This window comes from Desulfovibrio sp. SGI.102, assembly GCF_050314315.1.
Classification (GTDB): domain Bacteria; phylum Desulfobacterota; class Desulfovibrionia; order Desulfovibrionales; family Desulfovibrionaceae; genus Desulfovibrio.
Genome location: NZ_JBNPNC010000013.1, coordinates 1 through 52,682, shown reverse-complemented (window position 1 = coordinate 52,682; position 52,682 = coordinate 1). Strand labels below are relative to the sequence as shown.

Annotated in this window: 39 protein-coding genes; 14 read left to right on the top strand and 25 right to left on the bottom strand. The window is 64.2% G+C overall.

What is annotated here, in order from left to right; all coding sequences use genetic code 11:
- The 5 genes from argJ to htpG all read right to left on the bottom strand — a co-directional run bounded on the left by argJ (position 1) and on the right by htpG (position 6,749).
- Entirely contained in the window at positions 1-1,194 is a 1,194-nt protein-coding gene (gene argJ / locus ACQRCJ_RS04795) for a bifunctional glutamate N-acetyltransferase/amino-acid acetyltransferase ArgJ (protein ID WP_427799420.1), read from the bottom strand.
- A 137-nt stretch (positions 1,195-1,331) separates the two neighbouring features.
- Positions 1,332-3,410: an elongation factor G gene (gene fusA / locus ACQRCJ_RS04790; protein ID WP_168934913.1), complete on the bottom strand. Its 2,079-nt coding sequence runs from the start codon at positions 3,408-3,410 to the stop codon at positions 1,332-1,334.
- Positions 3,411-3,494: 84 nt separating this feature from the next.
- On the bottom strand, positions 3,495-3,965 hold the full coding sequence (gene rpsG, locus ACQRCJ_RS04785; RefSeq protein WP_006007647.1) for a 30S ribosomal protein S7: 471 nt from the start codon (positions 3,963-3,965) through the stop codon (positions 3,495-3,497).
- A gap of 119 nt (positions 3,966-4,084) precedes the next feature.
- Complete coding sequence (gene rpsL / locus ACQRCJ_RS04780) at positions 4,085-4,456, bottom strand: 30S ribosomal protein S12 (RefSeq protein ID WP_006007654.1); 372 nt, start codon at positions 4,454-4,456, stop codon at positions 4,085-4,087.
- A 361-nt stretch (positions 4,457-4,817) separates the two neighbouring features.
- Positions 4,818-6,749, bottom strand: a complete 1,932-nt coding sequence (htpG, locus tag ACQRCJ_RS04775; RefSeq protein WP_289616759.1) for a molecular chaperone HtpG — start codon at positions 6,747-6,749, stop codon at positions 4,818-4,820.
- Between the two features lie 139 nt (positions 6,750-6,888).
- On the opposite strand from htpG, the gene ACQRCJ_RS04770 reads away from it, so the two are divergent.
- The 3 genes from ACQRCJ_RS04770 to ACQRCJ_RS04760 all read left to right on the top strand — a co-directional run bounded on the left by ACQRCJ_RS04770 (position 6,889) and on the right by ACQRCJ_RS04760 (position 9,957).
- Positions 6,889-8,202, top strand: a complete 1,314-nt coding sequence (locus ACQRCJ_RS04770; protein ID WP_168934915.1) for a cytochrome ubiquinol oxidase subunit I — start codon at positions 6,889-6,891, stop codon at positions 8,200-8,202.
- 3 nt (positions 8,203-8,205) lie between these two features.
- Complete coding sequence (gene cydB, locus ACQRCJ_RS04765) at positions 8,206-9,240, top strand: cytochrome d ubiquinol oxidase subunit II (RefSeq protein WP_297158470.1); 1,035 nt, start codon at positions 8,206-8,208, stop codon at positions 9,238-9,240.
- A gap of 279 nt (positions 9,241-9,519) precedes the next feature.
- Entirely contained in the window at positions 9,520-9,957 is a 438-nt protein-coding gene (locus ACQRCJ_RS04760; RefSeq protein ID WP_427799419.1) for an Lrp/AsnC family transcriptional regulator, read from the top strand.
- Between the two features lie 205 nt (positions 9,958-10,162).
- Here ACQRCJ_RS04760 and ACQRCJ_RS04755 read toward each other — a convergent pair whose 3' ends face one another.
- A complete protein-coding gene (locus tag ACQRCJ_RS04755; protein WP_300646327.1) occupies positions 10,163-10,948 on the bottom strand; it encodes an MBL fold metallo-hydrolase in 786 nt (261 codons plus the stop codon).
- Between the two features lie 485 nt (positions 10,949-11,433).
- Here ACQRCJ_RS04755 and ACQRCJ_RS04750 point away from each other — a divergent pair, with 485 nt between their 5' ends.
- From ACQRCJ_RS04750 to ACQRCJ_RS04740, 3 genes are all read left to right on the top strand, one after another.
- On the top strand, positions 11,434-12,384 hold the full coding sequence (locus ACQRCJ_RS04750) for an alpha/beta hydrolase (protein WP_427799418.1): 951 nt from the start codon (positions 11,434-11,436) through the stop codon (positions 12,382-12,384).
- Positions 12,385-12,882: 498 nt separating this feature from the next.
- Positions 12,883-13,338, top strand: a complete 456-nt coding sequence (locus ACQRCJ_RS04745) for a type III secretion system chaperone (RefSeq protein ID WP_006007678.1) — start codon at positions 12,883-12,885, stop codon at positions 13,336-13,338.
- 10 nt (positions 13,339-13,348) lie between these two features.
- The gene (locus ACQRCJ_RS04740) at positions 13,349-15,598 is read left to right on the top strand and encodes an inositol phosphate phosphatase SopB (protein ID WP_427799417.1); all 2,250 of its coding nucleotides are present in this window, start codon (positions 13,349-13,351) and stop codon (positions 15,596-15,598) included.
- A gap of 301 nt (positions 15,599-15,899) precedes the next feature.
- Here ACQRCJ_RS04740 and asnB read toward each other — a convergent pair whose 3' ends face one another.
- The 3 genes from asnB to ACQRCJ_RS04725 all read right to left on the bottom strand — a co-directional run bounded on the left by asnB (position 15,900) and on the right by ACQRCJ_RS04725 (position 20,676).
- The gene (gene asnB / locus ACQRCJ_RS04735; protein WP_168934921.1) at positions 15,900-17,801 is read right to left on the bottom strand and encodes an asparagine synthase (glutamine-hydrolyzing); all 1,902 of its coding nucleotides are present in this window, start codon (positions 17,799-17,801) and stop codon (positions 15,900-15,902) included.
- A gap of 253 nt (positions 17,802-18,054) precedes the next feature.
- Positions 18,055-19,308 carry a glycosyltransferase family 4 protein gene (locus tag ACQRCJ_RS04730; RefSeq protein WP_168934922.1) on the bottom strand — a complete coding sequence of 418 codons (1,254 nt, stop codon included), beginning with the start codon at positions 19,306-19,308 and terminating at the stop codon, positions 18,055-18,057.
- 78 nt (positions 19,309-19,386) lie between these two features.
- Positions 19,387-20,676: an aminotransferase class I/II-fold pyridoxal phosphate-dependent enzyme gene (locus ACQRCJ_RS04725; protein WP_303994802.1), complete on the bottom strand. Its 1,290-nt coding sequence runs from the start codon at positions 20,674-20,676 to the stop codon at positions 19,387-19,389.
- Positions 20,677-20,974: 298 nt separating this feature from the next.
- Between ACQRCJ_RS04725 and ACQRCJ_RS04720 the strand changes: the two genes are divergently transcribed.
- The 6 genes from ACQRCJ_RS04720 to ACQRCJ_RS04695 are packed head-to-tail and all read left to right on the top strand — an operon-like array spanning position 20,975 to position 29,898.
- A complete protein-coding gene (locus tag ACQRCJ_RS04720) occupies positions 20,975-24,637 on the top strand; it encodes an acyltransferase domain-containing protein (RefSeq protein ID WP_427799416.1) in 3,663 nt (1,220 codons plus the stop codon).
- 22 nt (positions 24,638-24,659) lie between these two features.
- The gene (locus tag ACQRCJ_RS04715; protein ID WP_240937639.1) at positions 24,660-26,123 is read left to right on the top strand and encodes a TolC family protein; all 1,464 of its coding nucleotides are present in this window, start codon (positions 24,660-24,662) and stop codon (positions 26,121-26,123) included.
- On the top strand, positions 26,123-27,016 hold the full coding sequence (locus ACQRCJ_RS04710) for an HlyD family secretion protein (protein WP_168934925.1): 894 nt from the start codon (positions 26,123-26,125) through the stop codon (positions 27,014-27,016). Before ACQRCJ_RS04715 ends, ACQRCJ_RS04710 begins: the two co-directional genes overlap by 1 nt.
- Positions 27,017-27,019: 3 nt before the next feature.
- Positions 27,020-28,441 carry an oligosaccharide flippase family protein gene (locus tag ACQRCJ_RS04705; RefSeq protein ID WP_427799415.1) on the top strand — a complete coding sequence of 474 codons (1,422 nt, stop codon included), beginning with the start codon at positions 27,020-27,022 and terminating at the stop codon, positions 28,439-28,441.
- A 58-nt stretch (positions 28,442-28,499) separates the two neighbouring features.
- On the top strand, positions 28,500-29,420 hold the full coding sequence (locus ACQRCJ_RS04700; RefSeq protein WP_304045195.1) for a 4Fe-4S dicluster domain-containing protein: 921 nt from the start codon (positions 28,500-28,502) through the stop codon (positions 29,418-29,420).
- Positions 29,410-29,898, top strand: coding sequence for a FeS-binding protein (locus ACQRCJ_RS04695; RefSeq protein ID WP_168934927.1), 489 nt, complete (start codon positions 29,410-29,412; stop codon positions 29,896-29,898). The genes ACQRCJ_RS04700 and ACQRCJ_RS04695 overlap by 11 nt, the downstream gene beginning before the upstream one ends.
- A gap of 286 nt (positions 29,899-30,184) precedes the next feature.
- On the opposite strand, the gene rlmN is transcribed toward ACQRCJ_RS04695, so the two are convergent.
- The 16 genes from rlmN to ACQRCJ_RS04615 all read right to left on the bottom strand — a co-directional run bounded on the left by rlmN (position 30,185) and on the right by ACQRCJ_RS04615 (position 49,731).
- Positions 30,185-31,258, bottom strand: coding sequence for a 23S rRNA (adenine(2503)-C(2))-methyltransferase RlmN (rlmN, locus tag ACQRCJ_RS04690; protein ID WP_427799414.1), 1,074 nt, complete (start codon positions 31,256-31,258; stop codon positions 30,185-30,187).
- Between the two features lie 218 nt (positions 31,259-31,476).
- Positions 31,477-32,811 carry an HD domain-containing protein gene (locus tag ACQRCJ_RS04685; protein WP_168934929.1) on the bottom strand — a complete coding sequence of 445 codons (1,335 nt, stop codon included), beginning with the start codon at positions 32,809-32,811 and terminating at the stop codon, positions 31,477-31,479.
- A 465-nt stretch (positions 32,812-33,276) separates the two neighbouring features.
- Positions 33,277-34,443, bottom strand: a complete 1,167-nt coding sequence (gene dsrP, locus ACQRCJ_RS04680; RefSeq protein WP_006007720.1) for a sulfate reduction electron transfer complex DsrMKJOP subunit DsrP — start codon at positions 34,441-34,443, stop codon at positions 33,277-33,279.
- Between the two features lie 12 nt (positions 34,444-34,455).
- Entirely contained in the window at positions 34,456-35,238 is a 783-nt protein-coding gene (dsrO, locus tag ACQRCJ_RS04675; protein ID WP_006007722.1) for a sulfate reduction electron transfer complex DsrMKJOP subunit DsrO, read from the bottom strand.
- Positions 35,238-35,621 carry a sulfate reduction electron transfer complex DsrMKJOP subunit DsrJ gene (dsrJ, locus tag ACQRCJ_RS04670; RefSeq protein WP_006007724.1) on the bottom strand — a complete coding sequence of 128 codons (384 nt, stop codon included), beginning with the start codon at positions 35,619-35,621 and terminating at the stop codon, positions 35,238-35,240. Before dsrJ ends, dsrO begins: the two co-directional genes overlap by 1 nt.
- Before the next feature lie 4 nt (positions 35,622-35,625).
- Complete coding sequence (dsrK, locus tag ACQRCJ_RS04665) at positions 35,626-37,251, bottom strand: sulfate reduction electron transfer complex DsrMKJOP subunit DsrK (RefSeq protein ID WP_204625787.1); 1,626 nt, start codon at positions 37,249-37,251, stop codon at positions 35,626-35,628.
- Positions 37,252-37,263: 12 nt separating this feature from the next.
- Positions 37,264-38,286, bottom strand: coding sequence for a sulfate reduction electron transfer complex DsrMKJOP subunit DsrM (gene dsrM / locus ACQRCJ_RS04660; RefSeq protein ID WP_168934931.1), 1,023 nt, complete (start codon positions 38,284-38,286; stop codon positions 37,264-37,266).
- Between the two features lie 23 nt (positions 38,287-38,309).
- Positions 38,310-38,837, bottom strand: a complete 528-nt coding sequence (locus ACQRCJ_RS04655; RefSeq protein WP_168934932.1) for an RsbRD N-terminal domain-containing protein — start codon at positions 38,835-38,837, stop codon at positions 38,310-38,312.
- Positions 38,838-38,924: 87 nt separating this feature from the next.
- Positions 38,925-39,902, bottom strand: a complete 978-nt coding sequence (locus ACQRCJ_RS04650) for a hypothetical protein (protein ID WP_303931001.1) — start codon at positions 39,900-39,902, stop codon at positions 38,925-38,927.
- 469 nt (positions 39,903-40,371) lie between these two features.
- A complete protein-coding gene (gene sat / locus ACQRCJ_RS04645; RefSeq protein ID WP_168934934.1) occupies positions 40,372-41,643 on the bottom strand; it encodes a sulfate adenylyltransferase in 1,272 nt (423 codons plus the stop codon).
- A 508-nt stretch (positions 41,644-42,151) separates the two neighbouring features.
- Positions 42,152-43,513: a cytochrome c peroxidase gene (locus tag ACQRCJ_RS04640; protein ID WP_427799413.1), complete on the bottom strand. Its 1,362-nt coding sequence runs from the start codon at positions 43,511-43,513 to the stop codon at positions 42,152-42,154.
- A gap of 381 nt (positions 43,514-43,894) precedes the next feature.
- Positions 43,895-44,419 (bottom strand): single-stranded DNA-binding protein, encoded by a 525-nt coding sequence (locus tag ACQRCJ_RS04635; RefSeq protein WP_006007739.1) that lies wholly within the window; start codon positions 44,417-44,419, stop codon positions 43,895-43,897.
- 37 nt (positions 44,420-44,456) lie between these two features.
- The gene (locus ACQRCJ_RS04630; protein WP_168934936.1) at positions 44,457-45,242 is read right to left on the bottom strand and encodes a hypothetical protein; all 786 of its coding nucleotides are present in this window, start codon (positions 45,240-45,242) and stop codon (positions 44,457-44,459) included.
- A gap of 6 nt (positions 45,243-45,248) precedes the next feature.
- The gene (locus tag ACQRCJ_RS04625) at positions 45,249-45,899 is read right to left on the bottom strand and encodes a biotin attachment protein (RefSeq protein WP_204625792.1); all 651 of its coding nucleotides are present in this window, start codon (positions 45,897-45,899) and stop codon (positions 45,249-45,251) included.
- A gap of 93 nt (positions 45,900-45,992) precedes the next feature.
- Positions 45,993-48,236: a carboxyl transferase domain-containing protein gene (locus ACQRCJ_RS04620; RefSeq protein ID WP_168934938.1), complete on the bottom strand. Its 2,244-nt coding sequence runs from the start codon at positions 48,234-48,236 to the stop codon at positions 45,993-45,995.
- 55 nt (positions 48,237-48,291) lie between these two features.
- A complete protein-coding gene (locus tag ACQRCJ_RS04615) occupies positions 48,292-49,731 on the bottom strand; it encodes a biotin carboxylase N-terminal domain-containing protein (protein ID WP_006007747.1) in 1,440 nt (479 codons plus the stop codon).
- 141 nt (positions 49,732-49,872) lie between these two features.
- Here ACQRCJ_RS04615 and ACQRCJ_RS04610 point away from each other — a divergent pair, with 141 nt between their 5' ends.
- Together ACQRCJ_RS04610 and typA are read left to right on the top strand one after the other, a co-directional pair.
- Positions 49,873-50,703 (top strand): purine-nucleoside phosphorylase, encoded by an 831-nt coding sequence (locus ACQRCJ_RS04610; RefSeq protein ID WP_168934939.1) that lies wholly within the window; start codon positions 49,873-49,875, stop codon positions 50,701-50,703.
- Positions 50,704-50,769: 66 nt separating this feature from the next.
- Complete coding sequence (gene typA, locus ACQRCJ_RS04605; RefSeq protein WP_168934940.1) at positions 50,770-52,599, top strand: translational GTPase TypA; 1,830 nt, start codon at positions 50,770-50,772, stop codon at positions 52,597-52,599.
- Positions 52,600-52,682: the final 83 nt, after the last annotated feature.

The window sequence follows — 52,682 nt, the reverse complement described above, 5'->3', positions numbered from 1 at the left end:
TTACGAGCGGTAATCGGCGTTGAGGCTGACGTATTCGTGGCCGAGGTCGGAGGCGCGCAGATCGTAGCAGCCGTCGCCCAGACCCATATGGATCTCCACCGGGATGTCGGTGGCCTTGAGCAGCTCGGAAAGCTCGGCTTCCTTGTCGCCGTTGACGGGCTGGCCGTCGCGGAAACGCTCGATGCCGCAGAGCACCAGGCGCACGCGGCTGGGGTCCACCTGGGCCCCGCTGCGGCCCACAGCGGCCACGATGCGGCCCCAGTTGGCGTCCTGGCCGTAGATGGCTGTCTTGACCAGCTGGGAATGGCCCACGGTGCGGGCGATGCGGCAGGCGTCCTCATCGGAGGCGGCGCCGCTCACGGTGATGTGCATGACCTTGCTGGCGCCTTCGCCGTCCTTGACCAGCATGTAGGAGATCTGGCCCAGGATGTCGGTAAGGCCCTTTTCCAGCAGGGCGGCGTCCTCACCTTCGGCACAGATGCCGGAAGCGCCGTTGGCCAGGCCGAGGATAGTGTCGTTGGTGGAGGTGTCGCCGTCCACGCTGACGCGGTTGAAGGTCTTGTCCACGGCGCGGGCGAACATGGCCTGCCAGGTCTCGCGGTCCACATCGGCGTCGGTGAGCATGACGGCCAGCATGGTGGCCATGTTGGGGCAGATCATGCCAGCGCCCTTGGCCATGCCGGTAAGGCGCACGGTGCCGCCGGACAGGGGCACGGTGATGCTGGCGAACTTGGGAAAGGCGTCGGTGGTCATGAACGCGCGGGTAAAGCCTTCGGCATCGCGGCTGCCCAGGCTTTCCACCAGGGAGGGCACGGCCTCGCGCCAGCGGTCCATCTTGAGCTGGTCGCCGATGACGCCGGTGGACATGGGCATGATCTCATGCGGGGCCAGCCCGGTGAGGGCGGCGACCATGCGTCGGGTCTCGAGGCAATTCTCCAGGCCTTCGTCGCCGGTGCAGGCATTGGCCTGGCCGGAGTTGGCCAGCACGGCGCGGCAGGTGCCGTACTCGCGCAGGGTCTGCTGGCAGACCTGCACGGGGGCGGCCTTGAAGGCATTGGTGGTGAACAGGCCCGCCAGTACGGCGGGACGGTCGGAAACAATCAGCCCCAGGTCGTCGCGGCCGGCTTTTTTGAAACCGGCGGCAGCGGCCCCGGCGGAGAAGCCGAGGGGCAGGTCGTTGCGCGTATCGCTCATGGGAACATCCTTTCCGGTCATGGGCTTCCGGGAGGAAAACGATGAAAAAAAGGCGGGGATCTTGCCTTGCAAAATCCCCGCCGTCATATCAAGCAACCAGCGCTGTCCGGTCTTTGTGGGAACGGACGTTCAGGACGCTAGTTTTTGCTCTTCTGGATCTCGTCGGCGATAGCCTGGGGCACACGCTCGTAGTGATCGAACTGCATAGTGAAGGTAGCGCGGCCCTGGGTACGGGAGCGCAGGTCGGTGGCGTAACCGAACATGGAGGCCAGGGGCACCTGGGCACGCACGCTCTGGGCACCGCCGGCGCGGGCTTCCATGCTCTGCACGCGACCACGACGGCCGTTGAGGTCGCCCATCACGTCGCCGAGGTATTCTTCGGGGGTGACCACTTCCACGTCCATGATGGGTTCCAGCAGGACCGGGCCGGCCTTCTGCATGGCGTCCTTGATGGCCATGGAACCGGCCACGTAGAAGGCCTGTTCGGAGGAGTCCACTTCGTGGTAGCTACCGAAGACCAGGTTGACCTTCAGGTCCACGCAGGGGAAGCCGGCCAGCACGCCGGACTTCATGGCATCCTGGATACCCTTGTCGATGGCGGGGATGTATTCCTTGGGGATCACGCCGCCGGTGATGGAGTTGATGAACTCGTAACCCTTGCCCGGGTTGGGTTCCACCTCGATCACGCAGTGACCGTACTGACCGCGACCACCAGACTGCTTGGCATGCTTCATGTCGGTCTTGGCAGGCTTGGAGATGGTTTCGCGGTAGGCCACCTGGGGCTTGCCCACGTTGGCGTTGACGTTGAATTCGCGGGTCAGGCGGTCAACGATGATTTCCAGATGCAGTTCGCCCATGCCGGCGATCAGGGTCTGGTTGGTTTCTTCGTCGCCCTTGACGCGGAAGGAGGGGTCTTCCTTGGCCAGCTTGTTCAGAGCGGCGGACAGAGCATCACGGTCGGCCTTGGTCTTGGGCTCGATGGCCACTTCGATGACGGGCTCGGGGATGTTCAGGGATTCCAGGATCACCGGGCGCTTTTCGTCGCACAGGGTGTCACCGGTGGAGGCGTTCTTCAGGCCCACCAGAGCCACGATGTCACCGGCGCCGGCCCACTTGATGTCTTCACGCTTGTTGGCGTGCATCTTCAGGATACGGCCGATGCGTTCCTTCTTGCCGGTGTTGGCGTTGTACACGCTGGTACCGGATTCCAGGCAGCCGGAGTAGATGCGGAAGAAGGACAGGTGACCGATGAAGGGGTCGGAGAACAGCTTGAACACCAGGCCGGCAAGGGGTTCCTTGTCGTCGCAGGGGCATTCGATCAGGTGTTCTTCGTTGCCGGGCTCATGGCCGGTCATGACGGCGATGTCCACGGGGGAGGGCAGGTAGTCCACCACGGCGTCCAGCAGGGGCTGCACGCCCATGTTGCGGAAAGCGGAACCGCAGAGCACGGGCACGATGTTGCGGGCGATGGTGGCCTTGCGGATGCAGGAAATGATCTCTTCGCGGGTCAGATCTTCGCCGCCCAGGTACTTTTCCAGCAGGGCTTCATCTTCTTCGGCCACGGCTTCGATGAGCTCGTGGCGCTTTTCTTCGTACAGGTCCTTCAGTTCGGCGGGCACGTCTTCTTCGGTGAACTGGGCGCCCTTGGAGGACTTGTCGAAGCGGTGGGCCTTGCCTTCGATGAGGTCCACGACGCCTTCGAACTTGTCTTCAGCGCCGATGGGCAGCTGCAGGGGCACGGCCTTGGCGCCCAGGCGTTCGTGGATCATGCCCACGCAGCGGAAGAAGTTGGCACCGATGCGGTCCATCTTGTTCACGAAGCAGATGCGGGGCACGTGGTAGCGGTCGGCCTGACGCCACACGGTTTCGGACTGGGGCTCAACGCCGGCCACGGCGTCGAACACGCACACGGCACCGTCCAGCACGCGCAGGGAACGTTCCACTTCGATGGTGAAGTCCACGTGGCCGGGGGTGTCGATGATGTTGATGCGGCAGTCCTTCCAGAAGCAGGTGGTGGCGGCGGAGGTGATGGTGATGCCGCGCTCCTGTTCCTGTTCCATCCAGTCCATGGTGGACTCACCGTCGTGGGTTTCGCCGATCTTGTGGGAAACACCGGTGTAGAAAAGGATGCGTTCGGTGGTGGTGGTTTTGCCGGCGTCAATATGGGCCATGATGCCGATATTGCGCTGTTTGTCTACGGGGGTGGTGCGGGACACGTTATCCTCCAGAAAAGGGGCAGTGGGGCGGGGGGAAAAGCGCCGCGCCCTTGCGGGCGCGGCAGCAGTCACTCGGAATCGAGCTTACCAGCGGTAGTGGGCGAAAGCCTTGTTGGCTTCGGCCATACGGTGGGTATCTTCGCGCTTTTTCACCGCGCCGCCGCGACCGTTGTAGGCGTCCAGCAGTTCAGCGGAAAGCTTGGAGGTCATGCCCTTTTCGCCGCGCGAACGGGCATAGTTGATCAGCCAGCGGATGGACAGGGAAATCTGACGTTCGGGACGGACTTCCATGGGCACCTGGTAGGTGGCACCGCCCACGCGGCGGGCCTTGACTTCCAGATGGGGCTTGACGTTGTCCAGGGCCTTTTCAAAGGCGCGCATGGGTTCTTCACCAGTCTTTTCGCCCAGGGTTTCCAGCGAGCTGTAGAAAATCTTTTCAGCAGCGCCCTTCTTGCCGTCGTACATGAGACGGTTCACGAACTTGGTGACCAGACGGCTGTTGTACAGCGGATCGGGCAGCACTTCCCTCTTCGGGACAGGACCTTTACGGGGCATGATATTCTCCTTGAGAATCTCTGTGTTTCGGCGTCACCAGCCCCGCAGCGCCCCGGCGCGCCGTGAGAGGGCAGCCTGGGTGCGTTGCATGACGTACGCCGGAGTTGGCAAAAAATAACCTATTTGGGACGCTTGGCGCCGTACTTGGAACGGCTCTTGCGACGGTCGGCCACACCGGAGGTATCCAGGGTGCCGCGCACGATGTGGTAACGGACACCGGGCAAGTCTTTCACACGACCGCCGCGGATGAGCACCACGGAGTGTTCCTGCAGGTTGTGGCCTTCGCCGGGGATGTAGGCCGTCACTTCGATGCCGTTGGTCAGGCGCACACGGGCGACCTTACGCAGAGCGGAGTTAGGCTTCTTGGGGGTGGTGGTGTACACACGGGTGCACACGCCGCGGCGCTGGGGGCAAGCCTGCAGGGCCGGGGTCTTCTTGCGCTTCACCACCGCAGTCCGCTCGATGCGGATGAGCTGGTTGATAGTAGGCATGGTTTCCTCCAAAGTTTCACTGCCTGCCCAGGACGGACAGGCAGCGCATGAATGCCGTAGAGCGGCAACACATACAATGCACGGATGCGCTTGTCAAGTCCTGACGCCCCAACTTTACGGCAGGAAGGCGGGACGGCGGCGAATCGTCGACGAAGTGCCGCAGCCGCAGGGCAGGGCGAGTCCCCTTTTTATGGATGCGGCGGCCGGAGCAGGGGGGATGACAGCAAAATCGCCGCAGGCGCAAGGCCTGCGGCGATCCCCGGTACGGGGGAGATGCCCGGCCCCTGAGCGGGGCCGGGCATCCTGCGAGGAGGAACGTCCGCCGGTGTCCTGCCGGCGGGCGGGGTGTGTCGTCGGCGGGTTACAGCTTTTTCACTTCCACATACCAGGCCGCGGCCTGTTCCAGCAGATGGCTGCTGCGGCCGGCCAGCATCTGGGCATCGCGCAGGTAGCCTTCCTGGAGCATGCAGGCGTCGAAGAGGTTCTCCACCATGCCGGCCAGGGTCTTGTCCTGGGGATCGGCCTTGAACATCTTGAGCAGGCTGCGCAGCAGCACGTGGTCGCGGTTGACTTCCAGCACCTTGACGGGCAGGGAGTCGTCCTTCTGCATGGCGCGCATGAGCTTTTCCATGGACGAGGTCATGCCGTCGGGCGAGACCAGCACGGCCGGGCTGTCGGCCAGGCGGTGGGAGACGCGCACGTCGGCCACGCGTTCGCCCAGGATCTCCTTGATGCGTTCCAGCAGCTTGTCGAAGCTGGCGTTGTCGTCGTCGGAAAGGGGCGCGGCGGCGGGCTTTTCGCTGTCGGCCTTGTCGGCGAAGGCGTCCAGGGCGTCATCGGCGGCGTTCTCGATGGCCTTGAATTCCCAGTCCTTGTACTTGCCCATGCCTTCCATGACGAACTCGTCCACGGGCTCGTAGAGGAAGAGCACTTCGATGCCCTTGCGGGTGAAGCGTTCCAGGTGCGGGCTCAGGCGGGCGGCCTCACGGTTGGGCGCGGAGACGTACCAGAAGGTCTTCTGGCCTTCGGGAGCGCGGGACATGTATTCGTCCAGGCTGGAGAGGGCTTCGCCGTCGTCCAGGGCCGAGGTGTTGAAGCGCAGCAGACCGGCGATGCGTTCGCGGTTGGCGAAGTCCTGGTAGGAGAGCTTGAAGATGCGGCCGTGCAGGCGCCAGAAGGCGGCGTACTTCCCGGCATCCTTGGCGGCCAGCTTTTCCAGGTGGCTCAGGGTCTGCTTGATGATGGTCTGGTTGATCTTGCGCAGGACCACGTTTTCCTGAAGGGTCTCGCGGGAGATGTTGAGGGGCAGGTCCTCGGTGTCCACCACGCCCTTGAGGAAGGCCAGCCAGTCGGGGATCAGTTCCTTGTTGCGGTGCTGGATGAGCACACGGCTGGCGTAGAGATCCAGGCCCCAGAAATCACGGTCGAGGCCGAAGAGGTCCTGACGCACGTCGGGGATGTAGAGCAGGGCGTTGAACTGCACGGGCGCGTCCACGGAGATGTGCAGCACGTCCAGCGGCGCCTTGCTGTCATAGGTCAGGGCCTGGTAGAAGGCATCGTACTGTTCCTTGGTGACGGAGGACTTGGGCTCGCGCCACAGGGCGGGCTGGGTGTTGACCTGCTCGCCGTCCACCAGCACGGGGAAGGGCACGAAGGCCGAATGCTTGCGGATGACGGATTCCACGCGGAACTTTTCGAGGAACTCCGCGGCGTCTTCCTTGAGGTGGGCCACGATGCGCGTGCCGCGCTGCGGGGCGTCGTCACCGGCGGGGGCCACGGTGTAGGTGCCCAGGCCGTCGCTGGTCCAGGTGGCGGCGCTGTCGTCATCGCCGAAGGCCGGGCGCGAGGTCACGTCCACCTTTTCGGCCACCATGAACACGGAATAGAAGCCCACGCCGAAGCGGCCGATGATGTTGGCGGCATCGGCTTTTTCGCCGTCGGCCTTGGCTTCCTCGGCAGCCAGCTGGGCGCGGAAGGCCTCGGTGCCGGATTTGGCGATGGTGCCCAGGTTCTCGGCCAGTTCGGCGGCGGTCATGCCCAGGCCGGTGTCCTCGATGGTCAGGGTCTTGGCGTCCTTGTCGAGGCTGATGCGGATCTCCAGCGGCAGGTCGTCATGGCGCGGGGTCTCGCCCCGGTTGCTGCGGAAGCGCAGTTTGTCCAGGGCGTCGGAAGCGTTGGAGATGAGCTCGCGGAGAAAGATCTCGCGATTGGTATACAGAGAATTGGTGAGAATGCTCAGCACCTTGCGCACTTCGGCGCGAAATTCACAGGATTGAGCCGTATTTTCCGGCATGATGACAACCTCCATGGATACTTGCTGGGGAATAAGTAATCTTTCCCAATCAGCCGTCAAGGCCTTGCAGGGCCTAAACTTTGTCTTGCTTTTCGCTAAGGATAACGGTATGCAGGTCGCTCCATAAGGAGGACGATCTATGGATGATGTCATTCTGCTTTCGCGGCTACAGTTCGCCGTGGCCGTCTTTTTCCACTTCATCTTCGTGCCGCTGACGCTGGGCCTGTCCCTGCTCATCGCGCTGATGGAGACCCGCTATGTGCGCACCGGGGATGAGGTCTGGCGCAAGCATGCCAAGTTCTGGGGCAAACTTTTCATCATCAACTTCACCCTGGGCGTGGTGACGGGCATCACCCTGGAATTCCAGTTCGGGACCAACTGGGCCCGGTATTCGGAATACGTGGGCGACATCTTCGGCTCCCTGCTGGCCATCGAAGCCACTGTGGCCTTCTTCCTGGAGTCCACGTTCCTGGCTGTCTGGCATTTCGGCTGGCATCGCGTGGGCAAGAAGACCCATCTGCTGGCCATCTGGCTGGTGGTGCTGGCCGGCAACCTGTCCGCCCTGTGGATCATCCTGGCCAACGGCTTCATGCAGAACCCGCTGGGCTATGTGATCCAGAACGGCCGCGCCGAACTGGCCGACTTCATGGCCGTGGTCACCAACCCCTACGCCTGGGGCATGTACGCCCACACCCTGCTCTCCGCCTGGACGCTGTCCTGCTTCTTCGTGCTGGGCGTGTCTTCCTGGCACCTGCTGCGCAAGAGCAACGTGGAATTCTTCCGCCGCTCCTTCCGCATGACCGCTCCCATTTGTCTGGTGCTGGTGCTGGCTCTCGCCCTGAGCGGCGACATCCAGGGCAAGGTGGTGTCCGAACTGCAGCCCGCCAAGCTGGCCGCCATGGAATCCCACTGGGAGACCACCAAGAACGCTCCCTTCTACCTGGCCGTGGTGCCGGACGAAGCCAACGAGACCAACTCCGTGGAAGCCATCGGCATCCCCGGCCTGCTGAGCTGGATCTCCTACGGCGACGCCGATGCCGAAGTGAAGGGCCTCAAGGACTTCCCCAAGGAAGACCGTCCGCCGGTCACGCCCGTGTTCTGGGGCTTCCGCGCCATGATTTTCTTTGGTGTCATCTTCCTGGCCCTGGCCGCCTGGGCCACGCTGCAGCGTAACCGCGAGACCATCAACCCCACGCTCATGCGTGCCCTGGTGTGGTGCATCCCGCTGCCCTACATCAGCATCGCCATGGGCTGGCTGGTGGCGGAAATGGGCCGTCAGCCCTGGATCGTCTACGGTCTGATGCGCACCAGCGACGCCGTGTCGCCGGTGCCCGCCGAGCATGTGTCCACGTCGCTGCTGGCCTTCATCATCGTTTACAGCGTGCTGGGCCTTCTGGACATTTTCCTGCTGCGCAAGTACGCCATCAAGGGCCCGCAGGGGCAGGAGGACTAAGTCATGCTGGAAACCTTGCAAGTAATCTGGTTCATCCTGTGGGCGCTGCTCTGGGCCGTGTATTTCGTCCTGGACGGCTTCGACCTGGGCCTGGGCAGCCTGCTGCCCTTCATCGGCAGCAATGAGGAAGAACGCCGCATCATGTACAACGCTGCCGGTCCCTTCTGGGACGGCAACGAAGTGTGGCTGATCTCCGCCGGCGGCGTGACCTTCGCGGCCTTCCCCAAGGTCTATGCCGTGATGTTCAGCGCCCTGTACGCTCCCCTGCTGATCCTGCTGTTCGCCCTGATCTTCCGCGCCGTGTCCTTCGAGTTCCGCGGCAAGGTGGAAAGCGGCGTGTGGCGCGGCTTCTGGGATCTGGTCCACTTCCTGTCCAACCTGGTGCCCTCCCTGCTGCTGGGCGTGACCTTCGCCAACCTGTTCATGGGCATCCCCATCGACGGTGAAGGCGTGTTCCACGGCACGCTCATGGGCCTGGTCAACGGCTACGGCATCGCCGGCGCCATTTTCTTCCTGGTGATGTTCATGCTGCACGGTTCCCTGTGGCTGGCCATCAAGAGCCAGGGCGAACTGCAGACCCGCGCCGTGGCCAGCGCCAACCTGCTCTGGCCCGTGATGCTCATCCTGCTGGTGGCCTTCCTGGTGCTGACCTTCTTCAACACCGACCTGTTCAGCAACTACTGGAGCAATCCGCTGCTGCTCCTGCTGCCCGTGGTGGCCTTGGCCGGTCTGCTGGGCGTGCGCTGCATGCTGCGCCGCGGTCAGCTGTGGAAGGCCTGGATGTGCAGCGCCGTGTACATCATCGGTGTGACCTTCTTCGGCGTCATGGGCATGTTCCCGCGCATGCTCATCTCGTCCATCGATCCCACCGCCACCCTGACGGCCTTCAATGCCTCCTCGTCCGAGCTGACCCTCAAGATCATGCTGGGCGTGGCTCTGGTCATGGTGCCCATCGTGCTGCTGTACCAGTTCTGGGTCTACCGCCTGTTCTCCCACAGCCTGAGCGCTGAAGACCTGAAGGACGAGCACGCTTACTAGCAGCGACGATCCGTCCGCCTCATCGAGCCCGGCAGACAGGCATGCCCTGTCCGCCGGGCTTTTTTCGTGCCCTCGGCCGGGATGCGCGGGTAACGGATCGTCTTCGCGGCCGGGGAGGCCGCCTGCCGTCATGTGGCAACGAAAGCGGACTGTGCTGTGGAAGGGGCGGAAGACGGGCAGGAAAAGCGGAGGGCAAAGATGCCGCCTTGCCGTCAGGAGGACGGAGATTTGCTTTTGGCCTGCTTATCCGGGAAGATGGCGGGGCAGAGCGGAGGCCGTATGAAGACCAAGATAGATGCAACGGATGTGAGGATCGTCGAAGAACTCAGGAAGAACGCGCGCATCACCATGAAGGAACTGGGGGCGCGGGTCTTCCTTACCGGGCAGGCCGTCAGGAACAGGGTGGAACGGCTGGAGGACATGGGCATCCTTCAGCGCTACACCATCAACGTCAATTGCCCGGTCTTCGGCTACAAGGTCCATGCCGTCATCAGGGTGCAGCTCAGGCACGGCCCTGTGGAGGCCCTGAAGGCCTGCTGCCGCAAGGAAGGCAGACGCACCATCCACTGTTACCGCACCACAGGCGACAACCTCTATTTCCTCGACATGTATTTTCTGGACATGGAGACCCTGGACGCCTTCCTGGCCGAGGTGGAACCGCTGGGCAGCTACGAGCTGCATGTGGTCCTTCGGGAAGCGGAAGATCTGGCGGAATGAAGACCCCCGCCGGAGGGGGAAGAGGAAGGAAGGCGTTCTGCCTGGGGACCGGCGGGGACCTGATTCGGGGAGGGCACAGGGCAGGGGCGCCGGGCGGAGCCGTGGCCCTGCCGGAGCGCAGGCACCGTGGCGGGACGGATCCCTCCTGCCTGCCACGCTATGCGTCAGCCCGTCCGTCTGCGGGCCGTGCGGAGTTTTCCTGCCGTTAAAAATCGGCGCTCTGGCCGTCGTCGGGCATGAAGACGGCCTCCCGGATGCCGCGACGGCGCAGGGCCTGGTCCATGTCCTGCCGGGTCAGGGCCGCATGGGGCACGGTGTCCATATGGCTGACGATGATCCGCGCTTCCGGGCGGGCGGCGTGCAGGGCGGCCACGTCCGCGTCGTCCATGATCAGGCGGCCCTCGTCCAGCAGTTCGGCCGCGCAGGCATTGACCATGACCACATCGGGCCGGTAACGGCGCAGGCTTTCGGCCACACCGTCGAACCAGATGGTGTCACCGGCCACATAGAGCGTCTTTTCGTCAGGATGCCGGAAGACCACGCCGCAGGACGGCCCGCAGGGGATGATGGTGCCGTGGCGTCCGGGCGTCTTGCTGAGGCGGATGTCCGCAAAGACGGTCTCCTCTCCCAGCACTTCCACCCGGGCGAAGCCGGAGCGCCGGAGCACGGCGGCATCCTCTTCGCTCTGCACGAACACGGGCACCGCCTTGTCCAGCGGCGCGCCCACGCTGCCGTCGGCGGCCATGTCGATATGGTCGGGATGCACATGGGTCACGATATAGGCATCCACACCGGCCAGGATGTCGGCCACCGGCATGGGCAGGTCGCACAGGGGCAGGGGCAGGTCCAGCCGTTCGGGGCGGCAGCGGAACATGGGATAGTCGCGGAATGTCCCCATGCTGCCCCTGGGCGCCAGCCAGGGGTCGGTGAGGAAGGTCTTGCCGGCGTAGCGGATGCGGACCATGGCGTTGCGGATCTGCTGTATCTTCATCTGGGTCACCTCTCTGGGATGTTGTTGCGGAGTCCCGGTATCCGGAGGGAAAGGTATCAGGGGCGCCGGGGCCGGGCCAGAAGCCGGGCCAAGAAATGCGTGCCGTTTTCTTGAAAAAATCAAGTGGCGCGGCACGGACGCCACGAGGCGCACGTTTGATGGGCTTCCCTTGCTTGCAAGGCACTGCTGGGGCCTTCCGTGCCGGAGCGGTGTGCCCAGGCGGGACATATGTCGGCTTATCCATGCCTTATTTCTATGGTGAAATATTCGATATAGGTATTTGTCATGGATGGGAGCTGCGGCTACACAGAAAAGAACGCCGGCAGGCACGTTCCTGCCGGACAACTTCAAGCCGGAGCGACATGATGAGCATGTGCAAAACACTGGCGGCGACGATCCTGGCAGGCACGATGCTGTTTGCCGGATCTGCGGCCGCAGCGGACAAGGCCCCCTCTGGCACGGCTTCTTCCAAGGATGGTAAGGCTATGGAACTGGTACAGGAATGGGACAAGGTCTTTCCCAGGAGCGACAAAGTGGAACACCGCAAGGTGACCTTCCGCACCCGTTACGGCACTGTCCTGGCGGGCGATCTGTACGTGCCCCGGGGTGCCAGGGGCAAGCTGGCGGCCCTGGCCGTGAGCGGCCCCTTTGGCGCGGTGAAGGAACAGGCGTCCGGGCTCTATGCCCAGACCATGGCCGAACGCGGCTTCCTGACGCTGGCCTTCGACCCCTCCTATACGGGCGAGAGCAGCGGCGAGCCGCGTCATGTGGCTTCGCCGGACATCAATACCGAAGACTTCAGCGCCGCGGTGGACTTCCTCACCACGCTGGACGCGGTGGATGCGGAGCGCATCGGCATCTGCGGTTTTGGCGGCATGGGCCTGAACGCCGCCGCCATGGATACCCGCATCAAGGCCACCGTGGCCGTCACCATGTACGACATGAGCCGCGTCACGGCCAACGGCTATTTTGACGCCATGGATGCCGAGGCCCGCTACGCGCTGCGCCAGCAGCTGAACGCACAGCGCACCCGGGACGCACGTTCCGGCAGCATCGCACCGTCCGCCGCGGGCCTGCCCGAGGCCCTGACGGGCGACGAGCCGCAGTTCGTCAAGGATTACTTCGACTATTACAAGACCAAGCGCGGCTTCCATCCCCGTTCCATCAACTCCAATGGTGCCTGGAACGCCACCTCGGCCCTGTCCTTCCTGAACATGCCGTTGCTGGCCTATGCGGGCGAGATCCGCAGCGCGGTCCTGCTGGTCCACGGGGAAAAGGCCCATTCCCGCTACTTCAGCGAGGATGCCTTCAAGAAGCTCAGCGGTAACAACAAGGAACTGATGATCGTGCCCCGGGCCTCGCATACGGACCTGTACGACCGGGTGGACATCATCCCCTTCGACAGGATCGAGGCGTTTTTCAACGCCAACCTCTGATACCTCTCTCCCTTCCTTGCTGCATGATGCGGAGCCCCGCTGCCGGGGCTTCGCTTTTTTTGTCCCTGCCGGCGGACGCTGGCCCCGCAGCACGACCCTCCGGCCGGGATGGGCCAGATCGCCGGGCCGTCGCCGGTACGGCTGCCCGCCGGGGCGTCTTGCCGGACCATGCGCTCCGGTTTCGCCAGGGCCGCCGGGAGGCGGACAGATTGAAAAGTCCACGCCCCTGGGGGATAATGGCATATGGCTTCCCCTCATCTCGGCCGGGGAGGGCATGGACTTTTGCTGCCCCTCCGGCAGGGCAAGGCGCTCTGCCCGGAGGCGTACGGTGCGCGGGGCCGCTCCGTTGCCATGCCGCGGTTGCTCTCTGGCACTCTTTTTGCTGATTCACTGGTGTAGCCTGTCCGTTGCCAACGCTGTCGGCAGTACCGCCAACATCAGGAACAGGCCGAAAATATCCCCTGAACTTCTTTAGACCTCTGCACGGAAGGAGGCATCATGATAAGCCGCGAGACCGCCAACACGCTTCTGGAAGAATTTTCCCGCCAGCAGGAGATCGAGCCTTTGCAGCTCGATGACGCCAATTACTGCGCCCTGGCTTCGGCCGACGACCATGTGGTGCATCTGCGTTTCGATGAAGGGCAGGGCACGTTCATCGCCTTCGGCAGCATAGGTACGCTTTCCGAAGATGAGGAAGTGGCCCTGCGGGAACTGCGGGCCCTGCTCACCGCCAACCTCATGTGGCAGGATACCCAGGGCGCCACCATCACCCTTGCCCCGGAGAGCGACACCGTGCTGTTGCAGCAGATGTGGCTGCCCGAACAGGCCACGGCGGACAAACTGGATGCCTTCCTGCAATCCTTCGCCCTGTCGCTGGACTTCTGGACGCAGCGCTGCGCGACCCTGGGCGACACCGTGATGGAGAGCGAGCAGCCCTTTTATGTGAAGGTCTAGGAGGGGAGCCATGCCTATCGATTCCATAGCCGGCCTGCGCCACCTGAGTCAGGCCCAGGGCAGTTTCGTCCGCCTCGACCAGAGCACGGACAAGCTCCAGACGACGACCGCCAAGGCCCGTTTCTGGCAGTTGTCGCAACGCAGCCAGGAAAAGGCCGGGAACAGGGCCGCGGCCGAGCGCGTGCGCGACAGCGTCTGCGCCTACTGCGGCAAGGCCGAGGGCACACGTTTGTTCAACCAGTACATCGGCAAGAAGTCCCTGGAGGGCAAGGCCTTCACCGGCGGTAACCTGTCCAGGCTCCTGGATGCGGCGGCGGAGCGCAACCTGGCCTGCCTGGGGCGCGGCATGGTGGCCACGGGGCGACGGGCCCTCCGGCCGGAGCTTATGGCGGAGCTGGGCCGGGCCGGTGTGGATCCCGACTATTTCGTCAGCCTGGTGAGCCAGGGCGTGCGTCTGGTGGGGAACGATTTCTGGGGGCAGCAGTCCGTTGCCGAGGGCGAGCGGGAGCTTGCCGCGGTCTCCTGGGCGGTGGACGCCATGCGCAGGGATCTGGACACCTTCCAGGCGGGCCTGCCCGCAGGCGCGGAGGGCGTGGCCGGGGTGCTCCATTGTCTGGAAGGGCTCAAGGCACAGCTGGATACCAAGCGGGACATCATGACCGCCCAGAAGGAGCAGAGCCCCTTCACGGCCGGGAACGTGCGTCTTGCCTTTCAGCAGACCTATGCCGCCTACGAACGGGTCATAGGGGAACATGTACGCCGGACGGGTGTGGAGCTGGGTACCCTGGATCCCGCTTCGGACAAGGGCATGCGCCTTGCGGAACGGGCCCGGGATCTCAGCAGGCTGATGGCGGCCATGCAGGACAAGATGACCGATCCGCCCGAGCTGCGTGGCCTGGCCGACGGGGAACGCGCCCCCGATGCGGTGATGAAGTCCTTCAATGAGCTCCCCGGAGAGCTGGGCAAGGAACTGCACCGGCTGCTGCCCGACCTGTCGGCGGGGAAGCTGGCCAGGGAGATCAAGGAGGCCCATATCCAGGTGCTCAACGAACAGGGCTGGGGCGTCATCCGCCGCGATCTGCAATATCTGGGACGTGGGGGCGCGGGAGTGACGGCCACGTCCACCATCACGCCCGCCTGCCATATCGGTGCGGGCGTACAGCCCGGCCCCATCGGCCGGAGCATGGCCCGGCACGGCATCAATGGCGTCTCCTGCGAGGACAGGGGCCAGCCCAACCATGCCCTGAACTTGGCCCGCACGGAGATCGCCGTGGGCGGCAACACCCTGTTCCGGGGCCTCCGGCACGGTATCAACAGCGCCTATTCCATCAAGAATCCCGCGGCCAGAAGGGCGGCCAACGCCACCCGCGCCACGGAGATCTTCACGGCGGCCCTGCAAAGCTCCCCGAAGCTGGCGGACGTCCAGCGCAGGCTGGCGGTGAACCCCGATGCCGTCATCGACCTGCCTTTGCTTTCCACCAGTCTGGTCACGCCCGATGTGCCGCGCGAGATCTTCGGCACGTCGGAAAAGACCTATCTGGCCGAGCAATGCGCTTCGTGGAAGGATGCCTGCGGGCCTGACGGCACCTGCACGGTGAACGTGGTCCTGCCTGACGGGCAGGAAAGGGCGGTCAAGGTCAGGCCGCAGGTGCTCACCTTCAATTTCGGCGTGAACACCGGTGCGCAGGGCGGGCTCCAGGGCCTGATCGGCGGCTGGGGCACGTCCGACCGGTACAACAGGGAAGCCATGGCCCTGCTTTTCGGGGACGACATGCTCGGCGGGATGGTGGAGACCTATCTTGCGCGGTCGGACATCTCCGCCAGGGACAGGCAGAACATACAGGCCCTGCGCTACGAGATCCACGCGCTCTGGGCCGCCGGAGGCTACAGGATGAGCGGGGCCGACCCCTATCGCCTGCCTGCGCGTCTGGCCATGCTGGGGCACATCATGGGCATGATGCCGCTGTTCAACTGCAAGAGCGGCAAGGACCGCACCGGGCAGATGGACGTGGCCTGCAAGACCCTGGCCCTGCAGATGCACGAGAACGGCGGCCTGCTGCCGCCCTTCAATGCCCCGCGCAGCTCCATGGACCAGCAGATCTTCCAGCAGGTGGCCCTCAACGGCGGCAATCTGGAGATGCAGCGCCTGAACACCGGTCTGGCGGGCTTCAAGACCAAGGGCGTGGCCGGTCTCGATGCCCTGTTCACGGACGAGGCCAGGGAGATCCACCGGGGCCTCAGCAGCTATGTGAAGGCATAAGGCGTCAGCACGGACAGGCGGTCTTCTCCACGCATCCCTTCTTTTCAAACCTCATTCAGGGGCGGGCCTCGGCCTGCCCCTGTCGTTTGTTGTCTGTCTGAAGGACACCTGATCCATGGGGAGGCGTCCTCCCCAGACCTGCAGGATGCTCTTGTCTCTTTTGCCAACCCGTATGAGCGGTTTTTGAAGGGGTGGGGGAGCGCGAGGGGGCGGGGGAACTTTTTTCCGCCAGGAAAAGTTCCCCCGCCCCCTCGTCCATCCCGGAAGGCTGCCAGCCGTACCGGGCCTCTTTTTTTATCCGTTACATCCCCCGGGCGCGCAGCCAGAGCTGGAGCACGAGCAGCGTCCAGAGCGGCTTGCGCAGGTCGGCCTTGCCGGAGCAGTGGGCGTCCACCAGGGAGCGCACGGCCTCGGGCCGGAACAGGCCCTGGGCACGCAGGCGCTCGGGAGCGAAAAGCTCTTCCATGAGCGGACGCATGCGCCCGCGCAGCCAGGCCGCCACGGGGATCTGGAAGCCGCGCTTGTTGCGGTGCAGGATCTCGGGCGGCAGCACGTCGGTGAAGGCCTTCTTGAGCAGGTATTTGCGCTGGAAGCCGTGCAGCTTGTGCCGGATGGGCAGGCGGGCCACATATTCGGCAAAGTCCTTGTCCAGGAAGGGCGCGCGCACTTCCAGCGAGTGGAGCATGGAGCAGCGGTCCACCTTGACCAGGATGTCGTCCAGCATGAACTGGCGGGCATAGACGTGGAAGGCCCGTGCCAGGGGCGAGGGACCGGCGGGCCAGTGCTCGAACTGCTCCCGTGTGGGCGCGAAGAGGTTCTCGCGGCGCAGGAAGTCGTGGTCGGGCCGGGCCAGCAGCTCGGCCTGCATCTCGGGCGTGAAGGAGGTGAGCAGGGTCTGCACCCGTTCCCAGGCCGGGGCGTGGGCGCCGCGCAAAAAGGTCTCCACCGCCAGACGGGGATTGATGTATCCGGCCGAGGCGGGCAGGAGCCGGGTCAGGGGCTCGATGACGCCGCGGCGCAGGATGCCGGGGATGGCGTTGTACCATTCGGCGATCTTGAAGGCGATGTAGTGCTCGTACCCGGCCCAGAGCTCGTCGGCACCGTCGCCGCCCAGGGCCACGGTGACTTTTTCGCGGGTCACGCCCGAAAGCAGCCAGGTGGGCGCCACCGAGGCGTCGGCCATGGGTACGTCCATGCGGCTGATGATGTTGGGCAGATGCTCGGCGCAGTCCTCGGCCGAGAGCACGCGCTCGTGATGGTCGGTGTTCCAGCGCTGGGCCACCACGCGGGCGTAGCGGCTCTCGTCGTAGCTGGCCTCGGTGAAGCCGATGGAAAAGGTCTTGATGGGCGTGGAAGACTGGCGGGCCATGAGACCGGCCACGATGGACGAGTCGATGCCGCCGGAGAGGAAGACCCCCAGGGGCACGTCGCTGACCATGCGGCGGCCCACGGCGCGGGTGAGCAGCTCGTGCACGTCGGCGCAGATGTCGGCCTCGGAGCGACGGTCGTCCTCATCGGCCGGGGGCAGGTCCCAGTAACGGCGGATGCTCAGGCGCCCGTCCTCCACCAGCAGCCAGTGCGAGGGCGGCAGGCTCTTGGCCTCGCGGTACATGGTGTCCGGGGTGGGCACGTATTCGTAGGCCAGGTAGCGCATGACGGCCTGCGGATCGAGAGTGAGCTCCAGCCCCGGCACGGCGGCCAGGCAGTTGAGCTCCGAGCCGAAGAACAGGCTGCCCTGCTGCAGGGTGTAGAAGAAGGGCTTTTTGCCGAAGCGGTCACGGGCGCAGAACAGGCGGCGGCGGGGAGCATCCCAGAGGGCGAAGGCGAACATGCCGTCGAAGCGCTGGAGGCAGTCCGTGCCCCAGACGCGGTAGGCCTGGAGGATGACCTCCGTATCGGAGTGGCTGCTGTGGAAGCGGGCGCCCGCCTGCAGCAGTTCCTGCCGGAGTTCGGCAAAGTTGTAGATCTCGCCGTTGAAGACGATGCAGAGCTCGCCGTCCACGTCCTGCATGGGCTGGCTGCCGCCGGAAAGGTCGATGATGGACAGGCGGCGGTGCCCCAGGCTGACGGGCCCTTCCTGCCAGATGCCGCTGCCGTCGGGGCCGCGGTAGGTGATGACGTCGGTCATGGCCCGGACATGGGCCCGGGCGTCCTCGTTCAGGGGCTGGCCGTCAAGACGGCAGATACCGGCTATTCCGCACATGGCATATCCACAGGGCGTACCGGAGGTTCAGGCCGCCGGCCGCCGGTTGCAGGTGTCGGGGAAGGGGCTCCGGCGGAAGACCGTCGCGGAGCGGGGAAAGGGGGATTGTTTGCGTTCCCGGCAGGGGCGCTGCCGGAGGGAGCGCCGCGGCTGACCACGGCAGGGCATCTTTCCGAAAGTGCCCCGGAAAAGAGGGCCGGGGAAGGGCCAACTTCCGTACTGGCGGAAGGGCCCCTTCCCCGGTGATCCCTCCCTAAACGTTGGGGCCGTGGGTGGTGCGCCACTGCGTGTACTGCCGGCAGTAGAGATCCTGCAGGGCCGCGATATTGGTCTCGGTATCGAACATGCGGAAGACGAGCTCGCGCCCGGTCCGGGCCATGCGCAGGGCCGCCTCGCGGTCGGAGAGCATGCGGCGGATGGCATCGGCCAGGGCGGCGGGATCGCGCTGGGGGATGAGGTAGCCGGTCTCGCCGTTGCGGATGACCTCGCCCACGCCGCAGACATCGGTGGCCACCACGGGCATGCCGCAGGAAAGGGCCTCCATGATGACGTTGGGGATGCCGTCGCGGTCGCCGTTGGTATGCACCACGCTGGGCACCACCAGCATGTCGTGCTCTTCCATGAAGGTACGGATGCGGTCATTGGGCACGAAGCCCGGCATGTCCACCAGATCTTCCAGATGCAGGCGCTTGCGCATGTCCACCAGCTTGCGCTTCCAGTTGCCGTCGCCCACCAGGGTCAGACGCACGGGGAAGCCGTCGTCACGCAGACGGGCCATGGCCGTGAGCAGCTCGGGGAAGCCCTTGGTGCGGGCAAAGCGGCCGATGGCCAGCAGGCGGTAGGGCTTCTGGAAGGGAGCGCGGCAATCCACGCGGCGGCCCAGGGTCAGGCCGTTGTAGATGACGTGCACCTTGTCCTTCTGTCCGGCGGGGCAGAAGCTCTGGAGCCAGGGCTTGTTGGCCATGTTGTTGGTGCGGATGAAGATGGCGTCGCGCGATTTTTCGGCCAGGATGCCGTCCTGCGGGTAGATGTCGCCCGCGCGGCCGGTGAAGGCGAAGGGAATGCCCGACAGGCGCGAGGCCACCCAGACGGCGGTGGCGGGCCCGTTGCCCCAGGAGGAGTGCAAAAGCTCGATGCCGTCGCGCTGGGCCTCTTCGGCCAGCAGGAAACCGGCCAGGAAACACCAGAGGTTCTCGGCATAGGCTTCCAGATTGCGCATCTTGCGGAACAGGCCGCGGCGCATCAGGGTCTTGACGGTCTCGCGGTCGCGTTTCCAGGCACGCCAGAAGGCCTTGAGCAGGCGCAGGGTCGCCACGGAGCCGAAGCGTTTGATGGGCCCGGCGTAATTCTTCATCTCGTCGCTGCAACCGCGCAGCTTCTCGCCGTACATGGTGTAGACGCGGATATCCATGCCGCGCTGGACCAGCTGCTGGATCTCACGGAAGACGAAGGTCTCGGAGGAGAGGGGGAACCAGAGCAGCACATAGGCCATACGGGGGGACAGCATAGGGACCTCGGATGGGCAGGATGTTGGGGAAGAAAAAAAAGGCCGGGCAGGGTGCCCGGCCTCGTGCTGTGCGACAGACTAGGCGTTCTGTTCGTCCTGGTGCTCGCGGCGGAATTTCTCCACGATCTCCTGGGCCACGGGGATCTCTTCGACCACGGTGTCGATGGTCTTGCGGATCTGTTCTTCCGTGTGGGAGGCGGAAAGGAAGAAGCGCAGGCGGGCGGCGCCTTCCTTTACGGCGGGGAAGGTGATGGGCATCACATAGATGCCGCGGGCAAAGAGGCGGGTGGCCAGGAAGCCGCTGACCATGGAGTCGCCCACCATGATGGGCACGATGGCGTAGCCCTGGGCGGCGCCGGTATCCAGGCCCTTTTCCTGGGCGTAGTTGAGGAAGAACTGGGAGATCTTCTGCAGCTTGTGCACGCGCTCGGGCTCACGCTGCATGAGTTCCAGGGCCTTGTGGCAGGCAGCGGCCACGATGGGAGGCATGCCCACGCTGAAGACGAAGCCCGGGGAACCGTACTTGAGGTATTCCACCAGCTCCTTGCGACCGGCGATGAAACCGCCGCAACCGCACATGGCCTTGCTGAGGGTGCTCATCCACATGTCCACTTCGTTGGCGTCGATGCCGAAGTATTCGTGCACGCCGCGGCCGGTGGCGCCCAGCACACCAAAGGAGTGGGCCTCGTCCACCAGCAGCATGCAGTCGTACTTCTTCTTCAGCTCGATGATGCGCGGCAGGTCGGGGATGTTGCCGTCCATGCTGAACAGGCCTTCGGTGACGATGCAGGCGCGCTTGTGCTTGCCGCGGTGCTCCTTGAGCATCTTCTCCAGGGCATCGCAGTCGTTGTGCTCGTAGGAGTAGCGGTCGGCGCCGGAAAGGCGGGCGCCCTGCATCAGGGAGTTGTGGGCGAGACCGTCATAGAAGATGGCGTCGCGGTGACCGAAAAGGAAACCCAGGGTGGAGACGTTGGTGGCGTGGCCGCTCACATAGGCGATGCAGTCCTCGACACCGTAGAAGTCGGCCAGGGCGCGCTCGAGCTGGCGATGGGGCGGACGTTCGCCGCCCACCAGGCGGCTGGCGCCGGCGGAGCTGCCGAAGACCTTGGCGGCTTCGGTGACGGCTTCGGTGATCTCGGGATGGGTATTGAGGTCCAGATAGTCGTAGGTGGAGAAGTTGATGTACTCCTTGCCATTGATCACCGTGGTGGCCTTAGCCGCCCGCTCGTGGCACAGGAAGAGCGGGTTTTCCATGCCCATCTTGGCACCCATTTCCACCATGCGCTCAAACGACAGTTTGGAGCGCAACCGTGTGAAACTGCTGGTGCCGCTCTCCTGGGCGTTCTGGCTGGAGTGGTTTTCTTTCATTCCGGATCCTCTCAGATATAGTATAAAAACCGTACGTTACAGGTGACGTACAGTAAACGTTCCGGGCAAACTGCCCGTAAAAATTGTTTTTAACGGCTAACCATATCCCAAGAGTTCCACCAAGGCAAGCGAGAAAGCCTCGCGGTTGGCGCGGGCTGGACAAGCGGCCTGAGATGGCCTAAAATTTGCTTTTAACATTGTGATAGAATGGCCGCGGCTCCCTTGGGCAGCGGGCTGTACATACCGGACCCCTCCGGGTCCCTTACCCGCCGGTGGCGGTATTCCCGGTATCCTTACGATGCAACGACCCGAATCTTGCGGAGCGTCTGCGGCTCTCGAACTTTGGCCCCTTGCCGGGCGCGAGGGCGCCGACAGCGGCGAGTCCTGCCGCCTGCTCCTCGAAGAAGCTTCCCGCCTGCCCCAGCTCCGGGGCAAGGCCCCCCGTCTCGTCCTCAGTCCCGCCGGCAGCGGGCAGGCCACGGCCGCCGCGCTCGACATGCTCCGTCCTCTGGCTGTCGGGCTTTGGCCCGGTCTTGAGCCCGAGGCCCTTCCGGCTGTCCCCGGTCCCGGCGATCTGGCCCGGCTGGCCGGTGGAGACCGTTCTGTCCTGCTCCTCCAGCCCCGCCCCGAAGGCCCCTGGGAAGGCATGCTGCTTGCCCGCAAGGATGACGTGGCGGCTCCTGCGCCGGAGGCTGCCGTGGTGAGCATGCCCGACATGCCCGCATCGTCCTGTGAGCCCGGAGAAGGGGAGATCGCCTGTGACGGCGTGCGCTTCGCCGACCTGCCGCACGGCGGGGCCATCTGGCACGCAGGCTCCGTGGTGCCCGCCTGGCGTCAGGAACTGCTGGCCCTCGGGGCCCGTCCCGATGCCGCGGCCCTCGAAGCCATGGGGCAGCGGGGCATCTGGCTGCATCCGCAGGGCGACGTGCCGCCGCTGGCCGTCATGTGCTGCGGCCAGGGGGCCGTCTGGCCCGGCATGGGCCGCGAGCTCTACGACCACTTCCCGGCGGCCCGGGCCGCCATGGACCGCATCGCCCGCGCCGCCGACTGGGACGTGCTGGCCCTGCTGGACGAGACCGATGTGGAAAAGATCGGTCTGACCCGCTGGCAGCAGCCCTACCTCTTTTTGCTGGAATACGCCCAGTGGAGCCACCTGGCCTCGCTGGGACTGCGGCCTTCCCTCATTTGCGGGCACAGCCTGGGCGAGCTCATCGCCCTGTGCTTGGCCGGTGTCTACGAACCGGAAGTGGCCTGGTACATCCTGGACACCCGTTCCACCCACATGGCCGAACTGGAGGCCCGCGCCACCCGCGAGACCGGCATGATGGCCGTGCCCGCCGAGGCCTCGGTCATCGAAGAGGCCCGCAAGACCTGGCCCCAGCTCTACGTCTCCAATTACAACTCCCCGCGCCAGTTCATCATCAGCGGCCCCCGCGACGTGCTGCTGGAGGCCCGCAAGAGCCTGCGCAAACGCCGCATCCCGGCCATCATGCTCAACGTGAGCCTGGCTTTCCATCACCCCAGCATGCGCGTGCTGCGCGACATGTCCCTGCGCCGTCTCAATGCCCTGGCCATGCAGGCGCCGCAGATCCCCATGCTCAGCTGCATCACCACGCGCCCCTATCCCGACGACCAGCCCGGCATCTGCGAGCACATCGGCGACCTGGACGAGAATTCCGTGCGCTGGGTGGAATGCGTGCAGGCCATGTGGCAGCGCGACGGCATCCGGCATTTCGTGGAAGTGGGCCCGCAGGATACCCTGTGCGGTCTGGTGAACGACATCGAGCCGCAGGCCCTGTGCCTGGCTGCCGGCCGCAAAGGCAAGGAGGCCGAAGGCATGCGCCAGACCTGCGCGCGTCTCTATGCCCTTGGCCATCTGACGCATGACGGCGTGGCGCGGCACCGGCAGCGCTGGCTGGATGCGGCCCCTGCTCCGGCCGCCTCTGCGGAGGCCCCTGCCGCCCCGGCGGCGCGCGCGGCTGCTCCGGCCAGGGACGAGCTGCCCGAGGCCGCCCGCAAGGTACTGGAGATCCTGGCCGCTGCCTGCGGTCGTGACGCGGATTCCCTGAAGCCGGAGATGGATCTGCGCTATGACCTGGCCCTGCGCTCCAGCCGCTTCCCGCTCATCGTGCAGGAAGTGGAGGAGGAACTGGGCATCAGCGTGGATTTCGAGGCCCTGCTGCACGTGGCCACCGTGGGCGACCTGCTGCGCGTGCTGGCCAGCCTTGCCCCGGCGGAGAGGGAGCCCGGAGAGGTCGCTCCCCTGAGCGCGCCGCAGCACGGCTCCGGTGAAGATCTGCCGCCCCTGTGCTGCTTCGATCTGGGCTGCTGCGACGAAGACGGCCGGCCGTTGCCTCTGGTCCTTGATCCGGCCGCCCGGGGCATGGGTGCCCACGCCGGTGACGTGCTGGCTGTCTGGGGGCCCGATGCCCAGGCATTGCCTCTGGCCGAGCTGCTGGGGGCGCTGGCTCCCCTAGGCATGACCTTTGCCCTGCCTGATGCCGCGCTGGAAGATTGTCTGTCGCTGGAGCAACTGGGCGGCCACCTGTACGGCCTGTCCGCGCTGACGGCCCTCACGGCCCTGCCCGAGACCGTGCATCGTGCCTGCGGGCGCCTGGACGGCATCCTGCTGTGCGCGCCCGCGGACAGGGCGCTGGCCGCTGACGAGATGGAAGCGCTGTGCCGCTCGGCCAAAGCCTGCGGTGTGCGCTATGTCTATGCCCTGCGCTGGCTGCATGCCGGTGATGCGGCCCATGCGGCCCCCTGGCAGGAAGCCGGTGAAGCGGCCGCCCGTGAGCTGGGCCTGCCCTGGCGGGTGGTCTGCGTGGACGACGGCGGACGGCCTCCCATCCCCCGCGAACTGGGCGACCTGCTGGCCCGTGCCCTGACGCACGGGACGTCCGACAGGGTGCTCTGGCGGCGCGCCCCGGCCGATGCCCCCGTCCGTGACTGGCAGTGGCTGGAGCGGCCCGAGCTCTTCCCCCGTGTGTTTTCCGCCGCTGTGGCGCACGAGGCCATGCCCTGGCCAGAAGCCGCCCGGCCTTCTTCCCGCCAGATGCTCGCCTGCGCGCAGTTCTCCCGCTATGCCGATCCGCGTCTTGCCGGGCATGGTGCCCTGCCGCAGGGCGGCCAGCCCTGGCTGCCCCTGAGCGAACTGCTTCAGACCATGCTGGAGAGCGGTCGTTTGCAGCTGCCGTGGCTGGAACCCACCGGGTTCTCCGACCTGCGCTTTGCCGCGCCCCTGCCCCTGCCCGAGGCCGTGACCCGGGAGTGCCGCATCACGGCCCGTTCCCAGTCCTGGCTGCTGCAGGACGGCGTGATGACGCGCATGTGCCATGTGCGCCTGCAAAGCCGGGATCTGGCCCCGAACCTGCGGCGCATCAACCATTTTTCGCCTCTGGCACGGGGCATGGTCTTCCTGGCCGCTGCCGCGGGGAGCCTGCCGCCCCTGTGGGACGGCGAGATGGCCGTTACCGGCCCTGATCTGCCTCTGGAAGACTTCTACGCGGGCTGCGGTATGGCGGAAGGCTGGCGACTGCTGGAAGAGCTGGCTCCGGCGGGCGATGACCTGTGGCAGGGCCGCTTCGACGGCATGGCGCAAGGCATTGCCCCGGCTGGCAAATCTGGCTATTGTAGCTTGCTGTCCGCTGTGGACGCCATTTTGCAGGCAGCCTGCCGTATCATGGAAGAGACCGTCCCCCGGGCGGAGCTTGCCGGAGGACGTCTGCTCTGGCCGCAGGGCTGGCGTCTGAGCGGCATCGGCTTCATCCGTTTCGCGGACACTGGGCTGCTGTGCGGTGCCCGGATGCCCTGGCGCATCCAGTTGCGCCGCGGCTGGGACGATGAACGTCTGCAGCGCTATGACGCCCAGGTCGTGGATGCGGACGGCCGGGTGCTGCTGACATTGCACCAGATGGAATTTGAAAAGGATGTCCGGCCGCAGGAAGGCGCCGGTGCCTAATATTTGTCGCAAGGGAATGACCATGACGAAAAGAAGGGTTCGCTGGAAACGGGGACTGGCTGTGGCGGCCTTGTGCGCCGGGATGGCGCTTTCGGGATGTGCTTCGCAGAAGGCTGGGTCGGATGCCCCGGAACTGCCCGCCAAGCACTGGCTGGAAGACGTGCCCGGTGTGCCGGTGGAGAACAAGGGCAAGCTCGAGGCCGTGATCCCCAACCTCTATGACCCGGCCAAGAAATTCTCGTTTGAGGATTGCGTGTTCCTGACCATCCAGCAGTCGCCGCTGTTGGTCAACAGCGCCGTGGAACTGGAGATCAAGCGTCTGGCCCTGACCGATGCGGTCTGGAAGTATCTGCCCGAACCCCGCATGACCGTGGAAGTGGGCAATACCCTGACCTATTACAATGCGGACCGTGACGACGTGCCCAGCAATTACGGCAAGGTGGTGCCCCGCATCGGCTTCTACGCGCGTTTCCCCAACCCCGTAGAGTCCTATTTCAATCATCAGGCCCAGAAGATCATGGTCAACCTGGCCATCTCCACGCACCGCAAGGCCGTGGGCGAGGCCATCTACAAGGTGGCCCAGGCCTATCTGCGTCTGGAGGCCAAGAACGAGATTTTGCGCATCCAGAAAGAAGTCGCTCCCCTTGCCAGGGAAACGACCCGTTACTGGGAGCAGCTGGAGTCCGCTGACGGCCGTCAGGGCGTGGCCCTCAATCTGGCCCAGCAGCACGAGCGCGAAGTGGAGCTGACCAGCGAGCGCATGACCATGGAAGAGGTCATGGAGCGCACCAGCCTCAAGATCCTGGCCGGTGTGGAGCCGCAGCAGCGCCTGAACATCGACAGCAAGAGCGCCAACGACATCCTGCGCGGTTTCAACGGCAAGGATTACCGCTGGGAAGACCGCTGGCTGGTCACGGAAGACAATCTGCTGCTGCGTTCCCAGATCCGTCTGGGCGATTACAACATCATGCTGGCCTGGGCCGAATACGTGCCCGACATGACCATCCGCGTGGACAAGAACCCGCCCGCCGGTCAGTACCAGCCCGCTGACGGCCAGGAAGACTACTTCTGGCGCCTGACCTTCGACTTCCCGCTCATCGACTGGAACCGCCGCTATCGCGGCGTGCAGGCGGCCCGCATGAAGAAGGCCCAGGCCTTCCATGAGCTGTCGCGCAAGCGCACGGATTACTCCAACACCTGGCTGCAGTGCGAACAGCGCGTGGCCCTGGCCGAGACCAACCGCCGCCTGGCCAAAGTCCATTTCGAAACGGCCGAGATGCGCTACAAGGAAGCCCGCATCTCCTTCGAGACCGGTCTGGGCGACATGCCTGCCATGAGTTCCGCCCACGAGGCCATGGTCCAGAGCCGCATCAAGCTGATCGAAGCCGAACTGGAACTCAAGCTGGCCAATCTGGAATGGATGTACGTCGCCAACCTCTTGCAGGAACGCTTCCTGGGCCTTCCTGCCACGGAGATTGAAAAATAATGAAAAGACTGACCGTTTTCTGGGCCCTGCTGGCCTGTCTGCTGCTGGCCGCCCCGGCCATGGCCGTGGAGACCACCGCCACCGGCAAGGTGGTGGCCACCGTGACGCGTGATGTGCGTCTGCCCTTCAATGCCGTCATCGACGAGGTGCTGGTCCGTCCCGGGGATGCCATCAAGGCCGGGGATCCGCTGGTGCGTTATCATCTGCAGGACGAGGCCGAACGCGTGCTGCAGCGCGAAGTAACCACCGGTGCCGCCACCGAGAGCCTGCGCGGCCAGATCCTCGATCTGGAGCGCGAACTGGTGCAGGCCCGCGCCGAGCGCAATCGCGCCAGCCAGCTGGCCGCTTCCGGGCTGGGCTCGCGCCAGGCCCTGGGGCGTCTGGAAGAGAGCGTGCGCTCCCTGCAGCACCGCATCGAGCTGACCCAGATCTCCATCAAGAAGAACGAAGAGAGCTTCCGGGCCCGCCTGAAGGAACTGGAAGGCTATTACGGCCAGCCCATCCGGGAGGGCGAGACCCTGCCGGATCAGCTGGTGCTGACCTCCCCCATCGACGGCTATGTGCTGCAGCTCATGCCCAACCTCAATCCCGATGTGCTGCTGCCTGCCCAGGCCACGCCCGTGACCGTGGGCCAGCTGGATCCCGTGCTGATCCAGGTGCCGGTCTATGAAGGCGACCTGGGCCGCATCAAGGAAGGCGGCCATGCCCGCGTGGAGATCCCCTCGCTGGGCGACAAGGTGTTCTCGGCCACCATCACGGAGATCTCGTGGATCTCCACCAACATGGATGTGGCCCAGCCCTCGTACTACACGGTGGAACTGACCGTGCCCAACAGCCAGCTTGAGCTCAAGCCCGGCTTCAAGGCGCTGGTGCGCTTTGGCGCTGCCGAGTAGCCCATGAAGCTGAAAAGCCTGCCGCGCCAGCTGGGATACATCCTGGGGGCCCAATGGACCAGGGACCTTTCCTGGACCATCTTCACCATCCTGCTGGCACGGCGCAGCCCCGAGATGCTGGGCCAGATCGCCGTGGCCCTTTCCTGCGGCTATCTGGTCAAGACCGTCTCGGACGTGGGACTCAACGACTTTCTGCTGTCCACGTTCGCCCGTCGGGAAGAACGCCCCCGTACCCTGCTGGGCGAGGTGACGGGCCTCAAGACCTGCTTCATGATGCTGGCCCTGATCGTCACCTGGTTCGTGACGGACTGGCTGGGGTACAGCTTCGAGCTGCGGCTCATCGTCCTGTTCATCGCTACGGGCTTTGGTCTCGACGGGGTGACGGACTCTTTCTTCGCGCTCTGCCAGGCCCGCGGGCGGCAGGACGTGGAGATGCGCATCCGCGTGCCTTCGGCCCTGCTGGGCATAGGCTACGGCATCGTCTGCGTGGTGGCCGGAGCGCCCCTGATCTTCATCGCCCTCTACAAGCTCATCGAATCCGTCCTCTGCACGGGCTTCGCCTTCCGTGCTCTGGGCCGCAATCCCTTCGTGGGGTTCGGCTACGACAATGTGCGCGACCTGGCCGTGAAGATGAAGAGCGGCTTCATCTTCACCATCATGGCCGCCTGCGCCATGTTCTACAACAAGATCAATGTGTTCTTCCTCAAGAACTACGGCGGCGACGCTGCCGTGGGCGGCTACAACGTGGCCTGGGAGACCGTGGAAGGCCTGTCCGTGCTGGTCTCCAGCGCGCTGCTCGGCAAGGTCATCTTCCCCTTGCTGGCCCGCTACTGGGCGCAGGACAGGGCCGCGTTCCGTCAGCTGGCGGGGCAGACGGCCCGCTCGCTCTGGGCGGCCTCCCTGCCGCTGATCTTCCTGATCTGCGTGGAGAGCGACCGCTTCCTGCCCACCATCTACGGCCCGGGCTACGAGATGGCCGCCACGGCCCAGCGCCTGCTGACGCCCTGCCTGGCCACGGCCTTCCTGCACAATCTGGCGGCCTATGCCATGATAGGCATGAGGAAGCATACCCTGCTGCTCTTTTTCTATCTGAGCGGTCTGGTGGTCAACATCGTCTGCTGCCTGACCATCATCGAGCCCATGCCGCTGGAAGGGGCCGCGCTCTCCCTGACCGCCACCAAGGTCTGGGTAGCCATCCTCACTGTGGGCTATTTCCAGTGGGTGGCCCGTCCCATGAGCCTGGGACAATGGCTGCTGATGCTGGCCGCCATCGCCGTGGCCGTGGGCCTGTGGTGGTCGCTGGGCATGATCCTGGCCCTGCCGCGCGAAGTGGCGGAGCTGGCCGGCCTGCTGCCCCTGCTGGCGCTGTTCTGGTACTGGCGCCCGCCGCCGGCTTTTGAGAAGGAGCAGCGTCAGGAGGCCTGATCATATGGAACGACGCGGCTTTCTCAAATCGCTGGCAGGTGCCGGCCTGGGAGCGGGGATGCTCTCTGCCTGGGGAGCTGCGACCCCGGCTCAGGCGGCCGGGCTGGAAGATTGCCTTGCTGTGGTCGTGGATGTGGATGCCTGCACGGGCTGCGGGGCCTGCGTGCAGGCCTGCCATGAGCGGGCCTCCGCCCGGGTCCCCCAGCCGGTATCGCCCATCCCGGCTTCCCGCTGGGGCCGGGACAGGAAGCCCGACTGGTGGGGACGGCGCAACGTCACGGATCGCCTGACCCCCTACAACTGGCTGTATCTGCAATCCTGTACCGTACAGACGGCCCGGGGCGAGCGCCGGGTCTTCATGCCGCGGCGCTGCCTGCAATGCCTCAACCCGCCCTGCGTCAGCCTGTGCCCGCTGGGGGCCGCCCGGCAACGTCCCACCGGTGCCGTCTACACGGAGATGTCCCTGTGCTTCGGCGACAGCCAGTGCATCGCCGTCTGCCCGTGGCACATCCCGCGCCTGCAGGCCGGGGTGGGGCCCTACCTGCATCTGGCGCCCGGTTACCTGGGCTACGGCCAGACCTTCAAATGCGATTTTTGTGAAGACATCATCAGCGACGGCAAGCCCCCGCTCTGCGTGGCAGCCTGCCCGCACGGCGCGCAGCATTTCGGCCCCTATGCGGAGATGACGGCCCTGGCCCGCCGCATGGCGGAGGAGCGGCACGGCGATCTTTTCGGTCTGCAGGAGAATGGCGGCACCTGCCTGATCTATGTCTCGTCCATCCCCTTCCGGGATATCGAAGCCTCATTGCTGCGGCAGGGGCTGATCTCCGCCGGACGGCCCAGCCTGCGCCCGGCCGGGGCCAGTCTGGAACGCGAGAACGATCTTGTGGGCACGGTGCTGGCTGCGCCGCTGGCCGGGGCCGCACTGGCCGGCCTGCGCCTGCTGCGCGACCACTGGAGGGACAAGGATGAGGACTGAGCGCCGTCCGCTGTTCGGCTTCCTTTTCCGTTTGCTGTGGCGGATCAGCGTGGTCTGGGCGGTGGTCAGCGGCTTCGCGCATCTGCCCGTGATCTACCGCTACGCCGAAGCGGCCCTTCCCTGGCTGCGGCCCGCAGCCTATTCGGGCACAGTGGCCCATTATTGGGCCGCAGCGGCCATGCTCTGTCTGACCAGCTACGCGGCCATCGTCTGGCTGGTCAGGGGCTCGCGCAGCTACAGCCTGACCCCCTTCGGCATGCTGCGCCTGGTCTTGCTGGCCCTGCTCATGCTTTCCGGTCTGGGCCTGATTCTGCACAACTTCCAGGACTTTTCCTTCTACGGCCCTGTGTACACCCTCATCAAGCATGGCCACCTGGGCTGTGCGTTGCTCTGGGCCCTGCTGGTCCTTGTCCGTCTGGCCCGCCGCGGGCTGTGGTGGGATCGCCGCCGGGGCACGGGGCGACGGGCCCGCGCCTGAGCTTGTCAGCCATGCTCCACGGCATGGCCCCCTATCGTTCCGGATAACGAAAAAAGACGCCCTGAGGGCGTCTTTTTTGTTTGCACGTCTCTCTTTCCGGACATTTGTTTTTCTGCGTCCAGAGGGGCGCTGGGAGGGGATAAAAAGGGTCTCCTAATCCTGTGGCGGTCTTCGAGCTGCTTTCCCCATCTGCTCTAGAAAAAGCGCGTTTGAAGAGGATGGGGGACGGGGAAGGAGGCACGTTAGCGCGGGCAAAGGGCCTCCTTCCCCCGGAAAGCATTCCTGTCTAGGCCTGTTCCCCGGCCTCGTTCTGGCGGGCGGCCTTGAGCTGGCCACAGGCCGCCTTGATGTCCTGTCCCTTGCTCTTGCGGATGATGGCCGTGATGTTGCGGTCCCAGAGGTACTGCTCGAAGGCCAGCACGCGTTCCGGCGAGGGGGCCTTGTAGGGATCGCCCTCGGAGGGGTTGTAGACGATGAGGTTGAGCTTGCCCTTGACGTCGCTGACCACGCGGGCCAGCTGCCGGGCCTGTTCCAGACCGTCGTTGACGCCGCCCAGCAGCAGATATTCGAAGGTGATGCGCTCGCGGGTCTTGAGCGGATAGGACTTGAGGGCCTGGAGCAGGTCCTCGAGGGGCCAGCGGGCGGCCTTGGGCATGATGCGGGCGCGCAGTTCCTGGGTGGGAGCGTGCAGGGACACGGCCAGATAGGCCAGGCCGCTCTCGCCCAGTTCGCGCAGGCCCTTCTCGATGCCGCAGGTGGAGACCGTGATGCGGCGGGGCGAGAAGTTCAGGCCCTTGTCGTTGTTGAGGCTCTCCAGGGCGCGCATGACGTTCTTGAGGTTGAGCAGGGGCTCGCCCATGCCCATGAAGACCAGGTTGCGCAGCACGGGCCAGTCGGGGCGGGTATCGCCCAGGTGCTCGCGGGCCACCAGGATCTGGCCCAGAATCTCGCCCATGGTCATGTTGCGCTCGAAGCCCATGGTGCCGGTGCTGCAGAAGGTGCAGGCCATGGCGCAGCCCACCTGCGAGGACAGGCACTGGGTCCAGCGGCGCACGCCTTCGCGGGAGTCGCTGGGGATGAGCACGGTCTCCACTTCGGCGCCGTCCTGGAGGCGGAGCAGGAACTTGGTGGTATCGTCGCTGCTCTGTTCCACGGTGACGATCTCGGGCCAGCGGATCTCGGCACACTGGGCCAGACGTTCCCGGCAGGCTTTGGAGACATTGGTCATGGCATCGAAATCGCGGGCCATCTTCTGCCAGATCCATTGCCAGGCCTGGACGGCCCGGAATTTGGGCTCGCCCAGCTCGTTCTGCATCCAGTCGGTGAGTTCGGGCAGGGTATAGTCGAGGAGATTGATCATGGTCTTCGGGGGTGCCACGGCAGGGCTCGACCGTGGGTTGGAGGACAGGCAGGGCGGCGGGGCGGCTGTGGCCCCGTGTCCGGCACAAGGGCCGCCTGCCGGGAAAATGCCGGAGCGGGAATATGAGAGGGAGAGGGAGACGGCATGGCGCCGTGCTTCCTCTCCCTTATGGTCGTGTCGGAGCGGTCCCGTTTGGGGCCGCAGGGTGCGGGAGGCGTCTAGCCCACGGACTTGCGGGCGTATTCGCACACGAAGTGCAGGGCCGAGGCACGGTCCGTGACTTCGCCCGCGATCTGGGCCTGGAGCAGGGCATCGCGGATGACGCCCACCAGCGGGCCGGGGGCCAGCTTGGTCTCGCTCATGATCTCGTTACCGTTGAGCAGGGGCTCCAGCATCTGTTCGGGGGTCTCGGCACGCTCCAGATACTTCATATTGTGGTTGAAGTAGGTGTAGCTGCCGTCGCGGGCCTGGATGTCGGCACGGGACATGGCGATGAGGCGCGGGTATTCGTCCAGGGCCTTGAAACGGCGGATGCCGCGGTCCGTGAGCATGAAGTGGAAGCGCATGTGGTAGCGCACCAGATGGCAGAGCAGGTCGATGTCTTCAGGGCTGAAGTGCAGACGGCGCAGGATCTTGCGGGTGACCTTGGCGCCCACGCGGTGGTGCTGGTAGAAGGTCCACTGGCCGTCGAAATATTCGCCGGTGAAGAGCTTGCCCACATCGTGGAAGAGCATGGCCATGGTGCCCAGCCAGTCGTAGTGGAAGCCTTCTTCGGGGTAGTGGCGCATGCACTCCAGGGTGTGGTCGAAGACCGTCTCCTCGGTGTCGTCATCATCGTTGCGGCGCTGGCGGATGCAGGCCAGGGCGGCCACTTCGGGGATGAGGCCCTGGAGGATGTGGGCGTCGAACATGAGCTTCACGAAGCGGTACATGGATTCGGCGGCCACTTTGCGCCATTCGTCCATGATGTCGGCGGCGGGCACGTAGTCCAGCACGCGGGTGGACGAACGCACGATGGCCAGCCAGGTGTTGGGCTCGATGGGGATGTCGAAGTTGGCGGCGAAGCGCAGGGCGCGGATGGCCAGCAGGTAGTTGTGGCGCAGGGTCTCGTCCGGCAGGCCGGTGAGCTGGATGAGGCCGCCCTTGACGTCCATGAAACCGTCATAGACGTCCCCGGTGGGGGCCGGGCTGCCGAAGCCGGTCATGCGCAGCTGCAGGCGCTCCTGAGGATCCATCATGTTGGCCATGGTGGGGGTGATGCGCAGCAGGGAAAGCTCGGGATGGCTGGCATCCTCCACTTCCAGGGCATAGAAACGGAAAAGAACGCCGTCTTTTTCCATCTGGGCGATGGCACGCTGGTCCGGCTCGACGCGGGCTTCGGGGAAGAGCTTGAGAAGCGTCTCGAGGTCGGGCTCACAGGCGATGTCCACAGCCAGCTGTTTGCTGTGTTTCAAAAGATGTTCCTGCACGGGCGCATTGATGACGTGGGCGTCATAGCCGTTGCGCAGCAGGGTTTTGCAGATGGTGATGGCGTCTTTTAGCGCTTTTTCCATGAAAACTCCTCAAGCGGCAAAGCCGCATCCAGGGAAATCCCCGGCATACATGCGTTGTGAAGGCCTGACCGCATTGCAGGCCGCTGATTTCAGTATCGGCGGCAATGGGGGCAAAGTCAAGCAACAGTGCGCTCCGGGCGCGATGTCTCCCGGTGGCAAAAGGGGCTGGAAACGATGCCCTGGCCTGCGGGGAGAGCCTTGCCCGGATGCCCGTAAAAGCTGCCGGGGCGCCCCTCACGACCGCCCCCGGAACGCCTGGTGCGGGCAGGATGAGAAGGCATGAGTCCCGGCATCAGGCCGTGCGTTCAGGGGAGCGGGCAGACCCGTGAGAGGCATGGCCGCCGTCCGGCGGGGTGGCCGTGCTGTCCTTTCAGGTAAGGGGGGCGGCCTCGCTCATGCGGAGGCCCCGGGCAACAAAAAAGGCCCCGTGCGAACACGGGGCCTTTGGAGTGCGGGATCGTGAAACTAGTCGCTGAAGTGACCGGTTTCGCGCTTCACGCCCAGGGCGATCTTCCAGAGCAGGGAGAGCACCAGGGCGCCCACGGCGTACACGCCCAAGGCCACGATGATCTCACGGCCGGTGGGGGCGTATTCGGTGACGGTCTCAAACATGTTGGGAGTGAAACCACCGATGAGCAGGCCGAGGCCCTTGTCGATCCAGGAAGCGGCAACCAGCAGCACCAGAGCCAGGGGCAGCAGGGGGCCGGTACGCCACTGCGGCGGGATCAGGATGATCAGGGAAGCGGCGGCCATGACCACAGCGGCCCACATCCAGTTGGTCACCCAGGAAACGTGGCCTTCATGACCAGCGAACAGGAAGACCAGGGGATGCTGATGACCGGGGATGCCACTGTAGAACGCGGTGAAGACTTCCAGCAGGTAGAAGAACACGTTGATGCACATGGCATAGGTGATGATGGTCGTCAGGGTCTTGATGGCGTCGCGGCCGGGATCGAAGCCGGTGAGGCGGCGCACGATGAAGATCAGCAGCAGCAGGATGGCGGGACCGGAGCAGAACGCCGAGGACAGGAAGCGGGCGGCCATGATGGCGGTCAGCCAGTAATGGCGGCCGGGGATGCCGGCGTACAGGAAGGCGGTCACGGTGTGGATGGAGAAGGCCCACAGGATCGAGAGGTAGATCAGGGGCTTGATCCACTTGGGCGGTTCCACGTCATGGCGCTCGGCTTCCAGGGTGACCCAGCCGATGACGGCGTTGAGGGTCAGGTAGCCGATGAGCACGATCATGTCATAGAACATGACCGAATTGGGCGTGGGATGCAGCAGCACGTTCATCATGCGCTGGGGCTGGCCCAGGTCCACCACGATGAAGAGGGCGCACATGACCACGGCCGAGATGGCCATGAATTCACCGAAGATGATCATGCGCTTGAACTTCTTGTAGTGGTGGAAGTAGGCGGGCAGCACCAGCATAACGGCGGAAGCGGCCACACCCACAAGATAGGTGAACTGCGAGATGTAGAGGCCCCACGAGACATCGCGGCTCATGCCGGTGATGGAGAGGCCTTCCTGCAGCTGCTGCAGGTAGACCAGGCCGCAACCGGCGATGACTGCGAGCAGGAAGAGCAGCCACAGGTAGTAGGTCTTGGGACCGGTAAGCAATTTTTCAAGCATGGCCTGTTCTCCCTAGATGAGGTAGTAAACGCCGGGCTGGGTGCCCAGATTGGGCTTGCGGCGAATGCTGTAGTTGGAGGCGAGGGCCTTGCACACATCGGACTTGGGATCGTTGAGATCGCCGAAGAGGATGCGGCCGCCGGCAGCTTCCACGCAGGCGGGCATCTGGCCCACGGCCAGGCGCTCGGCGCAGAAGGTGCATTTTTCCACCACACCGATCATGCGGGTGGGGTAGGCGGGGTTCGGCACGGGATCGCTCAGGTACTTGCGGGGATCCACAAAGTTGAAGGAGCGGGCGCCGAAGGGACAGCCGGCCATGCAGAAACGGCAGCCGATGCAGCGATGGTAGTCCATGGCGATGATGCCGTCTTCCATCTGATAGGTGGCCTGGGTGGGGCACACGCGCACGCACGGCGGGTTGGTGCAGTGGTTGCACAGCAGGGGATAGCTGGCATCCTTCACACGGGAGGTCAGGTGTTCGTTCAGGTCGTCGGGGAAGGCGTGGTCGAACTTTTCGAGCCACATCCACTTGATGTCCTGATGGCCTTCCATGGTGGGCACGTTGTGGGCCTTGTGGCAGGCTTCGATGATGGGAGCGTATTCCTTGGCGTTCTTGAAGGCGCGGGTGTCGATGACCATGGCCCAGCGCTTGGCCTTCAGGGCCTTGGCGTTGGGTTCATAGGAGCCGATGCGCGCACCGGCCTGGGCAGAGCCGGCCATGGTGGCCAGGCCGCTGCTCAGGGCAAAGACCGAGAGGCCCGCCACCTTCAGAAAGGATCTTCTGCTTTTGTTCATTACTTGTTCCCCTTGGGAAGAATGTGGCAGGTCCAGCAGTAAGGATCGACGCTGTTGGACACGTGGCACTTGTCGCAGAACTCTTCGTAGTTGCTGTGGCACTTCAGGCAGGTGTTCTGCAGGCTGATGGTCCACTTTTTGCCGGTGGACGACACATAGGTGCGGTTCTCATAGCGCAGGGCCTGATCGCGCCATTCGTTGAGCAGGTACATGTGCTCGGCGCGCATGAACTCGACGGGTTCCACGCATTCCTTTTCATTCTGGGGCAGGACGATGGCAGGACGCTTGTAGTCCTTGGTACCGCCGAAGTTGGCCCAGAAGGGGGTGGAGAACAGGACCGCGAAAACGAGGATCCCGAGAATGACAGCTTTGGCGTTGTACATGTTGTTATTCCTCCTCGGCCTCGGCGGTCACATTGGGCAGGTCTTCCTGACGCAGGTCCATGGTGCGCTTGCATTCGCCCTTCATGACCAGGGCATTGGCCACCAGTTCGTGCACGCCGCTCACGGTCACGCCGGGGGCCCAGTAGTCGGCCAGGGGCGGCAGGGTGGCGCGGTCGATGGCGCAGACGCAGGCCATGTGGTTGACGCCGTACTTTTCCTGCACATAGCGCAGGGCGTTGCCACGAGGCATACCGGAACGCATGCGCAGTTCCATGATTTCTTCGGTGTTCAGACCGGAACCGGCGCCGCAGCAGAAGGTCTGCTCACGGATGGTGTTCTCGGGCATTTCCACGAAGTTGTTGCACACGGCCTTGAGCACGTAACGGGGTTCTTCCAGCAGACCCATACCGCGAGCGGGGTTACAGGAGTCGTGGAAGGTGGTGATGATATGGTCGTTACGGCTGGGATCCAGGTTCAGCTTGTTGTGCTTGATCAGGTCGGCCGTGAACTCGGTGATGTGCACCATCTTGGTGGCAGCCGCGTTGGTGAACTTGGTGCCGGTGATGGGGGAGGTGGGCACATCCATCATGCAGGACGGGGCCGGGCCGTTGTAGGTGGCCATGTACTGGTTGATGACGCGCCACATGTGGCCGCATTCGCCACCCAGGATCCACTTGGCGCCCAGACGTTCGGCTTCGGCGTACATCTTGGCGTTGAGCTTCTTGGCCATGTTGAAGGTGGTGAAGGAACCGAAGTTGCCGCCTTCAGAGGCATAGGTGGAGAAGGTGTAGTCCAGATCCAGTTCGTGGAACAGCATCAGGTAGCCCATGAAGGTGTAGATGCCGGGGTCCGCGAACACGTCGCCGGAAGGCGTGATGAACAGGATCTCGTGGCCCTTTTCGTTGAAGGGGGTCTTGGGACGGATGCCGGTGATGGTTTCGCAGTCATCGGCCAGCATTTCCACGATTTCCACGAAGGAGTGGGGCTGGATGCCCAGGTGGTTGCCCGTGAAGGAGCAGTTTTTCACCGGGTCCATGATCCAGTGGATGCCCAGGCCCACTTCGTGCAGCAGTTCACGCACGATGGCCGTGATCTCGGCGGTGTCGATGCCGTAGGGGCAGAACAGGGAGCAGCGGCGGCATTCGGTGCACTGGTAGGCGTAGTAGAAGAGTTCCTTCACCACTTCCTTGTCCCAGCTGCGGGCGCCGGCGCGCTTGCCGAGGATCTTGCCCAGCTTGGTGTAGTCGCGGCGGTACAGGGAGCGCAGCAGCTCGGCACGCAGCACGGGCATGTTCTTGGGGTCGTTGGTGCCCAGGAAGAAGTGGCACTTGTCGGCGCAGGCGCCGCAGCGCACACAGATGTCCATGAACAGCTTGAGGGAGCGGTGCTTCTGCAGGCGTTCCTCAAAGGCGTCACAGAGGATCTGTTCCCAGTTTTCGGGCAGGTTCCAGTCTTCGGCCGCCGGATCCCAATCGTGGGGATTGGGCATGTGCAGCAGCTCCATGGTTTCCTTCTTGGCCGGATAGCAGAAGCTGCCCGGCGCAAACTGGGGCTTGATGTCCAGCCAGGGTTCCGAGGGAAACTCGGGACGGCTGGCGATGAGTTCTTGTGGCGTAGGTAATTTAGCCATGATGTCAGCTCCTTACTCGGCGGCCTTGGAAGAGGGCTGCTTTTCCAGCGGCAGGCCGGCTTCGGCCATGGCATCGCGGTAAACGTCCTCATATTCGGCATAGGTGAAGTACTGCTTGGGCGGGTTCCAGGGGTTCACGTGGCGCACTTCGCGGGTGTTGGTGGGAAGGTTGCGCGTGGGGCTGAAGAACACGCCAGGCATGTGCATGAGCTTGGAGAAGGGGAAGTACAGCAGCAGCACGCTGACAAAGGCCAGATGCATGAAGAAGAGCGGGCTGATGCCGTCGGGGGCCACGGGCGAGAAGTGCACCAGACCCATGATGAAGACCTTGACCTGGGCGATGTCGGTCTTATCGAAGTAGCGCATGCAGATACCGCTCAGAACGACGCCCAGGATGAGGAACAGGGGGAAGTAGTCGTTCATCAGGGAGATGTAACGCAGACGCTGGTTGAACAGACGACGGGCCAGCAGGAAGAGCACGGCCACCAGCAGCAGGCCACCGGTCCAGAAGAAGCGGGGGGCGCCGATCTGCATGATGCCGTCGATGCTTTCCATGAAGGTCAGCCAGCCGGGCACCGGATCCATGAAGAAACGGAAGTGGCGGATGAAGACCAGCAGGAAGCAGTAATGGAACAGCAGGGCGAAGAACCACAACCACTTGGAGGAGTAGTAGATGGTGCGGGGGCCCTTGGTCACAGGGTCGAATTCACGCACGTCGGCCGCGGTGTTGCGGAACAGCGAACGGAAGAAGCAGACTTCCAGGAACATGCGGACGACCACACCGAACTTGGTGTTGGGGCAGTCCCACTTTTCATGTTTGATGAAGTCCAGCGACTTTTCCTGCCCCCCGGTCGTGGGGATGCTGAAAGGCACGGGCGATTTGGCCCAGTAAACCATGCGCCAGATGACGCCCAGGAAGAAGGTGACTACCGCCACATAGGGCAAAACCACGCCGAACAGGTACGACAGACCAATGGCCGAACCTGCCCAGGCAATGGCCCCGATGAGCGCCACCACCAGCAATGATGCGAACATTCCCTACCTCGCTTCGAAGAGTGTTAGCTTTTGCCCGAAACCGGGCTGCCATCCACCGATTGCGCCCAGCGCACCAGCTGGGCATGCTGATTGCGTATTTCGGCGATGCGCGTTTCCGCCAGGGTCTCGCGCGCGGCCGAATACAAATCGAAGGCCAGCAGCGTGACGCTGTCCAGCCGAGATTCCGCGTCCAGATACTCCGCCAGATCTTCCTTCTCCCGGCACAGGGGAAGGATGTGTTCGCGCAGCAGGGGCTTCATGAGGAAGAAGACCCCCAGGCCCTGACTGGGCGTATACTGCTGCACGGCACGCAGCCGCACGAAGCGGTCCAGGGCGTGCTTGATCTTTTGCGGCGTCACATGTTCGCCGGCGATCACGTCGTAGATGAGGCCGGCGGCTTCCTTGGTCATATCCCCCACCGGATTGGTGAAAGGATCGTTCTTTGTGCGCAAAAAGCCAGTCGTTTGAAGGGGATAGGTCGAATAGACCGCATTGATCCACCCCTCGACGATGACAGCGCGCTGCTCACGGAAAATTTTTTGTACGTTCATGGCAGTACTTTGGCAAAAGGGTAAACGGGCATTCCTATAAAGTGCCCGGCTTTTCTCGTCAAGTTTTTCATCGTCCGGCGACGGCGGCTACGGGCAGGGCGCAGGGCCGCCGCACTGTCCGGCCACCTGGGGCTCCAGGGGCAGGACGGCGTCCGGGAACGTCTGGCCACCGGCCGGTGAAAATTCGATGACCGGCTCCTGTGCACGGGCAGGGGCCGGAGGCTGGGCCTTTTTTTTGAGCATGGCCGGCAGGCCGTGATACTCGAAAAACGGTACCGTACGGGAACCGGCATTGAAAATATGGGCCCGGTTGCGCTGCAGGCGCAGGCGCAGGCCCCACTGCCCCGGATGCAGGAACGCCCAGGGGCCCGGCTCCTCCACGTTCTGGCAGGCGGCCACGGCTTCCTTGAGGGTCTTGCCTTCTTCCAGCAGGAGCAGCATGCGCTCCACGCGGGCCACATCGGCATCGTTCTCCGCCACCGGACAGAAAGCAACGTCCACGCTGCCCGACAGGATGCCGATGCCTTCGCGGCAGGCCGAGCAGGACGGCGAGAAGAACATGCGCACCGTGGCCTGGTCGGAGTTCTCGCTGATGCTCCAGACCTCGCCCTGCATGCGCACTACCTGGCCCGCATTGACCACGAACAGCACCAGCCAGGCGCAAAGCAGGAGCGAACGTTCCTGCGGGCGTCTGTCGTCCCGGTGCAGCGCACGGCGGAAGAGCCAGTAGGTCAGGGCAAAAAAACAGGCCACTACCAGGCAGCTGACACAGGGGGAGGTCAGCGCCATGAGCAGCAGCAGACAAATATCGCCCAGCAGGGTCAGTCCCGCCAGGAAGTGCCCCGCCGGGACAGCGCCCAGCAGCGCAAGGCAGGCCAGCACGCCAAAAGCGGCCGTGCCGATCCACCACATGGAGAGACCGCCGATGACAAGGTCCTGGTACAGAGAGCAGCCCGCAGTGACGCAAAAGGCCACTTCGTTGCCCAATGCCGTCCAGATGCAGAAGAGCATACCCAGAAGGGCGGCCGCCAGTGCGCCGCCGGAGATGCCGTAGTCCTGTTTCATGGCTCTCCTTGGTAAAGGAACTACGTCCGGCAGATGCAGACGCACACCCTGTATACTCCATAATCCCGGACAGGTAAAGGCATCTTGTCATGCCTGCCGGGAGTTGCGTTGTGTAATATGGCCATGATCTGGGCAAAGGGAAAAAATGGCTGTCTTGTTTCGGAAACAAACAGAGCTGACAAGGATATCCTTATGTAAGGAAAAGAGGAAAAAAGAAAAATTTTTTTCCATTGCTGAGCAAGAGAGCCAAGTTGCAGTCATGACGCTTTCCTAAAAAAAGAACTGCATCATGGTGCGGGCGGCCTTCCTCGCAAGTCTTGCCTGATAAAGAACGGCCGTTGCATGAGGGAACATTGTGATTCCGTGCACGATGCCGGAAATACGAAAAGGCGGGCAGGCAGGGCAAAAAAAGGGGCGCCCCCGAAGGGGCGCCCGCTATCAGGATTTCGCTGGGAAAACCCGGCGATGCTTACATGGTGGAACCGGAAGCAGCGCGCTGCATCTTGATTTCGACCTTTTCGGTCAGGCCGGAGTAGTATTCGCGCAGGATGGCGAGCACTTCTTCACGACCGAAATGATCCGGCACTTCAGCGCCTTCGGACAGCATCTTACGCAGCTTGGTACCGGACAGGATGACGCGGTCTTCCTTGCTGTGGGGGCAGGTACGCATGGAGGCCATGCCGTCGCACTTCTTGCAGTAGAAGGTCCAGTCGATCTTCATGGGTTCGCAGAGCAGGCGCTTGCCTTCTTCGGCGGGAGTGGGGATCTTGTCGAAGATTTCCTGGGCTTCGAACATGCCGTAGAAGTCGCCCACACCGGCGTGGTCGCGGCCCACCAGCTGACGGTTGATACCGTAGTTCTGGCGGAAGGTGGCGTGCAGCAGGGCTTCACGAGGACCGGCGTAACGCATGTCCAGAGGATAGCCGGCCTGGATCACATGCTCGGGCACGAAGTACTTCTGCACCAGGGTGTCGATGCATTTCACGCGGACTTCGGCCGGGATGTCACCGGGTTTCAGGGCGCCCACCAGGGAGTGGATCACAACGCCGTCGCACACTTCCACGCCCAGCTTGGCCAGGTATTCGTGAGAGCGGTGCATGGGGTTACGCAGCTGCAGGGCGGCCACGTTCTTCCAGCCGCGTTCGTCCATCTTGGCACGCAGCTGAGCGGGGGTCATGTACACGCCGGGGAACTTTTCGGGGAATTCGCCCTGGGACAGGACTTTCACGGGGCCGCCGATGTTGTATTCTTTCTGGCCCAGGACCATCTTCACGCCGGGATGGTCATTGGGGGCCACTTCCCAGAACTTTTCGGAGTCAGGACCGCAGCCCTTGAACACCAGTTCGCATTCCCACTTCTTGTCGGCTTCGGTCATTTCGTAGATGTCTTCCACCTTCATGGTGGCCATCACCTGACCCTTGCGGACCAGGGCGACTTCTTCGCCGACCTTCAGGGCCTTGGCGTCGTCAGCGGACACGTCCAGGGTCACCGGCACGGGCCAGAAGGTACCGTCGGACAGCAGCATCTTTTCGCACACGCTCTTCCAGTCGGCCTTGTTCATGAAGCCGTTCAGGGGAGAGAAGCCACCGATGCCCATCATGATCAGGTCGCCCTTGGCGCGAGAGGAGATCTCAATCTGCTTCAGGCCGGCAGCCTTTTTCAGTTCTTCTTCCAACGCCGCGCCTTCCAGAAGACAACACACCAGGCCCTTGCCGCCATGAGGGGGTACCAGTTTGGACATTGAGAAATCCTCCATTTGATTTGTTGCTATACCGTTGCGCAAGTGGCGCATCCGTAACGTCTCTTTGTGAGTTACATCTTGTGAATAATCTAACAAAAAGTCAACCACCTTTCCGAATTTTTCACGGAAACGACACGAAAAAGACGTAGCGGAAAACGGCTATCACATTGATTTACAACACAAAGAGTGCGAGAAAAATTTTATTGTGAAAATTGACGCGCACTCGGGCCCCATACCGTCCCGGCTGGCAGATCCCGGCACGATCATGGCCGGGGCTCCTGCCGGAGTTTGGGAGGAACATAGCATGGCCGCCAAAGCATGAAAAGGGGGCCTGCGGGCCTGCTGCTGTATCCTTTTCCCAGCCGTGCGGAAAACAAGGACAAATTCTTGCTGCCTCGTGCGCCCGCACACGGGGCGGGCGCCGTCCCGCCCCGCCGGACGCAAAAAAGGCCCGGCACCACAAAGTGCCGGGCCGGGGATGCTGCGGGTCGTATCCGGTCAGGTCAGTTTAGCGGGCCACGGCCTCGCCCTGCACGGGACGGCCTTCATGCTGGCCGGTCAGGGTGCGCAGGAAGCCCACGATGAGGGCGCGGTCCTTCTGGGGCACGTCTAGGCCGGAGCAGTAGATGCCCATGATGCGCACGGCTTCGTCCAGAGTGGTCACGGTGCCGTCGTGCAGATAGGGATGGGTCAGCTCCACGTTGCGCAGGTTGGGCACCTTGAAGCGGTGCATGTCCTCTTCCTTGCCGCTGGAGTTGAAGCGGCCCTTGTCGGAACCCAGGGGCTTGCCGCCGCGGTCGGCGAAGTAGTCCTTCTTGAGGTCCAGATATTCGTAGGACTGGCCGCCCATGCTCTTGCCCACGTGGCAGGAGGCGCAGCGGTAGGCCTTGAAGCGCTCGTAGCCTTCCACTTCGGCGGCGGTCAGGGCGCTCTTGTCGCCGCGCAGCCAGCGGTCGAAGCGGCTGTCGGGCGAGATGAGGGTCTTTTCGTATTCGGCGATGGCGTTCGTGATGTTCTTGCCGGACCAGCCGTCAGGATAGACGGCGCGGAACTTGGCGGTCAGTTCGGCATCGGCGGCCAGACGGGCCACGATCTCGTCCCAGTCCTTGCTGCCCATCTCGATGGGGTTCAGCGGCGGGCCACCGGCCTGTTCCTGCAGGTCGGCAGCGCGGCCGTCCCAGAACTGCACGAAGTTGAACACGGCATTGAAGGTGGTGGGGGCGTTCACATCGCCCAGCTGCTTGCGGATGCCTTCGGAGAAGCGGGCGTTGTCCGTGCCGGCCTTGTCCATGGCATGGCAGGTGGCGCAGGCCACGGTGCTGTCGGCGGAGAGGCGGGCATCGTTGAACAGGGTCTTGCCCAGGGCCACCTTGGCCTCGTCCACGGGCAGACGGTGGGGGATGGGCTGGATGGGCTCGTTGGCATGCTCGGGAGCGGCGTCCGTGGCGTAGTGGGCCTTGCGGGTCTGGGCCACCCAGGTCAGGATGTCCTTCTTGTCCTGGTCGGACAGGCGGCTGCCCCAGTGCACCACGGCGAACTTGGCGGGCGGCATGGTGTCATTGAGGATGACCCATTCCATCTTGGCCAGCACGGTCTCGCCCACGGGGCGATCCTTGCGCTGCACCAGCTCCTGGTTGAGATCCATGGCGCGGATGCCGTCCCTGTAGTCTTTTTCGATGATGGCGCTGATGCCGGGGACCTTGGCATAGAACGGCAGGTCATAGCCGCGGGAGTGACAGGCCATGCACTTGTCCTGCACGATGCCAGAGACACTGGCGAACTTGTGCTTCACATCGTCCAGCCCCTGCGCCATGGCAGGGGTACAGGCCAGCAGCACGAGGGCCGCGGAAGCCAGCAGTTTTTCCTTCATATCGTCCTCCTTGGGGGGCGATGCCGGGTCGGCATCACGGGTTTTGCCGGTGGCAGCAGGGCTTTTTTTCACAAGTATTGCCGGAAGTCAACAGGAATTTTTACTATTAGATGGATAAGTTGTTATTTTCTGCATATTTTTTATGAAAGATTTTTGACTGTTCGTGCTGATGGATAATTATTCCAATTAGATAACTAATATTTTGCCATGGCCGTCTGCCCCGCCTGTCCCGCGTGCTCCGGAAAGGCCGCCTGCAGGGGATCCCGGCAAAAAAAGGGGGGAACAGGGGCTGTCCGGGCCTGGCGGTCGCCGGACACAAAAAAAGCAGGGCGCTCCCCGTGAGGAACGCCCTGCCATATGCTCCAGATGCGGCATCCGTGCCTAGAAGGGCACTTCGTCCATGTTGGAAGCTTCGGAGGGGAAGGCGGGACCCAGATCGTCGTCGCGCTGCTGGGGCGCGGGACGGCGCGGGGCCTGGCGCTGGCCGCCGCCCATGTTGCCGCCGCGGGGAGCGCGGGGAGCGGGCGCAGGCGCACCATAGTCGTCTTCATAGCCGCCCATGTCGGCACGGGGGCCATCGCTGCGGCGATCCAGGAACTGGACGCGCTGGGCCTTGATCTCGGTGGTATAGCGGTCCTGGCCGTTCTGGTCCTGCCACTTGCGGGTCTGCAGGCTGCCTTCCACGTAGACGAGGCTGCCCTTGGTCAGGAAGTTGGCGCAGTTCTCGGCCTGACGCTGGAACACGGACACACGGTGCCATTCGGTACGTTCCACCTTGTTGCCGTCACGGTCCATGTAGGATTCGTCGGTGGCCACATTGAGGGTGGCCACAGGGGAACCGCTCTGGGTGTAGCGCAGTTCGGGGTCGCGGCCGAGGCGACCGATGATCATGACTTTGTTCAGCATAGATTCTGTTCCTCGAACGGTTGTTCGTTGTACCGTCTCAGCGCAGGCCGAAAAGGCGCCGGAAGAAGGACGGTTTTTTGCGTTTGGGGCCGGAGCCTGCGGCAAGCAGGCTGTCTTCCATTTCGGTCAGGGCGTCTTCCAGGGCCTCGCTGGCGCGATGGGCGGCCCGGGGGGCATTGGCACGCAGGGCCGCATCCAGGCTGCTGCGCTGCGTAAGGGCATCGGCCAGAGCCTGTTTGAAGGGGGCCTGCTGCTCGGGCCAGCGGTCCTCGGCCATGCCCCGTTCCAGACGGTCCAGCAGGTCGCGGACACCGGCGCCGCCCACACCGGCATGGCCGAACGCCAGGAGACTGAGCCCGGGCCAGCTTTTTTCCAGCAGGCCGGAGTTCCAGGTGACGTCCACGGTGGCGATGCGGGCCACGGGCGTGGTCAGCGGGGGCCGGATGGCGGACTGCGTGAGCGTGGCCTCCAGCGTGTCCAGCAGGGCGGCCAGGGCCTGGAGGCCCGCGGCGGCGTCTTCGGCCTGCCAGCTGCCCAGGGCGTCCTCGCAGTGACGCGTCAGGTCGCACAGGGGACGCAGACTGTCCAGCGTCAGGGGCGCCAGGTCGTCCACGTTGCGCATGGTCAGGCGGCTCAGGCATTGCGCCAGTTCCAGCAGGCAGGGCTCGGCCTGTGCTTCGGGCACGGCCAGCCAGGCCGCCACGTCCTCACCATAGGGACCGGCAGCCTTGCGGGCCAGGGCCAGCAGGGCGGGCCAGCGACGGGCCGTGAGCCCCTGGGGGCTGTCGGCGGCTTTCTGGCGGATCTGCAGTGCCTTGCCCATGACGGTCTAGCCCTTTTCCGTCCACTCGGTCTGGACGCGCATGATGACGTCCTGGATGACGGGCAGCTGGTCTTCGGGGCAGACGCCGATGAGGGGGGCGTCCGCATCCATGTTCTCGTTGTAGCTGAAGTAGACGGCGTAGATGACGCCCGTGGGGCCGCTGTAGTGCAGGGGCACCTCACGCTTCATGCGCGACATGATGAGCAGCTCCATGCCGTCGCGCACCACCACGGAGTGGGCGTCCGCGGCGCGGATCTTCTTGTCCACCTCGGGGGTGAAGTAATACTTGGCCCGCTCGGGCGCGCGGAACAGGTACAGGGCCTTCTTGAGGATCTGGTGTTCCACTTCGCTGCGGGTGAGCATGTGGCGGATGACCATCAGGGGCGTGCCGGCCTCCACGAACATGCCTTCGAGCTGGCTGTGGATTTTGCTGATGATGCCCTTTTCAGGCGAGCAGATGGGTTTGGGGTTGCGTTCGCGTTCCAGGGTGGCCAGGCGGGTGCCGGGCTTTTCCTTCCACTGGCCCTGGGGGCCGAGGACCTCGTCGCCTTCCTTGATGTCGGCGAAAGTTACCACGCCGGTGTGGGGCGTACGGATGACGATCTCGCGGTAGGGGGAGGCTTTTATCTCATCCAGCAATGCGGAAATGTTGATCATGTGGTTTTCCCGCTTTTTCGTTTGTCTTGGGTGGGGCCGCACCGTCAAGGGCGGCGAAAGGCGGGGCGGAAAGTCCGCCCCGCCGTCTGCTTGCTAACGGTAGTACAGGTTGCGGCCGCCCATGGTGAGCAGCGCCTGCTTGAGGTTGGCACGGATCTGGCGGCGGTCCCAGATGCCCTGGATATGGCCGCGGGACAGGGCCCGGTAGGAGCGGTGATACTTGGGCGGGATGTCCATGCCCGTGGTCTCCTTGATGACGCCGGGGCCGGCAAAGCCGATGTTGGAGGAGCGCACCGCGAACTGGTAGGGAGCGCAACCCAGGAAGCTGGCCACGGGACCGGCGAAGGAGTTGGTATCGTACAGCACCAGGTACAGGCCGCCGGACTCGATGTAGCGGCGCACGGCCACGGTGCAGCGGGGCATCTGGATGACGCCGTGGGTGCCTTCCTGGATGCGGATGCCGGCGGTGCCGTGCACATAGGCCAGGAAGGGATAGCGCTTCTTGGCGGCGCGGGCGGCGGCCTCCACGAACTTGTAGCCTTCGGCCGCGCCGAAGGAACCGCCGCGGAAGGTGCCCATGAGCATGGCCACCACCAGCTTGGTGCCGTCGATGCGGGCCTCGAAGGTCATGCAGCCGCTGCGGCAGCCGGTCTTTTCCTGGGCGGCCTTGATGCGTTCCTCGAAGTTGGGGAAGTTCAGCGGGTTGCCGGCTTCGATCTCGCGGTTGAACTCAAAGACCGAGCCCTTGTCGAAGACGTTCTGCACGTACCATTCGGGCTCCATGGGGAAGTGGTAGCCGCAATGGCTGCACACGCCCGCGAACTCGGCGAACAGATCGGGGCCCCAGAGGTCGAGGCAGCCGTACGAGGCGCTGTTGGGGCAGGTGATGGTACGGTCGACCTTGTAGCGCGGCGACAGGTAGTTCCACTTGCTCACGCGGTTGTCGTCCACCCAGTTGGAAAGGGTGGTCAGTTCCTTGGCCGTGGCCTTCTTTTCCGCCGGGCTGGCGATGCGCTTCCAGGGGCTGAAGATGCGGCCCTTGAACACATCCCATTCGCTGCTCAGCTCTTCCATGATGTTGTGCAGCTTGCGCTGGTGACGGCGCACGAAGTCGTACTTGAAGTGCATCCAGGGCTTGGTCACCCAGTCGCGCAGGGCGGCGGCGTTCTTGGCCAGGAAGGGACGGTTGTCGATGGCGGCCGCGCGGGAGAGGCGCAGGAACTTCTGCTGGCGGCGTTCGCGCATGCGGTTCTTGGCCGCGCCGGACATGCCCCAGCGCACATACATCTCGTCCAGGTTGGCTTCGGGGTTGCGCAGGCGCGCCAGGGCCAGGCCGCGGACCATGGGCGGCTTGGTGTTGGTGATGACCACCTCGTCGGTGGCGCGCAGCACTTCCTGCCGCAGGGAGCGGAAGAAGTCGAAGTGGTGCGGGCGGGCGCCCAGGGCGGGTTCCTGCACCACGCTGTCGATGTAGCCGAAGGAGAGGTTGTCCTGCGCGGTGATGTGCAGGTTCTGGGCGCAATGCTCGATGAGCTCGGGCGCGGCGCGCTGGCCGGCCTTGAGGCGACCTTCGATGGCGGCCCCGCCTTCGGGCGAGATGACCGAGTAGTAGCCGTGGGAGAGCATGAGGCGCTTGTCGGCCAGGCCGATGGCCTCGGCGCCGCCGGAACCGCCCTCGGAGATGATGGAGATGACGGGCACGCGCAGACCGGCCATGGTGTAGATGTTGCGGGCGATCTGCTGGGCCGCGCCGGGGTAGTCCTCGATGGGGTAGGAACCGGGCGTGAAGATGTAGCAGTGGATGGGGATGCCTTCGGTCTCGGCCACGCGCATGTACTGCAGGGCCTTGGCATTGCCCCAGGGCTTCACGGAGCCGCCGTTGCGGAACTCGGCGCCGTGGCCCTTTTCCTGGCCGATGACCATGACGGACTGGGTGTGCATCTTCTTGCCGCGGCGGCGGGTGATGACCGCACGGGCGATGAGCATGCTGGGGTCGAGGCTGTGCTCGTCCTGGCCGCCCACTTCGGTGAAGTTGTCGTAGACGTTCTCCAGGATGTCACGCAGGCAGATGCGCTGGGGATGGCGCACGATGCGCACGCGGTCCATGGGCGTGATGAGCTTTTCCAGGCGTTTTTCCACAAAGACGAAAAGGTCTTCCAGGGAAACGATCTCGGTATGGGGATCCTCGACCTCGCCGTTGCGCACACGATTGGTGAACTCGGTCAGCTTCTCGTCCAGCAGGCGGATGCTGTCCTCGTGCTTGCCGGCGAAGATGTCGCGCGTATACGAGAGCCTGTCGTTCAGGCTTTGGATGCGTTTTTCGATAGTGTTGTCCATAATCTCTTGCGCCGTTTGACGTTGATGGAAGGGGACCGCCGGGGCGGCCCGTCAGCTAGAAGCGCAGGGTGCGGGCGGTGTTGGCCCGCAGGAAGTCCACGTTGGACTTGAGCGCTTCACCGGCGTTGTTCCGGCCTTCCAGGTGCAGGTTGTCCAGGAAGGAGACGCCGCGTTCCCGGGCCTCGGCCAGATCCTTGCCCCAGATGATGGCCAGGGCCAGGTTGGGGTCGAATTCGGTGGGGATCTCGTAAGGCGTGTCGGTGGGCACGTGGGTCAGCATGGTGAGCCAGGGCTCTTCCTTCCAGGCAAAGCGCTCGATACGGCCCACCCAGGGGGTGAAGCCGTGCTCGGGGTCTTCGGCGATGAGGCGGTATTCGATGCCCACGCCGTCGAAGGTCACGTCGTCCTGGGTGTAGCCCAGGGGCTCGCCCAGACCGATGCGGATCTGTTCGGCGATGAGGTCCACGGGGCCTTCGTGGTTGCGGATGCTGGAGATGCGGGCCGAGACGCCGTTCTCCACCTGGATGCGGGTGTTCACTTCCATGAGGAAGGGCTCGCCCTGGCGGGTGACGATCCATTCCCAGGTGCCCACGTTGTCATAGCCCACCTTGCGGGCCATGGTCAGGGAGTAGTGGACGATGTCCTGCAGCACCTTGGCGGCATCGAAGCTGTAGTCCATCTGGGCGGGCACGAAGCCGGGGGCCACTTCCACGCGCTTCTGCAGGCCGGTGGACTGGATGGAGCAGTTGCGGGTGCCGAAGTGCACGGGGTTCTTGCCGCTGCGGTCGGACACGATCTGGACTTCCAGGTGGTTGAAGTCCGTGATGCGCTGTTCGATGAGCACGCCCTCGTCCTTGAACTGGCGCAGGGCGTAGTTGCGGATGCGGCGGTACACGGAGCGGAAGTTGTCGATGTCGTACACTTCCTCGATGCCCATGCCGCCACCGCCGGCCGAAGCCTTGACCAGCACCAGCGGGCGCTTGATGCCCTGCTGCACCTGGAACTCGAACACGCTGCGGGCGATGCGCTCGGCTTCCATCTCGTCATAGATGGGGCGGTCGGAACCGGGAACGGTGGGCACGTCTAGGCTGCGGGCCAGACGTTTGGTGTTGATCTTGTCGCCCAGCTCGCGGATGATCTTCCACGAGGGGCCGATGAAGATCATCTTGCGGTCGCGCTTGGTCACGCGACGGGCAAAGCGGAAGTCCTCGGCGAAGAAGCCGTAACCGGGATGCACGGCCGTGCAGCCGGCCTGGTCGGCCACGGACATCAGTTCGTTGGCGTCATGATAGGAAGAAACACGGAACAGGCTGCGTTCGCCGCCGTTCTCGCGGGCGTAGCGCACATGGCCCGAAGCGGCGTCTTCGGCGGTAAAGATGGCGGTAAAGGCCACACCCAGCTTGCGGCAGGCCCGCATGATGCGTATGGCGATCTCGCCGCGGTTGGCGACGAGAACCTTGTGTTGTTGCAAAGAGTCTTTCTGGCTGGTCTCCAAGGCGGTCTCCTGAGGGCGGTGCTGTGCCGCTCTTGTGGAATGGGCGTCAGCACGCTATAAAGCGGTTCGCTTTTGCGACTGAAAAGCAAGAGCTACTACAGCATATCGGCTTGGTCTTCAATATCTGAGGGGGTCAATTCTATGCAAAACTGGGAAGAAGTCCAGCTTGCGGTGGCGGCGCTGCGCCAGCGTCTGGGGGCCGCGCTGCCCTCCCGGCCCGATGCGGCCATCATCCTGGGCACCGGTCTTTCGGGGCTCGTGGAACGCATGGAGGACACGGTCAGCGTGCCCTATGCCGACCTGCCGGGCTTCCCGGTGTCCACGGTGGCCTCCCATGCCGGGGCCTTCGTGCTGGGACGTCTGGGCGGCCGCACCGTGCTGGTGCAGCAGGGCCGCTGCCATCTGTACGAAGGCTTCGGGCCGGACAAGGTCTGCATGGGCGTGCGCGTCATGGCCGGGCTGGGCGCGGACACGCTTATCCTTACCAACGCGGCGGGCGCCCTGGACCCGCAGTTCGATGCGGGCGGGCTCATGTGCATCAGCGACCAGATCAACTTTACCGGCGTCTCTCCCCTGAGCGGGCCCAACCATGAGGCCTGGGGCGAGCGCTTCCCCGACATGAGCGCCATCTACGACGCCGGCCTGCGCGACCTGGCCTGCCGGTGCGCGCTCGAGCTGGGCATCCGGCTGGAGCGCGGCGTCTACATCGGCGTGCGCGGCCCGCAGATGGAGAGCCCCGCCGAGACCCGCATGTTCCGCCAGTGGGGCGCCGATGCCGTGGGCATGAGCTCCGTGCTGGAGGTCATCGCCGCCCGCCATATGGGCCTGCGCGTGCTGGGCATCTCCTGCCTCACCAACAAGAACCTGCCCGACTGCATGCGGCCCGCGCCGCTGGAAGAAGTCATCGCCGTGGCCGGCCGGGCCGGGAAGGACCTGGGCCGCCTTGTGGAAGCGGTGGTGACAAAGTTGTAAAAATCGCGTAAACCATGCGCCCCGGCAACGTTCCGGGGCGATTTTTTACCAGAGCGAGACAGAACTATGCAGCAGAATGACAAACTTCGTAACGTGGCTATCATCGCCCACGTTGACCACGGCAAAACGACCCTGGTGGACGCCCTTTTCCGTCAGAGCGGCGTGTTTCGAGCAGACCAGCAGGTCGATGACCGCGTCATGGACAGCATGGATCTGGAACGCGAACGCGGCATCACCATCGCGGCCAAGAACTGCGCCGTGCACTGGAACGGCGTGAAGATCAACATCATCGACACCCCCGGTCACGCCGACTTTGGCGGTGAAGTGGAACGTTCGCTCTCCATGGCCAGCGGCGCCATCCTGCTGGTGGACGCCTCCGAAGGCCCGCTGCCCCAGACCCGTTTCGTACTGCGCAAGACCCTGGAAGCCGGTCTGCCCGTGGTCGTGGTCATCAACAAGATCGACCGCAAGGACGCCCGTCCCGATGAAGTGCTCAACGAGGTCTACGACCTGTTCATCGATCTGGACGCCAGCGACGAGCAGCTGGAATTCCCCGTGCTCTACGCCATCGGCCGCGCCGGTGTGGCCATGCGCAACATCGACGACGAGCAGAAGGACCTGACCCCCCTGTTCGAGACCATCCTCGAAAAGATCCCCGGTCCCTCCTACGATCCCGAGCAGCCCTTCCAGATGCTGGTGGCCGACCTGGACTACTCCGATTACCTGGGCCGTCTGGCCGTGGGCCGCATCATGCACGGCAGCATCTACGCCAACGAGAGCCTGGCCTGCATCGGTGAAGACGGTCAGGCCCGCCCCCTGCGCGCCTCCAAGATCCAGGTCTATGAAGGCCTGCAGCTGGCCGAGGTGGACAAGGCCCAGCCCGGCGACATCGTGGTGGTGGCCGGCATCGAGGACGTGACCATCGGCGACACCATCTGCACCCGCGAGAACCCCCGCGCCCTGCCGCGCATCCGCGTGGACGAGCCCACCGTGGCCATGCGCTTCGGCATCAACACCTCGCCCCTGGCCGGCCGTGAAGGCAAGCTGGTGCAGAGCCGCATGATCCGCGACCGCCTGAACCGCGAATGCCTGCGCAACGTGGCCGTGCGCGTGGAAGACACCACCGACAAGGACGCCTTCCTGGTCAAGGGCCGCGGCGAGTTCCAGATGGCCATCCTCATCGAGACCATGCGCCGCGAAGGCTTCGAGCTTTCCGTGGGCCGTCCCGAGGTCATCCTCAAGAAGGACGAGAACGGCAAGACCCTGGAGCCCATCGAGCACCTGTATGTGGACTGCGACGAGGTCTTCATGGGCGTGGTCACCGACAAGATCAACCAGCGCAAGGGCCGCATGCTCAACTGCACCAACAACGGTACCGGCCGCGTGCGTCTGGAGTTCTCCGTGCCTTCCCGCGGCCTCATCGGCTACCGCGACGAGTTCCTCACCGATACCAAGGGCACCGGCATCATGAACTCCTATCTGGAAGGCTACGAAGAATGGCGCGGCGACTTCCCCACCCGCTATTCCGGTTCCATCGTGGCCGACCGTCCCGGCAATGCCGTGGCCTACGCCCTGTTCAACCTGGAGCCCCGCGGCACCCTGTTCGTGGAGCCCGGCGATCCGGTCTACGAGGGCATGATCGTGGGCGAGCACAACCGTGACAACGACATCGACGTCAACGCCACCAAGGAAAAGAAGCTCACCAACCTGCGCGCCGCCGGCAAGGACGAGAACGTCATCCTCACCCCCGTGAAGAAGATGACCCTGGAACACGCCCTGCACTTCGTGCGTGAGGACGAACTGGTGGAAGTGACCCCCGTGTCCCTGCGCCTGCGCAAGGTGGAACTCTCCGCCCAGAAGCGCTACCAGATGGCCGGGGCCAAGAAGAAGGCCTAGGTCTCCTTATCCCGGATAGAGGAAGGGCCGGCGGACATGTTCGCATGTCTGCCGGCCCTTTTTTCTTTTTCAGGCGGACAGGC

What these genes read in the sequence shown, in the direction of transcription:
- argJ (WP_427799420.1), bottom strand. Translation starts at nt 1,194, where the DNA reads ATGAGCGATACGCGCAACGACCTGCCCCTCGGCTTCTCCGCCGGGGCC.
- rpsG (WP_006007647.1), bottom strand. Translation starts at nt 3,965, where the DNA reads ATGCCCCGTAAAGGTCCTGTCCCGAAGAGGGAAGTGCTGCCCGATCCG.
- rpsL (WP_006007654.1), bottom strand. Translation starts at nt 4,456, where the DNA reads ATGCCTACTATCAACCAGCTCATCCGCATCGAGCGGACTGCGGTGGTG.
- htpG (WP_289616759.1), bottom strand. Translation starts at nt 6,749, where the DNA reads ATGCCGGAAAATACGGCTCAATCCTGTGAATTTCGCGCCGAAGTGCGC.
- ACQRCJ_RS04770 (WP_168934915.1), top strand. Translation starts at nt 6,889, where the DNA reads ATGGATGATGTCATTCTGCTTTCGCGGCTACAGTTCGCCGTGGCCGTC.
- cydB (WP_297158470.1), top strand. Translation starts at nt 8,206, where the DNA reads ATGCTGGAAACCTTGCAAGTAATCTGGTTCATCCTGTGGGCGCTGCTC.
- ACQRCJ_RS04760 (WP_427799419.1), top strand. Translation starts at nt 9,520, where the DNA reads ATGAAGACCAAGATAGATGCAACGGATGTGAGGATCGTCGAAGAACTC.
- ACQRCJ_RS04755 (WP_300646327.1), bottom strand. Translation starts at nt 10,948, where the DNA reads ATGAAGATACAGCAGATCCGCAACGCCATGGTCCGCATCCGCTACGCC.
- ACQRCJ_RS04750 (WP_427799418.1), top strand. Translation starts at nt 11,434, where the DNA reads ATGGAACTGGTACAGGAATGGGACAAGGTCTTTCCCAGGAGCGACAAA.
- ACQRCJ_RS04745 (WP_006007678.1), top strand. Translation starts at nt 12,883, where the DNA reads ATGATAAGCCGCGAGACCGCCAACACGCTTCTGGAAGAATTTTCCCGC.
- ACQRCJ_RS04740 (WP_427799417.1), top strand. Translation starts at nt 13,349, where the DNA reads ATGCCTATCGATTCCATAGCCGGCCTGCGCCACCTGAGTCAGGCCCAG.
- asnB (WP_168934921.1), bottom strand. Translation starts at nt 17,801, where the DNA reads ATGTGCGGAATAGCCGGTATCTGCCGTCTTGACGGCCAGCCCCTGAAC.
- ACQRCJ_RS04730 (WP_168934922.1), bottom strand. Translation starts at nt 19,308, where the DNA reads ATGCTGTCCCCCCGTATGGCCTATGTGCTGCTCTGGTTCCCCCTCTCC.
- ACQRCJ_RS04725 (WP_303994802.1), bottom strand. Translation starts at nt 20,676, where the DNA reads ATGAAAGAAAACCACTCCAGCCAGAACGCCCAGGAGAGCGGCACCAGC.
- ACQRCJ_RS04720 (WP_427799416.1), top strand. Translation starts at nt 20,975, where the DNA reads ATGCAACGACCCGAATCTTGCGGAGCGTCTGCGGCTCTCGAACTTTGG.
- ACQRCJ_RS04715 (WP_240937639.1), top strand. Translation starts at nt 24,660, where the DNA reads ATGACGAAAAGAAGGGTTCGCTGGAAACGGGGACTGGCTGTGGCGGCC.
- ACQRCJ_RS04710 (WP_168934925.1), top strand. Translation starts at nt 26,123, where the DNA reads ATGAAAAGACTGACCGTTTTCTGGGCCCTGCTGGCCTGTCTGCTGCTG.
- ACQRCJ_RS04705 (WP_427799415.1), top strand. Translation starts at nt 27,020, where the DNA reads ATGAAGCTGAAAAGCCTGCCGCGCCAGCTGGGATACATCCTGGGGGCC.
- ACQRCJ_RS04700 (WP_304045195.1), top strand. Translation starts at nt 28,500, where the DNA reads ATGCTCTCTGCCTGGGGAGCTGCGACCCCGGCTCAGGCGGCCGGGCTG.
- ACQRCJ_RS04695 (WP_168934927.1), top strand. Translation starts at nt 29,410, where the DNA reads ATGAGGACTGAGCGCCGTCCGCTGTTCGGCTTCCTTTTCCGTTTGCTG.
- rlmN (WP_427799414.1), bottom strand. Translation starts at nt 31,258, where the DNA reads ATGATCAATCTCCTCGACTATACCCTGCCCGAACTCACCGACTGGATG.
- ACQRCJ_RS04685 (WP_168934929.1), bottom strand. Translation starts at nt 32,811, where the DNA reads ATGGAAAAAGCGCTAAAAGACGCCATCACCATCTGCAAAACCCTGCTG.
- dsrP (WP_006007720.1), bottom strand. Translation starts at nt 34,443, where the DNA reads ATGCTTGAAAAATTGCTTACCGGTCCCAAGACCTACTACCTGTGGCTG.
- dsrO (WP_006007722.1), bottom strand. Translation starts at nt 35,238, where the DNA reads ATGAACAAAAGCAGAAGATCCTTTCTGAAGGTGGCGGGCCTCTCGGTC.
- dsrJ (WP_006007724.1), bottom strand. Translation starts at nt 35,621, where the DNA reads ATGTACAACGCCAAAGCTGTCATTCTCGGGATCCTCGTTTTCGCGGTC.
- dsrK (WP_204625787.1), bottom strand. Translation starts at nt 37,251, where the DNA reads ATGGCTAAATTACCTACGCCACAAGAACTCATCGCCAGCCGTCCCGAG.
- dsrM (WP_168934931.1), bottom strand. Translation starts at nt 38,286, where the DNA reads ATGTTCGCATCATTGCTGGTGGTGGCGCTCATCGGGGCCATTGCCTGG.
- ACQRCJ_RS04655 (WP_168934932.1), bottom strand. Translation starts at nt 38,837, where the DNA reads ATGAACGTACAAAAAATTTTCCGTGAGCAGCGCGCTGTCATCGTCGAG.
- ACQRCJ_RS04650 (WP_303931001.1), bottom strand. Translation starts at nt 39,902, where the DNA reads ATGAAACAGGACTACGGCATCTCCGGCGGCGCACTGGCGGCCGCCCTT.
- sat (WP_168934934.1), bottom strand. Translation starts at nt 41,643, where the DNA reads ATGTCCAAACTGGTACCCCCTCATGGCGGCAAGGGCCTGGTGTGTTGT.
- ACQRCJ_RS04640 (WP_427799413.1), bottom strand. Translation starts at nt 43,513, where the DNA reads ATGAAGGAAAAACTGCTGGCTTCCGCGGCCCTCGTGCTGCTGGCCTGT.
- ACQRCJ_RS04635 (WP_006007739.1), bottom strand. Translation starts at nt 44,419, where the DNA reads ATGCTGAACAAAGTCATGATCATCGGTCGCCTCGGCCGCGACCCCGAA.
- ACQRCJ_RS04630 (WP_168934936.1), bottom strand. Translation starts at nt 45,242, where the DNA reads ATGGGCAAGGCACTGCAGATCCGCCAGAAAGCCGCCGACAGCCCCCAG.
- ACQRCJ_RS04625 (WP_204625792.1), bottom strand. Translation starts at nt 45,899, where the DNA reads ATGATCAACATTTCCGCATTGCTGGATGAGATAAAAGCCTCCCCCTAC.
- ACQRCJ_RS04620 (WP_168934938.1), bottom strand. Translation starts at nt 48,236, where the DNA reads ATGGACAACACTATCGAAAAACGCATCCAAAGCCTGAACGACAGGCTC.
- ACQRCJ_RS04610 (WP_168934939.1), top strand. Translation starts at nt 49,873, where the DNA reads ATGCAAAACTGGGAAGAAGTCCAGCTTGCGGTGGCGGCGCTGCGCCAG.
- typA (WP_168934940.1), top strand. Translation starts at nt 50,770, where the DNA reads ATGCAGCAGAATGACAAACTTCGTAACGTGGCTATCATCGCCCACGTT.